Origin of the sequence: Secundilactobacillus collinoides DSM 20515 = JCM 1123 (assembly GCF_001435975.1) — a bacterium.
GTDB lineage: Bacteria > Bacillota > Bacilli > Lactobacillales > Lactobacillaceae > Secundilactobacillus > Secundilactobacillus collinoides.
This window is the reverse complement of record NZ_AYYR01000039.1, coordinates 57,672-105,581: the sequence shown is the minus strand read 5'-3', so window position 1 is coordinate 105,581 and position 47,910 is coordinate 57,672. Positions and strand designations below refer to the sequence as shown.

Genomic DNA, 47,910 nt, shown 5'->3' with positions numbered 1-47,910 from the left:
CTAGTCTAATTGGTCTAGTTATCAAGTGTTGCACTTCAATTTTAAATCGGGGAAAAAATGAATTTTAGAACTTTACTCTTTAAAAAGCCCTTGAAACCGTTTTATGTGAAAAGTTAATTAAAAAGGGGTTGACTATCTGAAGAATTAATTATAATATCTTTAGTAAATCGAAGAGGTTGCGACCAACAAGAGTCGGTTAGTCGAGTTGCTGTATTGAATGATGACACTAACTAAAAGGGGCGGTCGCCGAAGCGCTGACAGATTACAGCTGTCAGTTAGCTGGGACGTTGTTTAAGAAATGACGGACTGTCGCGGGCTACGTGCTCGCGGGGCGCTATCGAACTGATACCAAATGAATCTTGTGATCGAACTATTTTGGGGTCCTTTTGTTTAGCGTAAACAAAAGGGCCCTTTTTTTGATGCAAATTGGCCGCAGCCCACGATAAAACAATTTTTGGAGGTCACAGGAATGAGTGAACAAGTATCAAACCAACAGATTAACGATGAGGGTCATTTGACCATTGGCGGCGTGGACGCCTTGGCATTGGCAAAACAATACCAGACGCCGCTGGCCGTTTATGATGTGTCAAAAATTCGTGACCAGATTCGTCGGTTTAAATCCGTGTTTGAAGATAACGGCGTTGATTACGCTGTGACCTATGCCAGCAAGACCTTCGCAACGATTGCCATGTACCAGGTGGTCGATCAGGAGGGCGCCCACATTGATGTGGTGTCTGGCGGTGAGCTGTATACAGCACTACAAGCAAATTTTCCCGCAGCAAATATCAGCTTTCACGGGAACAACAAATCATACGATGAATTAGAAATGGCAATTGAAAACCACGTTGGCACGATTGTTCTGGATAATTTCCATGAAATTGAACAACTCAGCGACGTGCTCGAGAAACATGACGCAAGTGTTCAGGTTATGATGCGTATCACCCCAGGGATTTCTGCCCACACGCACGAATACATCCAAACTGGTCAAGAAGACAGCAAATTCGGTTTTGACTTGAAAACGGGTTTGGCTGATAAGGCACTGCAACAAGTCTTAGCAAACAACCGGATGAATATGATTGGGATTCATGCCCACATCGGGTCGCAAATTTTCGAACTGAACGGTTTTCAAATGGCAGCTGAAAAACTGGTTGACATCGCTGCTGAATGGCGCGCGAAGTACGACTACCAGCCACAAGTCATCAACGTTGGTGGCGGGTTCGGTATTCGTTACACGAAGGATGACAATCCGTTAGCACCAGAAGCTTTCGTGGATGCTATCGTAAAGACCATCAAACAGCGCGCCACGGACAAGGGCTTGACCATGCCGGCCGTTTGGATTGAGCCAGGGCGGTCAATTGCTGGTCCCGCCGGCTACACGCTCTACACAGTGGGCGGTCGCAAGGATGTGGAAGGACTGACTTCGTATCTGACAGTTGACGGCGGCATGGGCGACAACATCCGTCCCGCGCTATATCAGGCGGAATACGAAGCAGTTTTGGCGAGTGACCCATTCGCAAAGACGACTGAGACAGTTCATCTGGCAGGCAAGTATTGTGAATCAGGGGATATCCTGATCGACCAGGCACACCTGCCAGCCACCAAGCCCGGTGATGTATTGGCTATGCTGGACACTGGGGCTTACGGCTACTCAATGGCTTCTAATTACAACCGGAACGGCCGGCCAGCCGTTGTGTTCGTCGAGAATGGCAAGTCGCAGGTCGTTGTTAAGCGTGAAACATACGCTGATTTGACGCGGTTGGATCAAGCATACGACCCAGAATAAAATAAAAAAACTACCTATTATATTTTAAAAACGAGAAAGAGGTATTTAAATGGCAAAGTTAGACGCACAAGCAATCATTGATTTTATTGGGAACGCCGACAAGAAAACGCCGGTGAAGGTCTACATCAAAGGTGAACTAGATAAGGTTACGGTTCCCACCAGTATCAAAGCTTACGTGGAAACGAAGACCGGTGTTCTGTTCGGCGATTGGGCCGATATCAAACCCTTCCTAAAAGCCAACCAAGACAAGATTGCCGACTACGATATTGAAAACGACACGCGCAACTCTGCCGTTCCGTTATTAGATATGAAGGAAATCAACGCCCGCATCGAACCCGGTGCCATTATTCGTGACCAAGTGTTGATTGGCGACAATGCCGTTATCATGATGGGTGCCATCATCAACATTGGCGCTGAAATCGGTGATGATACGATGATCGACATGGGCGCCGTGCTTGGTGGCCGGGCCATTGTCGGAAAACACGCCCACATTGGTGCCGGGACCGTCCTGGCCGGGGTGGTCGAACCCGCTTCTGCCCAACCCGTTCGTGTTGATGATAACGTGTTGATCGGTGCAAACGCCGTTGTTATCGAAGGCGTCCACGTTGGTGAGGGTGCGGTGGTCGCTGCCGGTGCTGTTGTCACTAAGGACGTGGCACCGCACACCATGGTTGCCGGTGTCCCTGCACAATTTATGAAGAACGTTGATGATCAGACCGAATCTAAGACCGGCCTGGAAGACGATTTAAGAAAGCTGTGATCACATGCCTGTACTAACAGAAGAAGCCTTAATTCAAATCCGGCGTGACCTCCATGCCATGCCGGAGTTAGCCCTCAATGAGGTGCGCACCGAAGCTTACTTGGAAAAAGTCATTAGCGGTTTTAACCAAGCCCACTTGACGGTCAAACACATCGCGGACCTGCCGACTGCCCTGTTAGTACGGGTGGCTGGCAGTAATCCTAAACGTACGCTGGGGTACCGCACCGATATCGATGCGTTGCCGGTGAGTGAGAAAACGGGATTACCGTTTGCTTCAAAAAATCCTGGAATCATGCATGCCTGCGGGCACGACATTCACATGACGGTAGCACTAGGGGTTCTGAGCTATTTCTCAGAACATCAGCCAACTGATAACATGATCTTTTTCTTCCAGCCCGCTGAGGAGAGTAAAAACGGCGGTAAGCTGGCATACGAACTTGGCGTGTTTGAAGGCGAGTGGCGGCCGGATGAATTTTACGGGCTGCACGACAACCCCGGGTTATCGGCTGGTGCAATCGGCTGCCGAATGGGCACGCTGTTTGCCGGAACAACTGAGGTCAATATTGACCTTGAAGGCAAGGGCGGTCACGCGGCATACCCGCAAAACGCTAACGATATGGTGGTGGCAGCTGCTCAGTTGATCGGCCAGGTTCAAACCATTATTTCTCGCAGCATCGACCCCATTGAGGGTGGCGTGATCACCCTAGGCAAGATGGAAGCGGGCACCATCCGCAACGTCATTGCCGGGCACGCCCACATCGAAGGCACCATCCGCGGACTGACCCAAACGATGATTCAAAAAATCGATAAGCGTCTGCAAGAAGTTGGTGCCGGGGTCGCGAAGAGTTTCAACGCCCAGGTGACCGTTACTTTGAATCAGGGTGGTTACCTGCCGGTGGAAAATGATCCAGAGTTAACGCGCCGCTTCATCGCTTACATGAAGGGCAACGATGACGTGAACTTTATCGAGACTCAACCGGCCATGACCGGCGAGGATTTCGGTTACTTACTATCGAAGATTCCGGGCACCATGTTCTGGCTTGGGGTGGAGGACAGTTCACAGCTGCACTCCGCAACCCTAAACCCCAACGAGTCCGCTATTGAAAAAGGTATCACCGGCATCACGGGTTTCTTAGAATCCCGGATGGCTGAATAACAAAGTCAATTATTGGATAATCCCACAGTTAAAATAGAAAGAGGAGAACGACTATGACAACATTACACAACATCGATTTAATGACCGCCATCATCACCCCGTTTGACGGTAACGATAACATTGATTATGCGAGTCTGGAACGCTTAACAAACCATTTATTTGAGACTGGCAGTCGCGGGTTCGTTATCGGTGGCACAACCGGTGAGACCCCAACTCTGACCCACGATGAGAAAATCGAGCTTTACACCCGTTTCGCACAGATTGTTAATGGCCGCGGTCCGGTGATTGCAGGTACTGGCAGCAACAACACCCGGGAAACTGCTGAACTGACCCGCGAAGTATCACAGATTGACGGTGTCGATTACGCCTTAGTCGTTGTGCCCTATTACAACAAGCCAAACCAACGCGGCATGATCGCGCACTTTACCACTGTTGCTGACGCATCCGAGAAGCCGTTGATCATTTACAACATTCCTGGCCGGACCGGCGTTACAATGGCCAACGAAACGATCATTGAATTATCGAAGAACCCAAACATTGCCGGTGTAAAGCAATGCACTTCAATTGAGGATATTGAATATTTGGTTGAACACACGCCATCAACCTTCAGCGTTTACTCAGGCGAAGACGCTCAAGCTTTGGCAGCTAAGACGGTTGGCGGTGCCGGGGTTATCTCGGTTGCTGCTCACATCTATGGTGCTGAAATGCGCAAAATGTACGATGCTATTGAATCAGGCGATGTCGCTACGGCTGGTAAGCTGCAACGTCAGCTGACGCCAAAGATGGCAGCGTTGTTCATGTTCCCATCACCATCACCAGTTAAGGCCGTTTTAAACGCTCAGGGCTTTGAAGTCGGCAGCAGCCGGATGCCTGTCCTGCCTTTGAACGACCCTGAGAAGCGCGAACTGGCCATTGCTCTGGGCCTTGACCAGGACGCTTTGTTACACGCCGTATCACAAGAGTTAGGAGTTTAGCGATGACCATAAAAGTATTAGTTGCCGGTTTTACTGGGGCGATGGGGCAAAAAGCCGTTAATCTTGTCAACGATAGTGAGGGATTTGTCCTCACCGGTGTGTTCGCGGCGGGACTGACTTCGACGACCCCCGCTGATTACAACTTGCCAGCCGATGTTGCCGTGTTTGGCGACTTGGCTGACATCGACACCGACGCTGAGATCTGGATCGACTTTACGCTGCCAAGCGCCGTATACGCTGACACAAAATTTGCTATCGAACATGGCATTCACCCAGTAATCGGGACGACCGGTTTGACGGATGATCAAGAAGCCGAATTACAGGGCTTAGCTAAGGCAAAGGCACTCGGCGGCATTATTGCACCAAACTTCGGCATGTCAGCGGTTCTGCTGATGAAATTTGCTAAGGAAGCCGCAACCTATTTCCCAGACGTTGAAATTATCGAAATGCACCACGGCGACAAGGCGGATGCCCCTTCTGGGACAGCGCTGAGTACCGCAAAATTGATCGACGAAGTTCGCCCAGCCCATAAACAGGGCAACGAAAACGAGACCGAAACGCTGGCCAATGTTCGCGGCGGTGACTACAACGGTATCCGAATCCACGCCGTTCGCCTGCCTGGTTATTTGGCTCACGAACAAGTTCTCTTCGGCGGTCCCGGAGAAGCCCTGACCATTCGTCAGGATTCCTTCGACCGCAGCTCATTTATGACCGGTGTTAAGGTTGCCATCGACAAGGTTGGTGGACTTTCGGAATTGGTTATTGGACTGGAGAACGTGCTGTAAGGTCAATGAATGGTGTTTTCACCAAGGTTGACTGACTATAGTCAGCGTTACGATGCCCACAAGATTACATGAGTTAAAAAAGCGAAAGGGGCCCAATTCGCCTTGAACTGAAAGTCCCCTTCGCTTTTTGTGTACCAAAAATCAGCCCATTTTCACCATGGCGAGCAGCTTTTCTCAGGTTGCTCGGTGTTAGCGCATGGTGGTGAAGATGAGAATCAGCGTCAAGACAACGCTGTGTTAATGAAGTGCGTTTCAAGTTGGCTGAGCGAGAACAGATACGTGGCGCAACGGTGTCGTGTAACGGGTTGACCCGAAAAAGACGGTGAGACGTTGAGAGACAGAAAGATCAAACTGCAACAGAACGACAACCTAACCTTGCTCTAACCGCTCTAATTGAATTATAATGTTAGCAATATCTTAAGGATGGTGGATGTGTGATGCCAAAATTGGCAAGTGAATTATCAGGACAGGTGAATGAACGCCTAAACCAAGTCGGCCCATCAGGAATTCGGGAGTTCGATCGCCGGGTTTCAGCGGTGCCTGACATTATTAAATTAACTTTGGGCGAACCTGATTTGAATACGCCGGAACATGTAAAACAGGCCGGTATCAAGAGCATTCAGGAAAATGATACCCACTATTCTGCACAGAAGGGTACTATTGAATTGCGACGAGCAATCAGCGGTTACCTGAAGAAAAGCCAGAATCTAGACTATGATCCTGAAACGGAAATCATCGCCACAGTGGGTGCAACGGAAGCCATTACGGCCACTTTTCTGGCCATGTTGAACCCCGGCGATAAGGTGATTATCCCAACGCCGGCGTTTGCGCTGTACTTCCCACTGGTCACCATTGCTGGCGCGGAACTGATCATGGTGGATACGTCAAAGGACGGGTTCATTTTGACGCCGGAGAAGCTGGAGAGCGTTTTAAAGAAAGAAGGATCCGCCGTTAAAGCAATCCTTCTGAACTACCCTGGGAATCCAACTGGTGTTGAATACCCACGGGAAACGATTGAGGCGCTCGCAGACGTCATTCGCGAGCATCACATGTACGTGATTGCGGATGAAATTTATTGTGAATTGACATATGGTGTTGACCATTTCTCAATCGCAAAAATTTTGCCAGAGCGTACCGTTTTGATCAACGGACTTTCAAAGTCTCACGCGATGACTGGCTGGCGGATGGGATACATTGCTGCACCGGCAGAATTCACAGCCAACGCCACGAAGATGCACGCTTTCATGGTCACATCACCATCAAATCCGGCCCAAGCTGCAGCAACTGAGGCGCTGACCAATGGGTTAGATGACCCGATCGAGATGCGGAAAATCTATCAAAAACGGCGGGACTTCGTTGAGGCTGCCGTCAAAGACATCGGCCTCGATATGGCGACCCCATCCGGTGCGTTTTACGCGTTTGTCAAGATTCCGGATGCGTTTGGAACCGATGACGTGCGGTTTGCGGAGACTTTGGCCAAGGAGGCCAAGGTCGGCGGCGTGCCAGGCAGTGCGTTTGGTGCCGGCGGGGAAGGGTATATCCGCTTCTCCTACGCCGCTTCCGATGAAAAACTACACGAAGCGATGAAACGGTTGAAGAACTACGTTAAATCGCTTACAGCAAGTCAGGTTAATTGATTTTAAACAGCAAACCTGTAACAATATGAAAAACAAATTCCCTGAGCATCCTTCAGAATGAAAACGAGGTATGGAGATATGAGTGATAAGTTAAAGGTTGGTGTGATTGGCGCAACTGGGATGGTCGGACAACGATTCATCACCATTTTAGCGGATCACCCTTGGTTTGAAGTTGCCGTCGTCGCTGCCAGTGCGCACAGTGCTGGTAAGACGTATGGCGACGCGGTGGATGGTCGCTGGAAGATGGACAAACCGGTACCAGACGGTGTGAAGAATATGGTCTTGCTGGACGCCAGTCACGTGGACGAAGTCGCTTCCCAAGTGGATTTCGTGTTCTCAGCCATTAAATTGGATAAGGCGGACACCCGTGACCTGGAAGACAAGTATGCGAAGACGGAAACCCCAGTCGTTTCCAACAACAGTGCGCACCGGTGGACGCCAGACGTACCAATGATCGTGCCGGAAATCAACCCGCAACACGCTGATATTATTCCTTACCAACGCCAACGGTTAGGCACTGAACGCGGCTTTGTGGCCGTTAAGCCAAACTGTTCGATTCAATCTTACACACCAGCACTGTCTGCTTGGCGCAAGTTTGAACCGACCCAGGTGATTGCCACGACTTACCAAGCCATTTCTGGTGCCGGTAAGACCTTCAAGGACTGGCCAGAAATGGTCGGCAACGTGATTCCTTACATTGCCGGTGAGGAAGAAAAGTCAGAACGCGAACCTCTGAAAATCTGGGGTAACGTGGATGAGGCAACAAAGTCGATTGTCCCAGATGAAGGTACGGTCATTACAAGTCAGTGTATTCGGGTTCCAGTTTTGTACGGCCATACCGCAGCGGCATTCGTGAACTTTAAGCAAAACCCAACCAAGGATGACCTGATCGAGGCTTTGGAATCATACTCCGGTGAGCCCCAAGAACTCGGTTTACCGAGCGCGCCAAAGCAATTTATCCAGTACATGACACAAGACGACCGGCCACAGGTCAGCTTGGACGTCAACTTCGAACACGGCATGGGAATCTCCATTGGCCGTCTGCGTGAAGACAAGATTTTCGACTGGAAGTTCGTTGGTCTGTCACACAACACTGCACGTGGGGCAGCCGGTGGCGCCGTCGAATGTGCTGAATTATTGAAGGCCAAGGGTTATATTACGGCCAAGTAAAAGCACGTGACGCACGTCGTTTAGGGGCTGAACAGAAGCTTTCTTTACCGTAAAACGCGTTTTCGTTGAAGTGATATAAAAGTTTTTTTTAAATCAGATGCTTGATTTATGATAGTTAACAAAGTGAAGCAACCTATCTAAAAGACTGGCGCAGAAGCAGATTATTGTATAAAATAGTCCGCTTCTGCGCCAGTTTTTTAGTCTGCGAGACTCATTTACCGCACGTATCGACTCGATAATAAAGTTTTTTGAAGTTGCAAGTTATCGGCGGGAGAAAGTCCTGAAAGTCCTGACAGAAAGACTTTGCAATACCACGCTTGCTCGGTAATTGAGTGGCAATGAGTTCTGGGCAACAGAGATTGGCCCACCACAAAGTCAGCCCCAGATTTCTGTTATAATCAATCACGATAAAAACTTTCAAAATAAGAACCGCGTAGTTAGAAGAGTGAGGATAAAAATGTTTCTGTTAATTGTGTTTGAGGTGGTTATTGCAGTGGCCTATGCTGGTATCACAACGTTGACAAGTGCGCAATACCGCTTTCGTGCGTTTTCGTGGGCAACGTTTCGCAAGCAGTTACGATATGCCCTGTTCATTGTCTTGGTGCTGATCATTATTGAAGTGCTCGCTGTTTTCCACCACGGGTAACCCTTGGGACAAAAATCTGATAGAATTGAAGTAGTATTTTTAAGGAAGGGAATTGACACCATGACGCCGCAGGAGATATTAAAACAACAGTTTGGATACGACACGTTTCGACCGGGGCAGGGGGACGTGATCGACCATATTATGAATCACGAAAACGTCCTGGCTATCATGCCAACCGGTGGCGGGAAGTCGCTGTGTTACCAAATTCCGGCGCTGCTGCAGGATGGAATCACGCTGGTGGTTTCGCCGCTGATTTCTCTGATGAAGGATCAGGTGGATGCGCTGAATGAAAACGGCATCCCGGCGACGTTTATTAACAGTTCGCTGACCTACAGTGAAATTAACGACCGGTTTAACCAGGCGCAGGATGGTAGTGTCAAATTACTGTACGTTTCGCCAGAACGATTGGATTCCGGCTACTTTGACCGTCTGGCTGAACTGCCTGTTGAACTGGTTGCCATCGATGAGGCCCACTGTATTTCCCAGTGGGGTCATGATTTCCGCCCAAGTTATTTGAATTTAACTGCCACGATTCAGCAGTTGCCTTCCAACCCCACGATCGTTGCACTGACCGCTACAGCCACGCCGAAGGTTGCTCAGGATATCATGCAGCGGTTGCAGTTGGATGCGGAAGTTAAAACGGGGTTTGCCCGGCCGAATTTGGCATTTAAAGTGGTCAAAAATCAAGATATTGACGCATTTTTGATTGATTATTTGAAGACTAACGCTGACCAGTCGGGGATCGTTTACGCCTCAACGCGTAAGGAGGTTGAGCGGCTGACTAAACTGCTGCAACACCATAAGGTTGCTGCCACTATGTATCATGGTGGGCTGACGAAAAATCAGCGCCGGGAGAATCAGGATGATTTTCTGTACGACCGGACACCAGTTATGGTCGCCACGAACGCCTTCGGAATGGGTATCGATAAGAGCAACGTTCGGTTTGTGATCCACGCTCAAGTACCGGGCAGTTTGGAATCGTACTACCAGGAAGCCGGCCGTGCAGGGCGTGATGGGTTGCCGAGTGAAGCCATTTTGTTGTTCAAGCTGGCGGATGTTCAGATCCAGCACTTTTTGATCGACCAGTCGGAACGCGACGAGCAAAACAAACAACGCGAGTATGAAAAATTGCAGTCCATGACGCAGTACGCTAATACACCAGAGTGTTTGCAGAAGTATATTTTAGGGTACTTCGGTGAAACTTGTGATAACTGCGGCCAGTGCAGCAACTGTTTGGACACCCGTGAAAGTCAGGATATTACGGTGGATACGCAAAAGGTCCTGTCCTGTGTCAAGCGGATGAACGAGCGGTTCGGTAAGAGCCTGGTGGCCCAAGTTTTAGCGGGATCTTCCAACCAAAGAATCAAGCAGTTTCATTTCGAGACCCTATCCACGTATGGCCTGATGAAGAACCGTAAACAAAAAGCAATCGCTGATTTAATCGATTTTCTGACGGCCTCTGGTTACCTGGCGGCTGAGGGCGGACAATATCCTGTCTTGAAAATCACTGGGGATGGAGTTGACGTCCTTAAAGGCGAAACCCAAGTCTTTCGAAAAGAAGCCGTCAAGGTCGATCACACGTTGCCGGTCAACAGTGAGTTGTTTGAGAAACTGCGGGTTCTGCGACGTAAATTTGCCGAAAAACAGGGTGTCCCACCATTTGTTATCTTCTCAGATAAGACCCTGCGTGACATGTGTGCTCAAATGCCGCAGACTCTCGATGATATGCTCAACGTGAAGGGTATCGGGGCTAACAAGCTTGAAAAATATGGCGAAGAATTCTTAGCTGTCGTTCGAGAACATGAAGCGGCGGCAGATGTTTCTGAAACAGATCCGGAGTCAGCCGGTGAACCATCTGAAACTGAAGTGAAGTCACATTATTGAAACGCAAAAGGGCAGGGCCACGTTAAATCGGTCTTGCCCTTTTTTGGTGTTGGTTTAAGCTAACAGCATTTTACTTGATTATTGCTTATCGTTAGGGCCTATCGTCCATCGCATCAGTGATTTTTTGTAGAAGTTGCAGAAACATGGTTTTCTCAGTTGAGGTTAACATTTCCAACCCTGTTTCGTTATTATCGCGCAAAATTCCCATTAATTCGGTATGGTGTTCTCGTGCCAATTCAGTCGGGTAAAGGTGTAGGACGCGTTTATCAGTATCGTCATTTTTGACTTTGATCCAGTTGCTCTTGATTAATTTGTTGACCGATTTTGTGACCAGACTGCGTTCACGTTTCATATCCATCGAAAGTTCTTCTTGGGTGATGCCCGGTTGATCATACACGCGCAACACCATGTAGTAGTTGCTGTCGTTTAGTCCCAGTTTATTCATAGGGCCGTTAATTTGCCGTTTTAAAGTCCGGACAACGATATTTAAATTACGAATTAATCTTGAAATATCCATTATTAAACCCCTTTGTCAGCTTTGACCTGTTTGACAAAGATGCACAGGCCAAGAATAGTTAGTATTAAAATGATAACAATTGAAATCTGAAAACCCATCGTTGTCTTTGGGGTGCCACTGGTGATCATCACAAGAATTGTCATGGAAAATGAAGCTGCAATTTGCCGTAACGTGTTCGTTAACACTGTCCCGTGATTGAGTTCTTCAGGAGTTAACCCGGCTAAGGAAGCGCTAATTGCCGGGGTAAACAGGAAGGCAACCCCAACCATAAAGCAAGTGTAGGCAATCAAAAAGAGCATCATAGAGATCGGTGCGTGGGTCCAAACCAGCCCAACTTCAGCTATTAGTGATAAGAACAGACCAATACTGCCCACGGTTTTAATCCCATGTTTATCATATAGACTGCCGGCGATCGGCGAAAAAATTGCGTTTAACAGAGCCCCAGGCAGCATGAAGAGGCCGGCTGTAAAACCACTTAAGTTCAGCCAGTTTTCCAGTAACAAGGGTACGATTGCCTGGCCCCCAAGCATCGCGGCGTAACAAAGCATGATGATCAGTGTCATGCGCCGGAACCCGCATTTTTTGAATAAAGTCAAACGTAACGTGGGTTCGGCAAGCGTTGTTTGCCGGCGAACGAACCACCATGAAAACAGTAGCCCGATAATAATTAAAATAAGCGAAACAGCAAGATTACTTTTTAACAGGTTGATACCGATTAGAAGAGCGCTGATGCCCAATAGCGAACAGAACACCGAGAGCCAGTCAATATGGATTTTGTGACTATCTGTGTAATTTGGAAACCAAAACCAAGAGATAATCAAAATGATGAACATGATGGGAAATTGGAATGAAAAAAGTGCCTGCCAATTCTCTAATTTTATCACAATTCCGGCAAGTGTAGGGCCCAGCGCGGGCGCACAAGTAATGACTAAGGCTTGAATGCCCAAGACGGTACCCCGTTTTTCCGGTCTGTGTAAAATGAGGAGACTCACCTGGACAAAGCTAATCAGAATACCTCCAGCGCAAGCCTGAATTAATCGTCCCAACAACAGAAACCAAAAATTTGAATTAAGCATAGTGATAATGGTACCTACAAGGAAAATAGCAAGAATGCTTAAGAATAAGTGCCGACTAGAAAATTTAGTAATCAGCTGTGCTGTCATCGGCGAAATTACGCCCAATATTAGGACATACCCGGTCGTTAGCCATTGGCCTAAACCAACGGAAATGTTTAAGCTCGAAGCGATGACTGGCATGGCAGTTGTCATCAATGTTTGGTTTAGCAACATAATAAATACAGTGCATAAAAGCAGCACTGTCGCAGTTTTTGTTCTCAATGTGAAACCTCCTAATAATTAATGTGCACGTGCATATTAATGACCATTGTATATGCACGTGCATATAAATGCAATTTATTTAGTTTATTTTTTGGACTTTTGGGACAGACAACTGCCGCATTACAACAAAAGAGCGTAGAAAAAACAGCATTTTCCTTACAACTCATAAGGGACCACAACTAACGTGCCAATTTGGCAGTTTTGTTGTGATCCCTTATATGGTTGGAAGCTGCCGTTTGTTGCACGTTTAGGCGAGATAAAATCGGAACACTAAGTGAGCAGGTTAAGGCAGGTAGAATTCATCGGTTCTGGTGACAATTATTTCACCAAATAGGCACCCTTATAATCAGCTACGACCCCGCTGATGTTGTAAACCACACCGTTTAACTTCGGGTTGGAGAGGTAGGCGTCAGCTTGTTGATAAAGTGGCGTGACTGCCTGATTTGTCATCAGGAGTTTTTCAGCATCGCGCATTTGTTGCCAGCGGTTCTGCAAATTACCGGTTGGATTATTACTGATTTTGATGATCAATTTATTGTAGTCACTATTCCGCCAATTACCGTAGTTAAAACGGCTGTTGGCGGTCATAATCTGTAGGAAGGACAGCGGATCGGGATAATCGGCGCCCCAGCTCGTCAGCAATAATTGGTACTGGCCGTTTAGGGCAAGTTGATTCGCTTTAGTGGTGCGCACCATTTTGATTTTCACATCAAAGTGGTTTAGTTTTGTTTCTAATTGGTGTTTAATGTTAGTAGCGACTTGTTTACTGGCCCAGTCATTGCCAACGGTCAGTGTGAGACTGTAGTGGCTAAGTTTGAGTGTTTTTTGAGCTCTGCGCCACTCTTTTTTTGCGAGAGCGGTGTTACCGGTGACGGTGCCCTGAGCACTTTGCTGATCGGCAAAGTCAGCCTTTGTTTTGACGTTTTTACTCAACCCCGCGGTGACCAGTCCCTTTGGCGCAAGCGAGGCATTTTTTAGGGCGTTATCGATCAGTGTTTTGCGGTCAATGGCGTGGGAAATTGCCAGGCGGGCGTCTTGATTGTTGATCAGCTGATTAGCAGTCTTGTTGGCTGTTTTGAAGTTGTAAGAAATGAACCGCATGGACGAAAACGGCCGGACAACGTAATCGGGCTGATGTTTATTTTCGGTGATTTGATTATCAAATAACTGAACCTCGTCCAATTTACCGGCTCGGTAACGCTTCAGGTCGGCTTTTAATGACGTCGCAGTGGTTATGGTGAGCGAGTGAAGGTAAACGTGTTTTTTATCCCAGTAATAGGGATTTGGTTTCAGTACCCGGGTCTTACAATTAGACCGCCACTTAACAAGTTTAAATGGCCCACTATACAGCTGTGTGTTGGCTTTTTTGCCATACTGTTTCCCGTATTTTTGAACCTCAGTTTTGCTTTGAGGGGCAAATAAGGGGTAAGCTAGAAGGGTCTTAAAATAAGCAATTGGGTGATCCAGTGTGACCCGCAAATGATGGGCAGATATCGCCACCACGCCGAGCTTGGACGCCGGCAGTTCACCGCGCCGGATCTTAGTCGCGTTCTTGATACCGGCAAACAGGTTGGCGTTTACGGAATGCGTTGATTTGGCAATCGTCCGTTTCCAGGAGTACACGAAGTCACTGGCCGTAATCGGCTGGCCGTTGCTCCAGCGAGCATTTTTACGGAGTGTGAAGTCGTAGACTGTATCATTGTGGCTGACTGAGGTTTTACTTGCAAGACCGGCCACCAAATGCCCATTTTTGCCTTGTCTGAACAATCCCTCAGTGGAACTGCGGAGTTTGGAAAAACTGGTCACCTTTGAAATATCAACGGTATTCAGCGGCGTTTGCTGGACGATAGTGACATTTTGGTCGTGCAGCATGACGCCTTTATTATCAGATTTAGTCGCGGACCGGGAAGCTTGGCTGCAACCGGCTAAGGTCAGCAGCGTAAGACCAAGCAGCCCCAGGATGGATAGGAATCGTTTCATAACCAAGTTCCTTTCACTGGAATAGCTTATAACCTGATAATAGAAGAGCGGAGAAGCCCTGTCAAACGTGATTTACCGTTAAATAATGAAATTAAGGACTGACATTTGAATGGAAGATACCTTTTTAACTGCGGGACAGTTTGCGGCCATGCTGCAGATCGACCGTCATGAGTTAGACCGAGCGGATGAGCGGGGCTTGTTCGTGCCAGTGAAACGTGAAAATAATGGTCATCGTTGGTACGCGCTTTCTCAAGTCAACGCTTGGCTGATATTGCAATCTTTGCAGAAGCTGGGTGTTTCAGAACCAGAGATAAAAACAATGATGAGCGCCCCCAACGATTTTTCCGGACTGCTGCATCAACAGCAAAGACTTATCAATAAACATATCGAACGCTTAACGGCACTTCAAGAACAGGTAAGCGAACTGATTACGGCCAACGAGACGGCACAACGCGCTGTGGCCGACCAGGTCACGATTGTTAATCGGGCACCACAGGACATGCTGGTGACGAAACCTACGGCGGATGCGGCCTCGGAAACAGCTCTGATCGAGGCTCATCTGCAGGAACTAACGAAGCACTTGGATGTGCCGATAACCACGCTCATCGTGGGTAAAATTCGACCACGCAGCGACGTTACTGATCACAGTCTTGACCGGCTAACAGGCGTGTACACACCGTTGATCGGCGGTAACGCACAACTAGCAAACGAGACACGTTCTGCCGGCCGTTTCTTGATCTTGTACCACCATGCTGATCAACCGCTGGAGGCCGGATATCAACGCCTGTTGGACTATGCTGATGAAAATCACTTGGCGCTTGGCGAACACTTTTACGAAAGTACCGTGCCAACCTCCTTGCAGACACCATTGATCGAGGGTCCAGTTATTAGGATGCTCGTGCCTATCAGGGAATGATTTAAGTTAATCAGAAAGTTATCTGGCTCCAAGTTATTCTGTGCGTTGAAGCTTGCAGAGCATTCTAGCGGCACGGAACGACAAGTTTAATCGCTGGCCCTTCTCGAATAGAGACAAACATCATCAGTGCGCAATTTTGTGATGGCGCACTCATTTCACAGTTTAAAAACAGAGAGTAGGAATTTTGAATGATTCACTGGTCAACAGAAAAAATTGAAGCGTTCCAACAGACACTGCTGGCTTGGTATGACAAAGATGGTCGCGATTTGCCGTGGCGACGGGATCACGATCCGTATCACGTCTGGGTGTCAGAAATTATGTTGCAGCAGACCCAGGTCAACACGGTTATGCCGTACTATACCCGGTTTATGGACTGGTTTCCTACGGTCAACGATTTAGCGAACGCCCCCGAAGAAAAACTTATGAAGGCCTGGGAAGGACTCGGGTATTATTCGCGCGCACGAAACTTGCAGAAGGCCGCCCGCCAAATCGTTGACGATAATCATGGCCAGTGGCCGACCACAGTCGCGGGTTTGTTAGATTTGGCAGGCATCGGCCCCTATACGGCTGGTGCAATCGCCAGTATTGCTTTCGGCGAACCGGTACCCGCTGTAGATGGCAATGCGTTCCGTGTGTTTGCGCGTCTTCTGGAAATTGACGCGGACATCAGCAAACCGCAAACGCGGCAACTATTCGAACAAGTGATCAGCACCATTATCCCAGCGGATCGGCCCGGAGATTTTAATCAGGCTATTATGGATCTCGGTTCAAGCTATATGACAGCAAAGAACTGGGATTCGGCCAACTCGCCGGTCAGTGCCTTTGATCAGGCCTTTTTGGACGGGGTTGAGGACCAGTATCCGGTCAAGACGAAAAAACCGCGGCCAAAGCGGATCCCGTATTTTGGCTTGGTCATTCAAGACGGTGACCGCTATTTGTTGGAAAAACGACCGAGTACGGGCCTGTTAGCGAATTTTTGGACCTTCCCACTCATTAAGCAAGAAACGCTGTTAGCGAGGCTGGATGAGCCAGAAACGGTAACGGAAGAGCAACTCGTCACCCTATTGACACAGAAAGTTGCGGAAGACTACGGGCTGAATTTAAAGTTAACCACTCGCCCAGGGAAGCAAGTTACGCACACCTTTACGCACCAAAAATGGCTGATCACGCTCATGGATGCTGAGTGGCAGGGGACTTTAGACCTCAGCTATTTTCCTGGCGAATGGCTTTCAACGGCAGATTTTGAGCGCTTGGCTTTGCCGAAAGTGCAAGATAAGATGTGGCAGCGCGTCAAATCGGAAGGGTAAAGTGTAATCAATACACGATGTCATTGACGAAAAACATTTGACACAGTGTGATGATTTACTTACTTAACTAACTTCACGGCGGGTCATTTCTATATGGTGAGATTTGACCGCCATTAAGGACTAAGCTGACGCCGGCAACCGACTTGACGATGTCATTTATAAAATCCGAAATCGTTTAAATCTAGATTATTCATTATTATCCATGCAGTCACAACGATTATTAGCAATTGCAATTAATTAAAGGAGTGAACCAAATGCTCAATAATTTAAAAGCGGATGAGCAACCGCTTGATCAAAATGGCAAACCGTATAATCGGATTTTGCTTGTTTTGACTATGTTAATTGGGACGTTTAGTACGTTTATTACATCAACAATGCTCACAACGGCGTTTCCAACGCTGATGAGCGCGTTTAATATCTCGGCCGACACTGTTCAATGGTTGACGACGGGGTTCATGTTGGTTATGGGGATCGTAATGCCGATCACAGGGTTCTTTCTGCAACGGTTTGACACGCGAAAACTTTATTTGTCAGCCATCGCCATCTTCCTGGTGGGCACGATCATCTGTTACTTTGCCCAGAATTTTTGGACGATCTTAATTGGCCGGCTTGTCATGGCATCTGGGGTCGGTATTACTGCGCCCGTTTACCAAACGATTATGACGACCATTTTTCCGCCATCGCAACGGGGAGCTGCGATGGGCACTGCTGGGATCGTAGTTGGTTTAGCACCAGCTATCGGGCCGACACTGTCTGGTTGGATTTTGATTCACTATTCATGGCGGATGCTGTTCTTGGTCATCATGCCAGTGTCCATCATTGTGTTGATCATGGGAAGCTTTACGTTGCGGAAAGTATTGCCAACGCGGAAAGCCCTGGTCGATTGGTTCTCTGTTTTACTGTCCGTTATTGGTTTTGGGTCGATGTTGTTCAGTTTTTCATCGGTTGGTCAATACCAGTGGACGGACCCCGTTGTTTATGTGACCCTGATTATTGGGGTCATTGTGGTGGGGCTGTTCATTTGGCGGTCACTGACGATACAAAACCCGCTGCTACAGTTTAAGGTCTTTAAACGCTCAGATTTTTCTTTGTCAGCCATTTTGGTATCGGTGTCCTTCATGTCGATGAACGGATTCACCCTTGTGCTGCCATTGTACTTGCAAACGTTGCGGGGTGAGTCACCATTAGCTTCCGGGTTAACGTTGCTGCCCGGGGCAATTGTTATTGGTTGTATGAACCCGCTGACGGGACGAATCTTTGATCGTTTGGGTGCCCGCAACATGGCCATTACAGGCATGTTTTTACTGACGATCTCAACGGCGGCCTTCATTCCAATTACTTCCCAAGCACCGATTTCATACATTGTCGCCTTATATGTCGTACGGATGTTTGGTATTTCAATGGTGATGATGCCGATCACGACAACTGGGATGAACGCGTTGCCGCTGAACCTGATTGGTGACGGGACAGTTGTTAATAATACGGCACGGCAGGTCTTCGCGTCCATGGGAACGGCCATTCTGGTGTCGACCATGTCAAACGTGACGCTGAATAATACACCGGTACATGCGGTTGCCAAGGCTACCCCGTTCCTCTATAAAAAATTAGCAGTTAACGCCAATGTTTTAGGTTTTAGATACGCTTTTGGAATTGCAACAGTCTTTGCCTTGATCGGTTTCTTGCTGACGTTTTTGTTGAAACATGATCCAAAGAAAGTGGGCGTGGCTAAATGATTATCTTTCTGTTATTCGCAGGCGCCATCTTATTTGCCTGCAGCATGATTTTTATGCAGCACAACGCATGGCGGCCGCTGTGGATCATTGTTGGCTTGGTTGTGACGGTAGGCAGCGTCCTGCTCATGTGTTTAAATTACAATCAGCAACTGGGCATGGAACGCGAACAAACGACCATAACCAATCCGTTGAGCACAAGTGTCAAGGGGAAGCATGTCCTGCTTTACAAACCGGTCGGGACTAAATCGGAACGGATTTACCTATACAGTACGAATCCGTTGCAAACGAAGCTTGACAAAACAACTCCTTCAACGACAACGGTGGCTTTGAACCGTCACGCGGCAAAAGCCAGTATGCACATCACGACAGTTCACTGGGTCTACAAAAACGAAGAAATGCGGTTACTATTTGCGGGCGGTGTGAGTGATCATACCTATGTTGGCGAGCATGTGACCTTCGAGTTGCCGGCTAGCTGGCAGGTGGTCTCAACTACAACTACGGCAAAGTAGTTCGAAATTGTTTCATAAACATCTTTTTTAGAAAAAGGAATAAGTATTTAAGGCGTTTTCGTGTATAATAACAGCAAACGCGTGCAGGCGAAACGGAGGGTAAGCGCAATGAGTAATATATTTGATATCTTGAAGATGGTCACTGTCAATCACCAGGGGGTCAGCAGTCCCCAAATCGTGGTGACCGATGTGGCGGGGAAACCCAACGGTCTGCTAACGGACCTTCTTCGAGATGCGTTAAGCAATATGCGCTTGTTTGTGGATATTGATGACGTCGACTCGGCAAATGAGGTCTTGAGTGCGCTCAACATTCACACACCGTTGCCTGACGATGTTCTGGACGAATACGCAAAGATATTAAAAGAACCGGTTCTGGGGCTTAATTTAGCACCTCAAAAGGATCAGATCGAAGTGCTAGTTCGTGGTTAGAGACCAGAACGTGAGGACAGTTAATGAAAAATCTCTGATTTGGATCTGACACTAACTGCCATACTGAGCCGGGCACTGCTTCCCGAGACTAGGATGTATATCAGGCACAGTTATTTGAATTTAACGACCTGCTAATCCTAAGATGGAGAGTGGAGCGAATTGGTTTCAAGTTTCGAGCAGAAGCGGCCTGTTTTATTAAATCCCGGTTTGGATTTGGTGAAATAGGCCGCTTTTTTGCAGACTTTTGGTGAAACTGTCTTCTGTTGATGACGTCGACCGACTGATGAGGAACAGTGGCTTGGCTAATCGCAGGAGACAAATGGGATCAAGGGCAGACAAGTGGTACACGTTTAGTCAAGATAAACTGAACGTGCTGAAACCATCATTTTACTGCTGTTTAGAGATGTTATGGTCGTTTGTTGCAGTTTCTTCTTGGTTAAGATTAGCAGGTACTCTTCAAATGTTGAGACGTAGATATTGCACTGACTCATTGCGGTGGTTTTACGTGTAAGTGATAAAAGGATCCGAAGAAAGTCTTAATTTGGGAATAGATGCCCCATTTGACTGAATTCAGACAGTTATTCTACATAGTCGCAAGTTTTATTTGAAATAATTTTCATTTGGCTGAAAATAGGGCTTGATCCAGATTTTCAGTAGTCCCGCTTTCGTAAGCGTAGCGTGTCTTTCAGGCTGATTAAGAACAATTCACTTATCTTTTAATAACCAAAATATACTAAACATTCTTTTAAATTGTTTTGAATTTCGAACTTTATTTCTTGCCTTTTCGGCGATTAACTGTTAACCTTTAGATAATGTATTTATGCTTCGGATTAAGGTACAACGTTCTTACTAGAATGGCTCCTTATTCAAAAGTTTCAAATGCAAAATATAATTTGCGCAAAGCGCATGGAGGTTTCATTCTAATGGAACAAGGTACTGTTAAATGGTTCAACGCTGACAAGGGTTACGGTTTTATCACTTTGGAAAACGGCTCAGACGTTTTCGTTCACTTCTCAGCTATCCAAGCTGACGGCTTCAAGACTCTTGAAGAAGGCCAACACGTAACCTTAGACGTTGAAGAAGGCGACCGCGGCCCACAAGCTGCTAACGTCACTGTTGCTTAATTTTTAATTAAGTACAGGAAAACACCAACCATTTGGTTGGTGTTTTTTTTTGACTGAAAAAAAGACAAAACGCAGGTCGCGTTAGGACTGGGTATCCTGAAAACAGGCATGCAATTGTTTTTTTACAAAATAAAAGCGCTGTTGGTATCCGACCACAGCGCTTTTATTTTAATACATATGTAACCCCATAGTTGATGCCCTAGCTGGTGCGTTTTATCTACTGTTGCTTGCTAATTGTACATCGCGTTCAGACCCCGAATATCTGATGTTGTGATGGACTTGTTCTTATTAGCGTAATACATCACACTGTTCTTTGACGTCGCGTGTTCTAGTCCTAAAGCATGCCCTAGTTCGTGTTCAGCAACGTGCTCGCGTTGCAGTTGCGAATACTTCATCTGAGTGGCCACATTCTTGTAAATATAGGATGTGGTACTGACAAGCACATTGAGATTGTCGATTTTTTGGCTGCTATGATAGGAAGAATACGTCAGGCCGACCGCATCCCCAGAAACCGATCGCGCCTTTTTGGTCGTGGCAGTGGCTAATGTCATATCTGGCTTCTCACCAGATTTTGCGGCGACTAGGTTCACCACATTAGCGTTATTCCAGTGCTTAACGGCACTGTTCCAAACTTGCTGATAATAAGCGGAACTATCAGTGATTTTGTACGTGATCGTGGTCCCTTGCCAGCGATAGCAGCCACGGGTGGTTGCGCTAGTACCAGCAGAGAAACGGTACGACATGTGCATAAACGATGTTGCTTTGGCGTGAACGGTTTGTTGTGACCTCTGGGGCGCAGCGAAACCTGTCACACAGACTGTTAATATTGTAATAATGAATATGAGGGCGCTACGATATCTACGTTGCATCACAAACTCCTTCGAAAATTTGTTTTGCCCCGTCTGATAAGTCAGTGCACGACTTACGTTCCAAAGTAAATTTATATAATTTGTTGCATCATTTTGCGGATTCATTTCACTCGTGAAGAGGTGGCTGACACACAACCAAACTTCGCAAATTGTTGGGCTCTAAGACACTGTACCGTCAAAGTTATCCAACAACAACCACAGATTAGCATTGTCTGATGCATAAATCAACAACAATTGTTCTGAAAATGTCGCCATTTTAAAAATTTTAGGCACGTGTAAATATGGCAACAATTTTCGCAATTGTTATACCGTATTGAAAGCTTTTTGTATGTACGATTAAGCGGATAACAGTAGTTATGGTTATAAAATATATTTGGTGTACCAAAATTTTTTCTGTTGTTTTTTCCGTTAATAATAATTTAGCTATATCGCTTATGTAGTAACATTTAACGTACTTATGGGTATAGTACGTAACTTGCCTTTTTTGAACCATTTATAAATGTTGATAGGGGGAAAACGCCCTCTTTTAATGCCAAGGTAAAGTCATTTTTTTGAACGCCTGTGTATTTCAAAAATGGCGATAGTTAGTCTGTTTTTAAACGATCGATGTGGTTGAGTTGCGAGGGCGGGTATTGAACGACTAAAATTACAGTAGTGGTCCTACTTAGCCCTAAATCTAATATAGAAAGGCGTCTAATCTATGAAAACACTCATTATCGTGGCGCACCCCAATCTTGACGAGTCGAGCACGCAGCAGTTTCTTCAAGCGGCTTCAATTGATTCCAAGGTTCAGTGGCACGCACTGGATAACCGGCCATTAAATGTGGCCGGCGAACAGCGTCTGTTGCGTCAAGCAGACCGGATCATTTTCCAGTTTCCGCTGTATTGGTACAGTGCCCCCGCCAGTCTGAAAAACTGGGAAGACACTGTTTTAACGCGTGCCTTTGCCTACCCAGCAACTGGTGGGTCGTTGATCGGCAAACAACTTGGACTTGTGATTTCACTTGGTCAGCCCGCTGCACACTACGCTGCAGGGGCACCAGAGCAATTTTCATTATCACAATTGACCGTTCCTTATCAAGCCTTAGCGCAACGATTGCAGATGACTTGGTTGCCGTCGTTTATCGTTGACCAATTTGGTTATCAAAGCGAAACGCAAAAGATGCAGCTCTTAGTCGATTACCAGCGGTATTTAACACAACCGTCATTGGGACATTTTGACGGCGAAGTTGACTGGATAGTCACCAAATTAGCAGCAATCAACACTCATCAGCATGGTCCAGAACAGCAAAAACTTGCGTTAATTATCGACCAGATCAAGCAAAATGAGGCGACCTTGGAAGACCTTCAAGATACGCTCACAATGCTCAAGGAGGGGGAGGACTAGCAATGGCAGATCAAAAATGGTTGATTGACCAGCTTCAGAAGTTAAGTGAAACGAGCACTCATTTTAAAGACCGCGCACTATACTTGGCCACAATCAAGATGGTGATAGAACAGCAGCGTCGAATCGATACCGCGGAGGGTGAAATTGACGGGCGCACCTGGAACCCTTCCGATTGGTGAACGGTTTCGTAACAAATTGTTGAATAACTTGTAATAACAATGTCGATAGATTTTAACCGCCAATGAGAAGGAAAAGGGTTACAATCACAGTAGACAATTTAATTCGAGGTGATCAATATGGGATTGGGTTATGCATTTTTGGCGGGTGCCATTGTGTTTGAAATTATCAGCAGTTCTCTACTGAAGGAGGCCGATGGATTTCATCGACTGAAGCCGACCATATTGCTCATCATAGGCTACACCATCACCTTGTTCTTATTTTCAAAGTCATTACGCTGGCTTAATCTCGGCGTGGCGTTTGCGTTGTGGGGCGCAGTTGGGACACTGTTCACGACGATTTTAGGTGTCGTTTTCTTCAAAGAGCAGTTCAACCGGACTAAGGTCTTGGGCGTTGCCTGTATTATGCTGGGCACCGTCATGCTAAATCTACTGTGAGGTGAGCGGGATGCTGAAATATTATGGGGCTCTAGGTGTGGCTATCGTGAGTGAAATTCTGGGAACTATGACGCTGAAATATTCGGCCGGCTTTACCCGCTTATGGTGGTCGTTAGCGAGCGTTGCGATGTACGTCATGATGCTCTACTTCTTATCGTTTGCTATTCGGGTCGTCCCGCTAAGTGTCGCTTACGGTTTGTGGAGCGGTATTGGGACGATTTTAACAGCCGTTATGAGTGTGGTGTTGTTTCATGAGGTACTTACACTTGGTGAAACAGCTGGTTTAATTATTTTAGTCATTGGCGTGCTCGTTTTGAATCGGTCTGGTGAGCATGAAGAAGAAATTGACTATGAAGAGTTGCAGATTCAAGAAGAATTTCACCAAAGGTAGCAGGCACGAGACCAGATACCTTGTGACCAACTTCAAGTGTGTTCGCTAAAAATAACATTGACATAAAGAACGGCACCAGTTATAGTGAAACCTAATTAATCGAGAGAGGAATTGGTGTGTGCCGCAATGAAATAAGTAACCTTGTTGATTGACCAATGTTCAAAACGCCACTGTTCTACGGGACAAGTGGGCACGTTTGAGCTGGTTGCAAATGGGTTGCAGAACACACCGGGACCGATAACGGAACCAGTCTGCCGCCTATTTGCGAATAGGGGGCTTTTTTAATGCGCAACTAAACGTTTACTCCAGAAAAATAACATTAAGGAGTGACTTTTATGTCCGATTACCAAATTAATCATCTTGAAAAACAATATGGTGCCCGTAAGCTATACAGCGTAGCGCGTCTAACAATTGGCAGCCATGCGCGCATCGGGTTGATTGGTCGCAACGGCGTCGGGAAAACAACGCTGTTTAACCAACTCGTGACGAAGCGTGTGATTCAACCGGCTGCCCGGGTTTTACTGGTGCCACAATTGAAACCGACCGCAGAATTAAGCGGTGGTGAACAGGTTCGCCAATACCTCAATGAAGCTTTTTCAAAGCGGCCGGATATTTTGCTGCTGGATGAACCAACAGCAAATCTGGATGTGGCGAATATTCAGTGGCTTGAAAACCGGCTAAAGCGATTTTGTGGTGCTGTTGTTACGATTTCACACGATCGTGATTTTTTGGATGACCTGTGCACCACAGTTTGGGAACTTCGTGAGACCCAAGTAGCTGTTTACTTAGGTAATTACACGGATTATCTTGCCAAGAAGACCGCTGCAGAATCACATCAACAGGCTCGTTATGACCAGTTTGCGGCCGAAAAAAAACGGCTCAAAAAAACGATTCAAAAACAGCAGCAACGTGCCGATCACGCTACGGTGGTTCCCAAAAACAAACGCGGCACATCAGAAATTCACGGTAGCAAACCCTATTTCGAAAAAATGGGTAAGAAATTGCATCAGGTTGCAAAAGCCACCCATTCGCGACTGGATCAACTGGATGAGGTTGCTCGGCCTAAGCAAGAAAAACCCATACAAATGGCGATTCCAAACGCCGAAAAGTTAAAGGGCAACACGGTGTTGACCGTTAATGGTTTGTCAGTGGCTCGAGGTGACCGACAGCTTTTGCAAGACGTATCCTTGAAAATAAAAGCTGGTGACCACATTGCTATTACAGGGCCGAACATGGCAGGAAAAACAAGTTTGCTGACTGCATTAATTAACCGGAACGATAACTCGGTGAAGTGGTCACCATTGGCTAAAATCGGTTATTTTCAACAGGATTTAGCTGATCTTGTCGGTGCTGACTCAGTCATTGATAATGTCGCCGCCACTAGTATTCAGGATGCTGAAACGGTGCGACTTATTCTGGCACGCTTAGGGTTCGCGGCTGCGTCTTGGGGGAAACCCGTGAACGTTTTAAGCGGCGGGGAACGCGTTAAAGTTTCACTTGCAAAAATGATGCTGAGCGACGTCAACGGTTTGATCTTAGATGAGCCGACGAATTATCTGGATATCGGTGCGATTACGGCCCTCAGCGACATGCTGAAAGACTATGGTGGGACGCTTATTATTGTCTCGCATGATAGGTGGTTCGTGCGTCAGGTGACTTCTGAGCAGTACAAAATTGTTAATCAACACCTGGTTAACAAACTGGGTCTGCAAAAAATGGCACCAAAACCTAATGAAGCAGAGAAATTGCAACTGGCACTAAAACAAACCGAATTGATCAATCAATTAGCGATGACACCGAATGATACGGCCCTGGAACATGAATTTCAGGAAGTATCGCGGCGGTTGCGGGCTTTGAAATAACGCGCACTGAAGTAAAAGAACCAGGCTGTTGTGTGATTGCGGCAGTTTGGTTCTTTTCGTTTTGTGGTTGCTTTGTTGGGTCGTTTTGCTAATTTGGCGTCGAAACGTGTTCCAGAAGGCAGAGGGCTCCTGCGTAAGGCACTTCGGCCCCAAAAGGCAAACCCGGCCTTTTGGGGCCGAAGTGCCTTACGCTCCGCCCTCTAACCGCCTTCTTCCACACTCTATGGATTTGCATCCCCATTAAACTTTTCCACATCTGCAGTATTGCCCACCACTGAGATTAAATCGTTTAACTCGATTTCGTCTGATGCGAGGGGGGACGTATTTACCTTGCCTTCTCTTGCGATGGCAATCACGTTGACGTGGTATTTATTTCTTAAGGCCAATTCGGCGAGAGTTTTTCCCACGAAAGTTGGGTTATCGACTTTGACTTCCGCCAGCGTGACTTTTTCGTTGAGAATCAAGTAATTCACAATGTTTGGCTGGAGTTTATGAAACACGATCCGGCGTGCCATATCGCGCTCTGGTTGAACGATTTGATCGGCACCGATTTTTTCCAACACTCTGGCGTGGCTGTCATTTTCAGCCTTACAGATAACGTCCTTTGCACCCAATTCTTTAGACAATAAAGTTGCCATGATACTGGCCTGAATGTTTGAGCCAATGGCCACAAAAACGTGGTCGAAACTGCCAATAGATAAGTCTTTTAGAGCATCTTCATCCTGACAGTCAGCGATGACGGCTCGGGTCACGATGTTGGTAAATTCGTTGACCGCATCCTCGTCGATGTCGATAGCCATGACTTCTTGGTTGGCTTCGACTAAAGATTGACAAATCGACCGGCCAAACTGGCCAAGACCAATGACGGCGTAATTTTCACGTTTTGTTGTTTTAACCAATTAAGACACTCTCCTCTGGGTATCGGTAGTTTTTCTGTTGCCGGTCAGCGTTTAAAATCGAGAACATGACGGTGTAGATACCCACCCGGCCAATAAACATGAGCGCCATGATGATGAGTTTGCCTAACACGTTGAGATGCGGCGTCAGACCAAGTGAGATACCAGTGGTCCCAAAGGCCGCTAAAACCTCAAAGGTGACGGATTCCAATCCGTCCGTTTTTGGAAGGTTCTGGGTAGCGCATAGTACGAGCGTGGCACCAGCCAGAATAATGAGCGCAACAAAGATGAGCGTCAGCGCGCGAAACATATTTTCCTGAGTAAAGCGCCGGTGACCAAAGGTGGCGTCACGGTGCCCCCGCAACGTGGCGATACTTTGAATCGTTAGGAGGCCAATCGTCGTTGTTTTGACCCCACCAGCAGTTGACCCTGGGGTTCCACCGACGAACATGAGAAACATGGTAAACGCAATGCCGGCAATGGACAGATTATTGTATGAGAAGGTTACGAGACCGGCCGTTCTTGGGGTAATTGCCATGAAGATGGTGTTCATGAAACGGTCACTCGCAGACAGCGGTTTTAATTGGGCAAGATTGTCTTCAGTCAGCAGGTAAATTATCAACGATAAGATCATTAGCATGCCTCCGGTGCCTAGTGCTAACTTGGTATGCAGGGAGAGGTGGTGTCGTTTGTGATACAGCAGCAGATCCTGCCACACAAGAAATCCGAACGACCCTGCGATAATCAACAGACTCATGATACCCAGGACATAGGGGTCATTTGTGAACGATTCCAGACTGTTGCCAAAGAGGTCAAAGCCGGCGTTACAAAAGGCGGAGACTGCGTGAAATAAGCTGAACCATAGCCCTTTGACAAGTCCGAAGCGGGGATAAAAATCAATAAAGAGCAGCCCACCACCAATAAATTGAATGATAAATGACAGCAGAATGATCAATCTGATCACGCTAAGTTGCGACAAGTTATCAAGGTTTAAGGATTCTTGGGCTAGGAGCTGGGTGGATAAACGCATGCGTCGGCGGATGAATAAAAACAGCATCACGGTAAACGTCATGAATCCCAGACCGCCGATCTCCATGAGAAACATGATGACGACCTGACCAAAGATGGACCAGTGTAAAGCAGTATTGACCAACGTCAGCCCGGTAACACACGTGGCGCTAGTAGCCGTGAAAAAGGCGGTCATAAAAGACGTCGCGTGACCGGTATTAGTGGCTACCGGCAACCTTAAGAGAACGGTACCGAATAAAATAATGGCGATAAACCCTAACGTCAGCACCTTTGGTAACGATAGGTGGAAATTGCGGATCTTGAACACGATCATGACCTCGCTTTCTACTAATGTCTTTAGTATATCGTATGGATGAAAGCCCTTCAAACAATGTCCTAGAAACAAGTGTGCCAGTGGTATAATTAACTGAGAATAAGTTGGAGGTTGAAATTAAGATGTTAATTCAGCAGGTGTCAATTGAAAACGCAACAACGTTGAAGGATGTCCGGATCGAAGACGGCAAGTTTGCCGCCATTGCGACGCACTTAACACCAGGGGAGAATGAACAGGTGATCGACGGTAAGGGGAAGCTCTTACTGCCACCTTTCGTTGACCCCCATGTTCATTTGGATTCAACACTGACTGCGGGCGATCCAGAATGGAATCAAAGCGGAACATTGTTTGACGGTATTCGTATTTGGTCTGCGCGCAAACAAAAATTATCCATTCAAGACGTTAAGGAACGCTCGATTGCGACCCTGAAGAAGCAAGCCAGTCACGGCACACAGTTTGTCCGGTCCCATGTGGACGTTACCGATCCAAGTCTGACTGCTTTAAAGGCGCTGCTTGAAGTGCGTGACGAGGTGAAAGACTTTATCGAACTGCAGCTGGTTGCCTTTCCACAAGAGGGGATCCTGTCCTTCCCCCATGGTAAGGACTTGATGACGAAAGCCGCTGAGATGGGCGTTGACGCGATTGGCGGAATTCCTCATTTTGAATTTAACCGCGAATACAGCGTTGAATCGCTGCACTTTGTTAGCGACTTAGCCGAAAAATATAATCGGTTGATCGACGTTCACTGTGATGAAATCGATGATCCTGCCTCACGGGGGTTGGAGACGCTGGCAACCTTGGCGTATGAAACGGGCATGCACGACATGGTCACGGCGAGCCATACGACGGCTTTAGGGTCGTACAACGACGCCTATGCGTACAAACTGTTCCGTCTGCTGAAAATGTCGCAAATCAACATGATTGCCAACCCGCTTGTCAATACGTTCTTAGGCGGCCGGTTTGACACCTATCCTAAGCGCCGGGGTATGACCCGGGTCAAGGAACTGGACGAAGACGGGATCAACATTGCTTTTGGCGAAGACGATATCAAGGATCCATGGTATCCAATGGGTGACGGCAACATGCTCGATCCTTTGCATTTAGGACTGCATGTTGCTCAGACCATGGGCTACGATCAGATCATGAATGCTTATCATTATGTGACGTTAAACGGCGCCAAGGCCATGCACGTTCTCGACCACTATGGCATTGAAGAAGGTAAGGAAGCAAATTGTATCTTGATGAATCGAAGCAACTTCTATGATGCACTGAACGAGCGGGCGGAGGTGCTGTATTCGATTCATCACGGTAAAGTGATCGTTGAAACGCAACCAATCAAAGTGACGACCCATTTTAACTAACGTTCGAAAAACACATCGATGGGGAATGCTTAATAACATCAATAAACAGAAAAAGAGACTGTTGCAAACAAGCCTGCTGATGGCGCCAGCTTGTTGCCCAGTCTCTTTACTTTTGTGTGATACCTTTTTAACTAGTTAGATTTGATCTTGACCAAGGCCCATCTTTTGTGCGTATTGTTCTTCCTGACGCACAACTCGTGACCGTTCGTGTTTGTTAAACCAAGGCGATACAGTGAATGCGAGCACATCATTAGCGAGGTAGACTGCGCTATTGATGAACATTGCTAACGTTGCCGATCCTTGTTTGAATGAAATGAACCAGAGTACCATCTGTGCGAGGCCCGAAGCGACCCACCAAATGTATTGGTTGTTGTAACGCATAAAGCAGATCACCCCAGCCGTTAAACTGATTGAAAAACTAATGGCGTCGACCCAAGGCCGCGGATCGTTAGTCAGTGTGCCAATGAGATAGCCGGATACACCATAAACGACAAGTGTTGATAAAACGGCGATAACCCATGTTCTGGCAGTGAACTTACGAATCTTTGCCGCCATGTTGACGTTCCAGTCAGCACTGATTAAAACAGGAACATCCAATGTGATCACATAGGCGAGCTGTTCTGCCATGCTCAGATAATTCTTGGCGGCGAAACCGGTTAGAATGAAACATATTGCAGAGAGAATCCCTAACCAACCATTAACTGATTTGGCGGCGTTAATAGCTAAGACGCAGAGCACGCCAAGGGTGGTTCCGACGAAGGTGAGTACCGTCAGTCCAGTAATTGGTGAATTGACTAAGGTCATCACTTGGCAACCAAGACTAAAAAAGAATAAATAGTAGTTTTGTTGCGGCCAGCCTTTCAGCTGATGAGAAAGAAATTGAAAATAGTTGTGCATTTTGGAACACCTTCCAATAATCAGAATATATACTATATATGGCACTTAAGTGATAATAAATGCTATTTAACCACAACATGTTGTAGATGATATTTCGCGACAAGATTCATTATAACATCGAATGTGTGTTTGGAAAGCCTTAATTTTCTGAAAATTAAAATAGTAACGCTTGTGTAATGAAAATGATTGCCGATATCAAAGGGATAAACCGTCAATTTGCTCATTTTTGTGTGGTAAAAGTCGGTTCAATTTGCCGAGAATGTCGCGCCATCGGACACAAAAAAATCCCACTAAATCCGAGTTGAATTTAGCGGGATTTCTTGTAGAATAAAATCGTTAAGCTTTTTTAGCAGCGTTTTTCTTGGCAGCAGCTTTCTTTGCTGCGGCTGCTTCTTTATTAGCGTGGTGCATTTCGCGGAGCTGATCCTTAAAGGCAACAATGTCGTCGGCGTTCTTATCCTGCCAGTCTTTGAACGAAACGGATGTGTCAGAATCGCCAGGTTTTAACCCGGTATCGAGCCAAAAGAGCGCTTGACTTAAGCTGGAGAAATTATGCATCCATAACGTTTGACCATTTTCAGAATCAAAGGCAACATAGGATTTATAATGCTTCTTTAAGAATGTATGCTTGCGAATTTTAAAAGCTTCTCGTTTCCGTGTTAGTCGATAATCAGGTAAAATAAATTGACCGGTCAATGTTAATTCCGGAAAGATTTCGTTTGCCTGATTATGTTGTTCCTTTAGCATAGAACGGGCTTGTTTGATGTTAATAAGATGGGCGCGGATTGCAGACATCAATGATCCTCCTTAGGGACGGCAGCCGAAAATGATTTAGTATCATGGACCATTCGACTATTGATTTTCATACTCTTAGTTTTAACTTTAGCATATTATAAGGTAAATGAAAATTGATAAGTCCCCAGTTTATCAACATCTTAAGCAGAAAAATATCAAAATTAATGGAGCGATAGTCTTGAGCAAATATTACGCGATTAAAAAAGGGCGGCATCCTGGCATCTATACCACTTGGGATGACGCGAAACAACAGGTCGATGGGTTTTCCGGCGCGGTATACAAAAGTTTTAAACAACGCAGTGATGCTGAAACCTTTATGGACGGCATTGATCCGACGGTGGGGCAACCAAAACAGGGCCGCCATACCCGCACTAACACGCCCGTTCATGCCGTTTCTAATCAAATTGTCGGCTACACGGATGGCGGTTCCCGTAACACTGGCAACGTTACTGGCGGTCACGTGAAGGACACTGATAAGGCTGCTTGGGCGTATCGTTTGGAACTGCCCGATGGGAGAATCGTTGCTGATTCCGCTGGGGAGTGGGGAGCCACTAACAACCGGATGGAAATAATGGCACTAATTCGTGCTCTGGCTAAGCTTCAAGAATTAAACAAGACGGACGCCGATATCCACATGGTTTTGGACTCGCAATACGTGTTGAACGCCATAACAAAACACTGGATATCTGGTTGGAAACGGCGCGGTTGGAAACGGCGCGGTTGGAAACGTTCAGCAGGTGATCTCGCCAACGCAGAGTTGTGGCAGGAACTGGATGGCCTGCTTAACCGGTTCAGCAACCTTTCATATGCCTGGACTAAGGGACACGCCACGAATGATGGCAATCTTTTTGTGGATGACCTGCTCAATGAGTCGATGGATGAAATGAAGGCTGGGCACGCATTAAAGCCGTCGCATGAGTCCGTCGTTAAGGGCCAAAAACCCATTGCACCGGCCAAACCCGTGGTGCCGACGCGCAAGTCGACCTCCCAAAAGGCCGCTTCAAAACCGCAAACTGAGAAGCCGCTGTCAAATGATGTTAAAAAATCTGTATCAGATATTGAGAAGGCTTTGGGGCAACTTGACATGTTTAAAGATCTGTAATGAATCAAGACGTAAAGACCGCCGACAGAATTTCTGGAATGAGAGATTCTATCAGCGGCCTTTTATTGTTTTGTGTCAGCGAATTTCAGACAGTTATCTGCCGTTTCAGGAGGGGCTAATCGCGGTGTGTCGCTTTTCTAAAGCGCTGGTCGACTTCTTTACTCCAGAAGCCGCCTGACATATGCGTAGGCTCATTCACCATAATGAATGCATCCGGTGCAAGCTCGTTGACCAGCGTCATTAATCGACGATCGGCTTTGCGCGGAGCTAGGATATTCATGATCAATCGCGTGCCGTTGCGGCCGTAACCCCAAGTTTCAGTGACACCATAACCGTGGTCGCGAATTTTTTCTGGCAATTGTTTATTCTGCTCATAGTTTTTATCATCGTTATTGATATTCACTGTGACCTGAAAGTTCACGTAGCCCAACGCAACGTGGTCTTCGATGATAATGCCCAGGTAGATCCCGAGACCAAAGCCAACGGTGTATGCAATGACGTTTAAGGGTGAATCAATATTTTTCAGAGCAATGGCTAGCGCAATGACGTACACGAACTCTTCAAGTACGGCTAACAAGGGTGCCCAAAGTTTCTGTCGGCGCACGACCAGCATGGTTCGAAACGTGTTAAGTGTGATGTAGCAAGCGTTCAGAATAAAAATAGTTGCTGCAAGTTTCATTAAATACCGCCTCTATTCTTTAAAAATAAACACGTTCATTTTAGTGAGTTCAGTCCTAAATTGGAAGCATTTACCTCGCGTTTTTCATGATTTTAATGTGCTATAATAGGGACAAGGAGGATTTTCTGACATGACTACTGAACGCGAAAAAATGACTGCGGGTGAGCCTTACCAGCAGTTTGATAAAGAATTGATCGACCGGCGTGTTTACATCCGCCAGCAGGTTGAAGAAATTAACCATATCACGGACAACAACAACCGTAATAACCGTTTTAAGGCCTTATTGGCGGATACCGGTGACGATTTCTTTGTTGAAAATAACTTTAAATTTGATTATGGGTTCAACATTCATATTGGGGATCACTTTTATGGCAACTACGATATGACATTTTTGGATACTTGCCCAATTACGATCGGGTCACACTGCTACTTTGGGCCAAACATTGGGTTGTATACACCAGTGCATCCCTTGGATCCGACTGAACGCAACGCTGACGTCGAACTGGGCAAACCGATCACAATTGGCAACAGTGCTTGGCTGGGTGGCCGAGTCACCATTTTACCCGGCGTGACCCTCGGCGATAACGTTGTGGTTGGTGCTGGCTCGGTCGTGACGAAGGCCTTCGGCGATAACGTTGTGATTGCTGGTAATCCGGCACGCGTCATTAAAACGATTCCAACTAAGTCCTAAGATTTAATAAAGTCCCTATTTGGCTATTGTCCAAATTAGGGGCTTTTTTGCGCGGTTTAAATCTTTTTTGATAAGTAATAGTGAATAGTATGGCTGACTATTGCTAATTCTTGTCAGATTTGCTGACACACTCATGAAGGCGTTTAACGATAAGGGTATCAACCGATTCGATGGTCTTTGACTCCCAAGAATCAATTGATTGGTATGTCCTTTGCCTTTGCTGAAAAATCATCGAATGTGACACACTTACTTTTTTATATGAATTCGCTTATTGTTGCACTCAATTTTACTTATTATTTTAAACGTGTATAATGAGTTGTGTAAATTTGATTGGGTTTCTTTGGAAACGGCAATTTGTTGCAGAAAACGCTGTTGCAGGTGGTCTATGACTAGTCTCAGCAGCGTTTTTGTGTACAATTTGCAATCTAATCAAAAATACGCTGATTTTTTTGAAAAGCAACTGAAAAAATCCGGCATGAGATATCATAAGAGGAGGATTATTATTTTAAGAAGCAAGTTAATCAACAAGTGGGTCTTTGTTCCAACTGTTGGTTTGTTTCTGATGGCTACGTTGGTGTTAATGGTGGGCGGAAAAGGTCTGCAAGCACCGTTGAGTGGTCTTCTGAACTGGATTAACCTGAAGTTGGGATGGCTGTACCTTGGTATTTATATCGTCAACTTCGTCTTCTTAATTGGATTGGCATTTAGCCATTACGGCAAGATTAAAATTGGAAAACCAAATGACAAACCAATGTATAGCGGGTTTAAGTGGGGCGCGATGGTCTTTGCCACCGCAATCGACGCCAGTATCATGATGCTGTCGATCACTGACCCGCTAACATTTATTCAACACCCGGCAGCACCGTTGCACGCTTATTCTAAGGGTGCCTACACGGCCGCGGTTGCATACGGACAGTTCAACTGGGGACCAATGGCGTGGATGATGTTTGCGCCAGCCGCTATTTTGATCGGTTACCTGATGTATCGTAAGGGTCAGCCCGTTCAAAAGTTGAGTGATGGGATTGCTATGTTAGATGGCAAAGCACCGCTTAAAAAGTTTCTGTCTGGTCTCGTCAACTTTTTAGTTGTCGTTGGGATCATCGGCGGCGTTGGCTCTTCAATTGGGATGGAAGTCCCCATTACGGCCAAAGCATTTTCAAGTGCAACCGGGGTGAAGTATGGTTTGCCCCTTGAACTTGGTCTGTTTGCCATTTTGTTTGTGCTGTTTGCTATGACGGTCTTTAAGGGCCTGAATGGCGGAATCGACCGTCTGAGCCAAGCACATATCTGGTTAGCCATTGGTTTTCTGGTCTTAATTTTAGCAGTGGGACCTACCCGCTACATTATTGTTAACCAAGCAAAGAGTCTGGGCGTTTTTGTCCAGAAGTTTATTCCGATCGCAACAAATACAACACCAAGTGTTACCCAGCAAGATACCATTTTTTACTGGGGCTGGTGGTTGTCTTACATGCCCGTCATGGGGCTCTTCATTGCTAAAATCTCCCGTGGACGCACCATTCGGCAACTGCTGTTTGGCATGCTGCTCTATGGGTTTACTGGCTGTGCGTTGTTCTACGCTGTCATGGGTGGTTACGCGCTTTGGCTGCAACAAAATGGGGTCATTAACCTGGTCCACATTTTGAACACGCAGGGGCAAGCGGCAACGATTGCGACCGTGATCGGGACGTTACCGATGAAACAGATCATGACGCTGCTTTACTGCGCCTCATGTTTTATCTTCCTAGCTACGACCATTTCTGGGTCAGCTTACATTCTGTCATCGTTTACCAGCACGCCGTTGAACAATCGCGAACCGAGTCGTTTTAACCGAATGACTTGGGTGGTGGTCTTCATGATCTTCGCCTTCTCACTAGTCTTAGTGGGCGGGTTCAACGTCATTCAAACGATTTCTGTGATCGCCGGCTTCCCACTGATTGGGGTCGTCGTCATCGTACTGATATCGATCTACAGGTTAGTGCGGCGCGATTCCGAACTGGTCTTCAGCCCAAGCGAAACCGATATGAGTCTCGACGAGCTGCCGGCAACGGTGGAACGCAAATCGGCTATCCGCGGGAAGTTGATCTTGTCCCCAAGAAATCTCGCAAACGATTAATTTTTTTTTGAGTATCTGCCTGTGGTTCCATTACTTCGCCACAGGAACACCTTTGATACGCACGCCGCGACTTTGGCTGACAAGGCAAAGTTTAGGTGGAAACAGGTACGATTAAAATAGGTATCATGGTGCAAAAAGAAGCCAAGGGAAATCAATTCGATTTCGCGGCTTCTTTTTTAGTGTCTATAAAACTTTTCCCTGGGCAGTAACGTAGATGTAAAGTGTTGGGCATTATTATGCCTTAAATTTCTTACTGACTGTCATCACGAAAGGATCACACAAATGACACTTCCATCAAAGACTGAACCGGTAAACACTGGTGAAAGCTATGTTACCCTGCATTTAAAAGCGACTCAGGTTCAAATTGAAAGTTTTCAAGCAAGTTTAGAAATTGAAAATCATTTGGTCAATTTTGCGAATTATTATTTAGAAAAAACCTATGGCCGCAAACATTTGTCCCGCTCATATCCGGCCTTTCATGAACGGGGGCGGATAATGGTTGCTGACACCATTCTCGCCAAGTATATTGATGAAACTTGGCAACTTGATGCTTGGCCTGTTGCCACGGCAGTACTACCGCTACAGGCTGCAAAAGCCTTGATGATCAAGTGGGTGGCAGATTTTGGCGTTTTTCGTGAAAAATTACGTCTTGCTAGCCGGATGACCGATCGGGAAAAAAGAGATTTCCAAAACAACGCCAACCATGATAATCCGCACCACATTGCCTGGCACCACCAGGGCGCATTGCCGGACATGAGCCATGGTCGCAAAATGAGCAGTATTATCCTTGATGTGCAGGCGCAACGTATTGTGACTGAAGCACATCAGGTTAAGCTGCCGGGTTACGGCACCTTATCCGTTGAAGAAAACATCAATCAGTTACGCACTAAACACGTTAAAAAGGTAATCATCAAACGGAAAAACGCCGACTGTTTTACACTGCAACTGACAATTGTCGATTAACCGGGTCACCGTTCAGTCGTCAGCAGTTGGTCCATGACCCGTGCCCATTTCTGTGTGAGTGCCGTCACCAGATCATCGGTGAAATTGGTGAAGCTTAGCCGCAGCTGATTTTGATTTACTCCGAACAGAAAACCAGGTCGAACCAGTAAATCATTGGTCAAAAAAGTGGTGTAGTCGGAGGGCAGCAGGGTGTTTGGCATTAGTAACGTTACCCAGAGGTTATTGCCATTTGCAGGTCGGTGATACGTGAGGCGGCCAGTTGATTCAAACGGTGCCAGCGCCTGCCTAAGGTTTTGAAACCGGGACGCCAATTGGGCGTTTTGGTGTTTAAGCTGATGACTTAGGTTAGGCGCCTTTAAAAATTGAGAGGCGACCAATTGAGGGAAGATACTAATTCCAGATTCCATTTCCTGGCGAATATTAGCTAACCGATCAACCAGTTGCGGTGGTGCAATTAGCCATCCTATCCGGGCATTGGCCCCAATGAGCGAGGACAGGGAACCGATATAGAGCACGTTGTCGGGGTCTAACGATTTGAGCGTTTTAATTGAGGATCCCGTCAGTGCGAGGTTCATGCCTAGCGGATCATCTTCCACGATTGGAAGTTTCAGTTCCTGGCATTTGGCAATCAGCGCACGTCTTGCCTTTAGCGGCATCGTTTGACCTGTTGGATTTTGACCAGTAGGGTTCACGAAAAGAAAGCGTAAATGGTGGCGGTAGTAAAGGTGTTGCAACTCATCCAGATCCAGACTACCGTCAGTGCCTAGGGGAATTCCGAGCACGCGAATGCCGGCTGCCTGAAAGAGGGAGAGTTGATAAAAATAAGATGGTTTTTCAATCGCAATCGCATCCCCGAATTGCAGCAGACCCTGAGCAATTAAATAAAAGGCCTGTTGCGCACCGGAAGTAATCAGTAATTGATCCGGGGTCACAGATTGTGCCAAATAGCCGGTCAAATGTCGAATCAATTGTTCTTTCAGTTCATCGGCGCCGCTGATATTCACATGACGTTCCTGCGCAACTAATTGGTTTCCGGAAAGGGCGGTCATTTCAACCGGCAGCGCTAAATCGGCACCAATACTAGAATGCGCAAGATTAATGACTTGGGGTTGGCCATCTAATTGTCGTAACCGGACCATGTAGTTGTCTGGGTCGCTCAGGCGGTTAGCGGTCAGGTAACTTTGCCAGTCCACTTTTTGTGAGAGCACGCCCCACTTACCGGAATTGACCCAGGTGCCGCTGCCGACCCGGCGTTCCAGGATGCCGCGGCTGACCAGTTCGTTAAACGCATGCTGCACTGTAGACCGATTCACGTTTAATTGTTTGGCCAATTGTCGTTCTGGCGGTAACTGTTGACCTGGCAAAAGAGTGCCAGCCTGCAAAGCTGTGTTAATTAATTGAATGATTTTTTGATAGGGCGGCTGAGTGCCCGTCGGTAAGTCCCACTGCATGTTCTGACCCGCTTTCAATAATTGGTTGGGATAATTGCCTGCCAATTGGTGGTAGGCATTTTCATTAGAATACCATAAGATGAGTTCAATTTTCAATGAGAGGAAGTTATTTGGTTATGGTAGAAACTGGAACAACACTTGTTAAACGAGGCATGGCAGAAATGCAAAAGGGCGGCGTCATTATGGACGTTGCGAATGTAGAACAGGCAAAGGTGGCTGAGGACGCCGGCGCCGTTGCCGTTATGGCATTGGAACGTGTCCCATCTGACATTCGTGCCGCTGGTGGGGTCGCTCGGATGTCCGACCCAGCCATGGTTGAATCTATTATGAATGCTGTGACCATTCCCGTTATGGCAAAGTGCCGGATCGGGCACATTGCTGAAGCCCGAATTCTTGAAGCTATTGGTGTGGACTACATAGACGAAAGCGAAGTCCTGACGCCGGCTGATAACAATTACCACATTGACAAAAACGACTTCAAGATTCCATTTGTCTGCGGCTGCCGTGATTTAGGCGAAGCCTTGCGTCGTGTCGGTGAGGGCTCATCGATGCTACGAACAAAGGGGGAACCCGGAACTGGAAACATCATTGAAGCGGTGCGTCACATGCAGAAGGTCAATGAACAGATTCGTCAGGTCACCTCTGCTAAGCCGGAACATTTGATGGCGATTGCTCGTGATTTGAGAGCGCCTTATGAACTGGTCAAGCAGGTCCATGACTTAGGCAAATTGCCCGTTGTGAACTTCGCTGCCGGAGGTGTTTCAACACCTGCTGATGCCGCCTTAATGATGAATTTAGGGGCTGATGGCATCTTCGTTGGATCAGAAATTTTTAAGTCTGAAAACCCGGCCAAGTTTGCCAAGGCAATTGTTACTGCAACGGCTCACCCAACTGATTACAGCTTAATTGCTGAGGTTTCAAAGAATTTGGGGAATCCAATGAAGGGCATCGAGCTATCAACATTGACCGATGACCAAAAGATGGCAACTCGTGGCGTTGAATAGGGAGGCTTGCGTATGTTGATTGGTGTTTTAGGCCTACAAGGTGCTGTGAGTGAACACGAACGGATGCTGGCGGACTGTGGTGCTAAGACGCGCCGGGTCAAGACGCCAGAAGACCTGAACGGGCTGGATGGCATCGTTGTACCGGGCGGTGAAAGCACGGCGATTCGAAAATTATTAGTGCGTGAAAGCATGCTTGAACCGTTACGTGATTTGGTGGCCCAAGGGTTACCCACGTTTGGGACGTGTGCCGGGATGGTTCTGCTTGCCCAACCGGAAAGCTTGGCCGGCATTCACGCCGATGTTGAACGCAACGGCTTCGGTCGGCAACGAGAAAGCTTTGAGAGTGATTTACAGGTCACTGGCTGGGAGACCCCGTTCCATGGGGTCTTTATCCGGGCACCGTATTTAAAGTCGGTCAGTGCCCCAGCAGAAGCGCTGATTACGTTAGATGATGGCCGGATTGTTGCTGCCACCGAGAAAAACGTTTTGACCACTGCTTTTCACCCAGAGTTGACAGGTGATAAGCGATTCCATCAGTACTTTATTGATGAATTCGTGAAGGCAACGACCAAAACGGCGTAAAATGACACATTTAAGAAACCGATCAGGATAACTGATCGGTTTTTTGGTTCGACACTTATTTTCGATTATCTTGTGGCAATCGAATCGTAACATGTGAGGACATCGCGGTCTTGTGTAATGGCGTAAGGTCGAAAAAACTGATATTGGTGTGGTCACCAATACCAGTTTTTTAGTCTGAACATTCCGAATTTGAATTTACAGAAGGATTCCATATTGAGCGTAAAACCGTTTTTGTTTCGGCTTTGCCAGCCCGTGATTGGGCAACAGTTGATTATTATAAGTTTTTTCAGGTCATGAAGAGGGAATACGTTCTGCCAGGCAACTGAAGTGCCTTGTGTCACGCTCTTTCTTTCCTATTTTGGCTGGTTAACCGGCCAATCCGGTGTGTTACCAGTCAGCACTTGATCAATCATTTTGGAAGCCCCGACCGCCATGCGGTTGTGTGCTTCGAGCGTCTGTGCAGCTGTGTGTGGTGTTAAGAAGACGTTGTCTAAATCAAACAGCGGACTAGTTGCAGGCAAGGGCTCTTTGTCGAAAACATCGAGAGCAGCACTTTCGATTTGGCCGGTTTTAAGGGCCGAAATCAAATCGTTTTCGTTAATAATCGGCCCCCGAGCCAGGTTGATGATCGATGCACTCGATTTCATCATTGCGAATTCCTTAGCAGTTATACTGTTTTCGGTTTCGGGGGTGGCAGCTAAATGAATCGTCACGTAGTCGGATTCTTTAAATAACGTGTCCCAATCGACGAACTTACCATATTTTGATTCGCGTGGCGTTCGGTTATAAATTAATACATTGACATTAAAGCCGGAGAGAATCTTGGCAACACTCTGTCCAATATTGCCGTAACCGACAATCCCGATAGTAGCGCCGGCGACATCTCGGCCCATCAAGTGAACGGCACCTTTAAGGTCACCTTCGCGCATTTTTTGTGAGATCCACGGACTGCGCTTCGCTAGTAATAATAAGTCAGAGACCGCAGATTCGGCCACACTCACTGCGTTTGCACCGGGGGTGTTAGTGACCCAAACACCTTTACTAGCCGCATAATTAGCATCCACACTGTCGTAGCCGACACCATAGCGAGCAAACACTTTTAGGTTCGGTAATTTATCGTAAATGGTGTTTGGAATTGGCGACACAAAAAGGATCGCTGCAGCGACGTCGGGGTGATCCAGTAAGGCTTGCTCAGTCACATCGGGCACGGTGATGACATCGTAACCCTTTTCCTTTAAATAGTTGTTCGAGAGCGTATCTGCCATTTTTGGCATAATGACTTTTGGTTTCATTTGAGGGACTTGTTCCTTTCTGTAGATCAGTGTCAAAAATAACAACCGACCTTTATTAGACAACGTTTGGCACGGGTTTTTCTATAACGTAAGTGTAACACTGAATGATTTTTTTGGGGGAAGCGGCGGCGTTGGTATGCCAGATTTTTAATATTGCGCGGCATTATAGCCGTTGGTGCTTCAACTTTCGAAACACCCATCGGTCACTGGTGGCAATAAATGTACCTTGAAAAATCAACGCGACAACCGTTCCAACGTTAACTGCCCAGATGGTGTGTTTGACAATCAAGGTGATCACGATAATCGTAATCGGCGTTGCATAAGACACTAACTGCGCCACAATGGCGTTGCCGTGGAAAAATCGAAACCGGATGATCTGCATCAGATCATCATTTGGATGTAGGATTAAATTGATGCGCTGATAGATTGAAATTCCAGTCGCAATCATCATGATACCCACAATGTCTAATATGACGGCGGGAATTAAGGGTAAATTGGTGATGCCAAATTTGACCATAAGCGAGGCTAAGCCGCTCACTAAGTAACTGAACGGAATCATGAAACAAAAGTTACCCAGCATTCGGTGCCAGTCTGCGTGCCGGAGCAGCACAGCATTCACTGCGACAACGGCAACGCCTTCAAGTAACAACATATTACCCAGGCTGACCGGGAAGAGGTGTGATAGATTGACTGCTGAAGCCGTCCACATGGCACTTCCCAAATTTAATGAGACAGTTAGGGCGTTGCCGAAGCTATTGATGATGATAGAGACTAGTAGGAGCACAAAATCGCCGAATACAGTTGGTTTGCCGTTTGGTTGATACATCGTTCTCTCCTTTTGATATCGAACTAGCGGCGCTTAATGAACGCCTCACAAAACAATATTATACAACTTTCATCTGAGTGTGAAAAAAACCTTTTAGGCATGAATGGGGAATTGTTGGGTGTTTTCGTAATAAAGAATTGCGGAAATGGGTTACAACTTATAAAATAACCTTGGGACCACAGAAAAAGTAAAACGTAGCGGTGGCCACCATTCAAACTTGTCTTTCTATTGTTTAACGGTCAGTGTGGTTCTGCCAACTATCTGATCGTTTAGACTGAACTGTGACCGCAGTTAATGGAAATCATTTGACGACCATTGTCAATTCAACTATGAAAGGGAAGCTATATTTTCTTTCTGAGTACAGCTACGTAACTGAGCTTACTTTTCTACGTTTAATATAGTAGGTATATTAAAATATGTCAGAATCAACTGAATTTACGCCATTCTTTTTCCACCGAGTGTTACTGACCGTGGATGAAGACGACAGCACATCGACACAGCGGGCGTTTCGTTACGCCGTGACTGTAGCCCGTGATTACCAGGCCCATTTGGGTGTCTGTTCCGTTATCGAAAGCCAGGATATCAATATTTACGATTCCTTAACACCGTCAAAGGTGCAGGAAAAACGGGATGCTGTTCAGGCGGTGGTCGACCGTTATGCCGCAGCCGCTAAAGAGGCTGGTATCAAGGATGTAACGGGATTCGTAGGTGAGGGTGGCGACGTTGACGACACCATCATTGACCAAATCGTTCCGGATTTTCAACCTGACCTGATTGTTTGCGGGGCTGACACTGAATTTGCCAGTCACCGCAATCCCGGTACCGTCAGTGTGCAGTTGGCTAAAAAGGTACCGGTCTCCGTTATTGTTGTGAGATAACAAGGCGTTCGGCACCTGTTTTTACGAGGGACGCGTTAAAATAAAGCACGGGAGAGGTTCCGTGCTTTATTATTTTGCTTTAATGCAACCGTTTGCAATGCTATAATAGTAGCAATTAACCGGTAAAGAAGGGAAGTATAATGACATCGTTTTCGCAACTAAAGGGCTGTCTGTTTGACCTCCACGGTGTGATTGCGGATTCGTCCGCTTACCATACGCAAGCATGGCATCAGCTGGCAACAGACTTGAACGTCACTTGGACGCAGGCGTTGGCTGATAAGCTGCTCGGCATGAGTCGTGACGATGCTGTGGCGACAATTTTGGCGGCGGGTGACTTGACGGATGCCTATTCTGAGACAGAAAAAATCAGCTTGGGCGTGCGCAAAAACGGGTATTATTTGGCACTGATCCAGACGATGTCGCCAAAGGACATCCTGCCTGGAATCAAGCCCTTTTTAAACGAGCTGCAGCGTAATGGCTACGGTATTGTTTTAGCTTCCGCGTCAGTCAACGCCCCCGTTGAGATCGCAAAGATGCAGCTGACCGACTATTTCCCGCTGATAGTGGATCCAAAAACCTTGCACCATAACAAGCCGGATCCAGAAATCTATGTGCGGGCCGCTGAGATGCTGCGGATGCCGCCCGAAACTTGCATGGGATTTGAAGATTCTCAACCCGGACTGACGGCGCTAAATGGGTCAGGTGCCGTTTCGGTTGGGATAGGTACCCCGGCAGAAATTAAAACGGCCAAAGTACAATTACCTAGCACAAAGGCCTTAACGTTAACGAATATTGAACACGCATTGCAATAAAAAAGCAGGTCATTCACGAGTAAGTGAGTGACCTGTCTTTTATTGCAACAATTTATCTTGAATAAAATCTTCCAGCACAACGGCTTGGTTATGCGTTTCATCCTTCGCACCGTACAACATGATAACGTTGCCGCGCTTGAGTTTGTCTTTGATTAAATTCAGGAAGTCCTGAAGGTCAGGATTAGCGTTGAGTTCAGTTTCATAACGGGTTTTGAATTCAGGATATTTTTCCGGATCATGTGCGAACCATTCACGTAATTCTTTAGTGGGCGCAATGGTTTTGTACCAATCATCCAACGCCGCATTGACCTTCGAAATGCCACGGGGCCAGACTCTGTCGACCAAAATACGGTAGCCGTTCATATCGACCGGTTTCGTATAAATGCGTTCAATTTTTAGGGGCATCTCAATCACCTTCCTCTTATTGGTCACTATACCATAAGTTGATTTAAAGGTAATGAATCCTGTTTTGAGGCAGGCGGCAAGCACGTCAAATTCTTAAAGACTATAGCGTGACGTTTAAAAACATAGAACGTGACCCAAAAAGAACGTCGTTGACGGCGTCCTTTTTGGATTACCTTATTCAGTTTCTCGTTGGTTCTGTTGTTCTTTTTGGTCCTTGTCGTACATCCTGTCATGGACGTAAGGATACGTAAACTTGACCATGATCGGCATGATGGTCGGCAACATGAAGACTAACAGGATCAAGCCGACAATAACGGCGAGTGCCACTTGAATTAAAGTTGTGACACCGGATGGCATCAGGGCGGCAAAGGTACCGCCAAGAATAATTGCGGCTGAAATCACCGTTGTTCCAATAAGCGCCGACGAATTAATGATCCGTTTTCGGACATCCTGAATAATCGACGCATCGTCCCTGTACCGCATCATGAGGAAGATACTGTAGTCGGTTCCAAGCGCAATCAGCATGATGAAACTAAAGAATGGCGTGTTCCAGGTTAGTAGCGATTGCGACAAGAAGGTGGCGGAGATCCATTTTGTAATGGAGAGGGCGCTGTAGTACGCCACGGTCAACGTCCCAATGATGGTCATCGGTTGAATCAATGACCGTGTCACAAACATGAGCGCGATGCCGATCCCAATCAGCATAATAATGACGGTCCGTTTAAAGTCAGAGTTGGCTAATTTCTGCAGATCGGCAGTCTGCGACGTTTCCCCGCCAATCTTAACCTTAGCGTTCTTTAAGGTGCCATGCTTCAGTTTTGCGTGCACGTCGCTAGTGATCGTGTTGATTTGGTCAGCAGCCTTTGTTGTGCTTGGGTCATGATTCAACACAACGGTGATCTCGGCAATCTTCCGGTTTTTGGACATGTAAGTGTTCATGGATGGTTTGAAGGCACTGGAATTGAGTTCGCTCTTCGGCATGTAGAAGTCGTTACCCACGTAGGATTTTTGTAATTCTTTGAGGTAGTTGTTGACCGTTGCCGTCCCGTTACCGATCTTGCTCAATGACTGGTTGGCGGTGGTCAGACCGGCCTGCAGTTCCTTAGTTTGCGTCTGCATCTTCTTGAGCTTCGTGCTCATTTCCTGTACGCCGGTGTTCACTTGGGTGCTGGCACTGGCAACGGACTGGGCACCTGAAACCAGTTTTGTGCCACTGGTCGTCAGTTTTGATGCCCCACTTGAAAGTTGCGTACTGCTGCTTGCAAATGGTGACACAGAACTGTTCAACTGACTTAACCCACTGGACAGCTGTGAAGAACCGCTGGCTAACTGTGATGTGCTGGCATGAAGGGCAGCGTTGGCAGTTGTTTCCTGGTTGAGGGCGCTGGCGCCTGAAGCCAATTGCTGACTGGACTTGCTGAGCTGACTTACACTGCTGGAAAGCTTTGAAGCGCTGCTTGTCAGTTGCGAAGTGCCGCTGGTAAGTTGGTTGACCCCACTCGTGTAGGTCGAGACACCTTGGCTGAGTTGCTTTGCACCGGACTGCAACTTAGCTGTCCCAGTGGTGAGTTCACTTAGTTGCGATGTGGTACTGCTGGAGCTTGCTGTGCCCAACTTTGAATTGGCTTGGTTTAACCCTGTTTCGACCTTTTTTAAACCAGCATTTGCTTCATTTAGGCCAGTAACCAGCTGCTTTAACTGGCTCTTGAGGTAGAGTGCCTTGATCTTAGAGCCACCGGGTTGGGTGACGGAGGTCACAGTCTTCACACCCGGTTCATCCTTGAGGTAGTTGGTAAGGTCGTCAATGGCTGCGAGATCCTTTTGGGTATTGAGGCCATGTTTGCTTTCAATGTAAACCGTTGATGTCCCGGACATACCAGCTGGAAAGTGCTTTTGAATCAGATTGTAGCCAGCTTTTGATTCGATGGTGTTCGACAATTCGTCAGCGTTATTGAAATTGAGTTTTTGCGAACTCGTCAGTACAAGTGGCACGAAAATGACTAACAGTACCACGATAGCGGTAATGGTGTGCTTCATGGCACCAGCTGACAGAAATCCCCACACACGATTGCGACCGTGTGCATCAAGATTGCGGCTCGGCCAAAACATTTTGCGGCCCAAGGTGGTCATGAAGAACATATTGAGCGTTAATAGCACGGCTAAGAGGACAACGACCCCGATAGCCACGCCAACCGCGGACTGGTAGAACGAGAATTTTGCCAGCCCAAGAACGGTAAACCCAATCAGAACGGAAGACCCACTGAACAGAATTGTCCGGCCAGCGTGTTTCCGTGCAACATTTGCCGCCTCGACAGCGGTTAACCCATTTGATAACTCTTCTTTAAACCGATTGTACAACAGAATGTTGTAATCGGTCCCGATCCCAAACAGCACTACGACCATAAAAATTTGGGTGAAGTTTGAAATTGGGAAACTCATCTTTTCAGCTAAATTCATGACAATATTGGAGGAGACCAGATAGGAGATACCAACGGTCAGCAGTGAGATCAACGGAATCGGTAAAGCACGGAAAACCAGAATCAAAACGATAAAGATGAAAATGGCCGCAATGATCTCAGTCTTCTTCAAGCCCGCTTGGGTTTCCGTGGAGAAGTCGTCGTTTAACAAATCACTCCCAGTAACATAGGTGCGCACACCCTTTGTCCTGACGTGGTTACGAATGATCTTGGCCTGTTTGCTGACAGAGGTGCCCTTTTCCAGAGTGATCATGGCCAACTGTGTTGTTTTATCATTCGAAGTTAGTTCTTTTTTGGCCTGCGCATTTTGATAAGCGCTGGTCAAACTCGTGATGTTCAGCTTATTATCGTTGTCCACCCGGTGAACGGCCTTGGTAATGCGGCGGTTATCAGTTGCCGACAGCTTGCCGTTCTTCTTATTAAACACAATGATCAGCGAACGGACGTTTTTATTGCCCGATGCTTTCTTTTCGATGGTTTGCGCCACCTGACTCTGTACGTTCGATGGTAATGTCACCGCACCGTGCTGTCGCACAAGTGCCGATACGTTTGGCATCGTAACGAGGGCTGCAATGGTGATCACGATCCACATGATCAGGGCAAGCCCGTGATGCTTCCAAAATTTCTGCATAGATTTTCTTCCCTTTTCCCTTATAATTATATAAACGAGTGATTAAATTTAGACACTTGTATAAGTTTCACTATGATGATAAACTCACAGCAATAAGGTTTCAACCTACAAAAAAAAGCTCCTGCCAAAATTTAGACAGAAACTTGAAAATGCAAAAGGGGTGCTTTCATGAAGTACGATTTGTCGAAGAAACCGACACGTGGCGCGCAACGGACGTTGTATGCATTTTCGCATACGGCGATGGCACTGCTGGCTCAAAAGCCGTTTGAAGACATTAACGTTAACGAAATATGCAATCAGAGCAATTTTCCGCGGGCGACTTTTTATAATTATTTCGACGATAAATATGATCTAGTGAATTATGTTTGGTATTTATTGGCAAAAGATGTGGGTATTGACGATGTCAGCGCACTGGCTAAAAATGACGATTTGCTGTTGATATATTTTGATCGGCTTTACGATCTATTTGAGCATAATAGTCGATTGTTGGACAGCATCCTCAAACACAACGAGGCCAACGGCACCCTGCTGAACAGCTTTACGCGCTATTTGAGAGATACGATCCACCGCGTATTTACAGACCACTTCGGCCACATGAAGTTTCGCATTCCCGTTGAACTAATGGTCGACCAGTGTTGTTACACGGTAATGATGTTACTGGAATGGATCTTTCTGAAACAGCAGCCCACAACTAAGGCACAAGCTCACCAGTATCTCGCCATTCTAATCAGTGACCCGGATATGGTCGTCGTCCCAAGTGCAGCGTCGCCGCGCCCAGATCAAACTGCCGGTAAGTAACGTCATGCAGCCCGGCTTCTTGGAACATCGTTTTGAGTTGTTCTGCGGTGACAAACTCAGCGGTCGTTCGTTGCAAATAGGCGTAATCTTGATAATTGTGCACGGCCAGTTTGGTCATCATCGGAACCAGGTTAAAGTAGATCTG

General features: G+C 46.8%; 45 protein-coding genes and 1 riboswitch (1 of these 46 cut by a window edge). Of the genes, 30 read left to right on the top strand and 15 right to left on the bottom strand.

Translation table 11 applies throughout. The features are described from left to right. Nucleotides 1–163: 163 nt before the first annotated feature. A riboswitch (Lysine riboswitch) is annotated at nt 164–345 on the top strand. Between the two features lie 124 nt (nt 346–469). From lysA to recQ, 9 genes are all read left to right on the top strand, one after another. Then, nucleotides 470–1,783 (top strand): diaminopimelate decarboxylase, encoded by a 1,314-nt coding sequence (gene lysA / locus FC82_RS07335; RefSeq protein WP_056996628.1) that lies wholly within the window; start codon nt 470–472, stop codon nt 1,781–1,783. A 49-nt stretch (nt 1,784–1,832) separates the two neighbouring features. Further along, complete coding sequence (gene dapD / locus FC82_RS07330; RefSeq protein WP_054759295.1) at nt 1,833–2,543, top strand: 2,3,4,5-tetrahydropyridine-2,6-dicarboxylate N-acetyltransferase; 711 nt, start codon at nt 1,833–1,835, stop codon at nt 2,541–2,543. A gap of 4 nt (nt 2,544–2,547) precedes the next feature. Beyond that, a complete protein-coding gene (locus tag FC82_RS07325) occupies nt 2,548–3,699 on the top strand; it encodes an N-acetyldiaminopimelate deacetylase (RefSeq protein ID WP_056996627.1) in 1,152 nt (383 codons plus the stop codon). A gap of 53 nt (nt 3,700–3,752) precedes the next feature. Next, nucleotides 3,753–4,673, top strand: coding sequence for a 4-hydroxy-tetrahydrodipicolinate synthase (gene dapA / locus FC82_RS07320; protein ID WP_054759298.1), 921 nt, complete (start codon nt 3,753–3,755; stop codon nt 4,671–4,673). Nucleotides 4,674–4,675: 2 nt separating this feature from the next. Beyond that, nucleotides 4,676–5,458, top strand: a complete 783-nt coding sequence (gene dapB, locus FC82_RS07315; RefSeq protein ID WP_054759300.1) for a 4-hydroxy-tetrahydrodipicolinate reductase — start codon at nt 4,676–4,678, stop codon at nt 5,456–5,458. A 437-nt stretch (nt 5,459–5,895) separates the two neighbouring features. Continuing rightward, complete coding sequence (locus FC82_RS07310; RefSeq protein WP_054759302.1) at nt 5,896–7,095, top strand: aminotransferase class I/II-fold pyridoxal phosphate-dependent enzyme; 1,200 nt, start codon at nt 5,896–5,898, stop codon at nt 7,093–7,095. 78 nt (nt 7,096–7,173) lie between these two features. Then, nucleotides 7,174–8,265 carry an aspartate-semialdehyde dehydrogenase gene (gene asd / locus FC82_RS07305; protein ID WP_054759304.1) on the top strand — a complete coding sequence of 364 codons (1,092 nt, stop codon included), beginning with the start codon at nt 7,174–7,176 and terminating at the stop codon, nt 8,263–8,265. A 457-nt stretch (nt 8,266–8,722) separates the two neighbouring features. After that, nucleotides 8,723–8,911 carry a hypothetical protein gene (locus tag FC82_RS07300; RefSeq protein ID WP_054759307.1) on the top strand — a complete coding sequence of 63 codons (189 nt, stop codon included), beginning with the start codon at nt 8,723–8,725 and terminating at the stop codon, nt 8,909–8,911. A 60-nt stretch (nt 8,912–8,971) separates the two neighbouring features. Beyond that, nucleotides 8,972–10,795, top strand: a complete 1,824-nt coding sequence (recQ, locus tag FC82_RS07295) for a DNA helicase RecQ (RefSeq protein WP_054759309.1) — start codon at nt 8,972–8,974, stop codon at nt 10,793–10,795. Between the two features lie 91 nt (nt 10,796–10,886). On the opposite strand, the gene FC82_RS07290 is transcribed toward recQ, so the two are convergent. The 3 genes from FC82_RS07290 to FC82_RS07280 form a co-directional block, all read right to left on the bottom strand. Further along, on the bottom strand, nt 10,887–11,312 hold the full coding sequence (locus tag FC82_RS07290; protein WP_056996626.1) for a MarR family winged helix-turn-helix transcriptional regulator: 426 nt from the start codon (nt 11,310–11,312) through the stop codon (nt 10,887–10,889). Between the two features lie 2 nt (nt 11,313–11,314). Continuing rightward, complete coding sequence (locus FC82_RS07285; RefSeq protein ID WP_056996625.1) at nt 11,315–12,649, bottom strand: MFS transporter; 1,335 nt, start codon at nt 12,647–12,649, stop codon at nt 11,315–11,317. A 318-nt stretch (nt 12,650–12,967) separates the two neighbouring features. Beyond that, nucleotides 12,968–14,629 carry a peptide ABC transporter substrate-binding protein gene (locus tag FC82_RS07280; RefSeq protein WP_056996624.1) on the bottom strand — a complete coding sequence of 554 codons (1,662 nt, stop codon included), beginning with the start codon at nt 14,627–14,629 and terminating at the stop codon, nt 12,968–12,970. A 109-nt stretch (nt 14,630–14,738) separates the two neighbouring features. Here FC82_RS07280 and FC82_RS07275 point away from each other — a divergent pair, with 109 nt between their 5' ends. The 6 genes from FC82_RS07275 (at nt 14,739) to FC82_RS07250 (ending at nt 20,647) form a co-directional block, all read left to right on the top strand. After that, nucleotides 14,739–15,545: a MerR family transcriptional regulator gene (locus FC82_RS07275; RefSeq protein WP_056996623.1), complete on the top strand. Its 807-nt coding sequence runs from the start codon at nt 14,739–14,741 to the stop codon at nt 15,543–15,545. A 188-nt stretch (nt 15,546–15,733) separates the two neighbouring features. Continuing rightward, on the top strand, nt 15,734–16,852 hold the full coding sequence (mutY, locus tag FC82_RS07270) for an A/G-specific adenine glycosylase (RefSeq protein ID WP_056996622.1): 1,119 nt from the start codon (nt 15,734–15,736) through the stop codon (nt 16,850–16,852). Between the two features lie 254 nt (nt 16,853–17,106). Further along, nucleotides 17,107–18,585, top strand: a complete 1,479-nt coding sequence (locus tag FC82_RS07265; protein ID WP_056996621.1) for an MDR family MFS transporter — start codon at nt 17,107–17,109, stop codon at nt 18,583–18,585. 53 nt (nt 18,586–18,638) lie between these two features. Continuing rightward, a complete protein-coding gene (locus FC82_RS07260; RefSeq protein ID WP_161939776.1) occupies nt 18,639–19,094 on the top strand; it encodes a DUF4811 domain-containing protein in 456 nt (151 codons plus the stop codon). A gap of 108 nt (nt 19,095–19,202) precedes the next feature. After that, the gene (locus FC82_RS07255) at nt 19,203–19,523 is read left to right on the top strand and encodes a hypothetical protein (protein ID WP_054759331.1); all 321 of its coding nucleotides are present in this window, start codon (nt 19,203–19,205) and stop codon (nt 19,521–19,523) included. Between the two features lie 923 nt (nt 19,524–20,446). Then, a complete protein-coding gene (locus tag FC82_RS07250) occupies nt 20,447–20,647 on the top strand; it encodes a cold-shock protein (RefSeq protein ID WP_054708128.1) in 201 nt (66 codons plus the stop codon). A gap of 230 nt (nt 20,648–20,877) precedes the next feature. Here the strand turns inward: FC82_RS07250 and FC82_RS07245 are convergent, their stop codons facing one another. Continuing rightward, complete coding sequence (locus tag FC82_RS07245) at nt 20,878–21,516, bottom strand: matrixin family metalloprotease (RefSeq protein WP_235809193.1); 639 nt, start codon at nt 21,514–21,516, stop codon at nt 20,878–20,880. A 700-nt stretch (nt 21,517–22,216) separates the two neighbouring features. On the opposite strand from FC82_RS07245, the gene FC82_RS07235 reads away from it, so the two are divergent. The 5 genes from FC82_RS07235 (at nt 22,217) to abc-f (ending at nt 25,770) form a co-directional block, all read left to right on the top strand. Beyond that, nucleotides 22,217–22,903 (top strand): NAD(P)H-dependent oxidoreductase, encoded by a 687-nt coding sequence (locus FC82_RS07235; protein WP_054759333.1) that lies wholly within the window; start codon nt 22,217–22,219, stop codon nt 22,901–22,903. Between the two features lie 2 nt (nt 22,904–22,905). Further along, the gene (locus FC82_RS16730; RefSeq protein ID WP_156405136.1) at nt 22,906–23,082 is read left to right on the top strand and encodes a hypothetical protein; all 177 of its coding nucleotides are present in this window, start codon (nt 22,906–22,908) and stop codon (nt 23,080–23,082) included. 117 nt (nt 23,083–23,199) lie between these two features. Next, nucleotides 23,200–23,517: a DMT family transporter gene (locus tag FC82_RS07230; protein WP_054759335.1), complete on the top strand. Its 318-nt coding sequence runs from the start codon at nt 23,200–23,202 to the stop codon at nt 23,515–23,517. 10 nt (nt 23,518–23,527) lie between these two features. Continuing rightward, on the top strand, nt 23,528–23,908 hold the full coding sequence (locus FC82_RS07225; protein WP_056996618.1) for a DMT family transporter: 381 nt from the start codon (nt 23,528–23,530) through the stop codon (nt 23,906–23,908). 335 nt (nt 23,909–24,243) lie between these two features. Next, a complete protein-coding gene (gene abc-f / locus FC82_RS07220; protein ID WP_056996617.1) occupies nt 24,244–25,770 on the top strand; it encodes a ribosomal protection-like ABC-F family protein in 1,527 nt (508 codons plus the stop codon). A 221-nt stretch (nt 25,771–25,991) separates the two neighbouring features. Here the strand turns inward: abc-f and FC82_RS07215 are convergent, their stop codons facing one another. Beyond that, on the bottom strand, nt 25,992–26,669 hold the full coding sequence (locus FC82_RS07215; protein ID WP_056996616.1) for a potassium channel family protein: 678 nt from the start codon (nt 26,667–26,669) through the stop codon (nt 25,992–25,994). After that, complete coding sequence (locus FC82_RS07210) at nt 26,662–28,008, bottom strand: TrkH family potassium uptake protein (RefSeq protein ID WP_082620249.1); 1,347 nt, start codon at nt 28,006–28,008, stop codon at nt 26,662–26,664. The genes FC82_RS07215 and FC82_RS07210 overlap by 8 nt, the downstream gene beginning before the upstream one ends. A gap of 122 nt (nt 28,009–28,130) precedes the next feature. Here FC82_RS07210 and codA point away from each other — a divergent pair, with 122 nt between their 5' ends. Next, nucleotides 28,131–29,369, top strand: a complete 1,239-nt coding sequence (gene codA, locus FC82_RS07205; protein WP_056996615.1) for a cytosine deaminase — start codon at nt 28,131–28,133, stop codon at nt 29,367–29,369. 135 nt (nt 29,370–29,504) lie between these two features. Here codA and pnuC read toward each other — a convergent pair whose 3' ends face one another. Both pnuC and FC82_RS07195 read right to left on the bottom strand, forming a co-directional pair. After that, nucleotides 29,505–30,266 (bottom strand): nicotinamide riboside transporter PnuC, encoded by a 762-nt coding sequence (pnuC, locus tag FC82_RS07200; RefSeq protein WP_054759346.1) that lies wholly within the window; start codon nt 30,264–30,266, stop codon nt 29,505–29,507. Nucleotides 30,267–30,602: 336 nt separating this feature from the next. Further along, a complete protein-coding gene (locus FC82_RS07195; protein ID WP_056996614.1) occupies nt 30,603–31,061 on the bottom strand; it encodes a hypothetical protein in 459 nt (152 codons plus the stop codon). Between the two features lie 178 nt (nt 31,062–31,239). Between FC82_RS07195 and FC82_RS07190 the strand changes: the two genes are divergently transcribed. Beyond that, nucleotides 31,240–32,163, top strand: a complete 924-nt coding sequence (locus FC82_RS07190) for a ribonuclease H family protein (protein WP_056996613.1) — start codon at nt 31,240–31,242, stop codon at nt 32,161–32,163. A 115-nt stretch (nt 32,164–32,278) separates the two neighbouring features. Here the strand turns inward: FC82_RS07190 and FC82_RS07185 are convergent, their stop codons facing one another. Next, nucleotides 32,279–32,842: a DUF2179 domain-containing protein gene (locus tag FC82_RS07185; protein WP_056996612.1), complete on the bottom strand. Its 564-nt coding sequence runs from the start codon at nt 32,840–32,842 to the stop codon at nt 32,279–32,281. A gap of 130 nt (nt 32,843–32,972) precedes the next feature. Here FC82_RS07185 and FC82_RS07180 point away from each other — a divergent pair, with 130 nt between their 5' ends. From FC82_RS07180 to FC82_RS07170, 3 genes are all read left to right on the top strand, one after another. Continuing rightward, the gene (locus FC82_RS07180; RefSeq protein WP_056996611.1) at nt 32,973–33,533 is read left to right on the top strand and encodes a sugar O-acetyltransferase; all 561 of its coding nucleotides are present in this window, start codon (nt 32,973–32,975) and stop codon (nt 33,531–33,533) included. 475 nt (nt 33,534–34,008) lie between these two features. Then, the gene (locus tag FC82_RS07175) at nt 34,009–35,646 is read left to right on the top strand and encodes a BCCT family transporter (protein ID WP_082620253.1); all 1,638 of its coding nucleotides are present in this window, start codon (nt 34,009–34,011) and stop codon (nt 35,644–35,646) included. Nucleotides 35,647–35,928: 282 nt separating this feature from the next. Continuing rightward, nucleotides 35,929–36,609 carry a hypothetical protein gene (locus FC82_RS07170; RefSeq protein ID WP_056996610.1) on the top strand — a complete coding sequence of 227 codons (681 nt, stop codon included), beginning with the start codon at nt 35,929–35,931 and terminating at the stop codon, nt 36,607–36,609. Between the two features lie 5 nt (nt 36,610–36,614). Here the strand turns inward: FC82_RS07170 and FC82_RS07165 are convergent, their stop codons facing one another. Continuing rightward, entirely contained in the window at nt 36,615–38,156 is a 1,542-nt protein-coding gene (locus FC82_RS07165; RefSeq protein WP_235809192.1) for an aminotransferase-like domain-containing protein, read from the bottom strand. A 20-nt stretch (nt 38,157–38,176) separates the two neighbouring features. Here FC82_RS07165 and pdxS point away from each other — a divergent pair, with 20 nt between their 5' ends. After that, the gene (pdxS, locus tag FC82_RS07160; protein WP_056996609.1) at nt 38,177–39,064 is read left to right on the top strand and encodes a pyridoxal 5'-phosphate synthase lyase subunit PdxS; all 888 of its coding nucleotides are present in this window, start codon (nt 38,177–38,179) and stop codon (nt 39,062–39,064) included. A 6-nt stretch (nt 39,065–39,070) separates the two neighbouring features. Beyond that, the gene (pdxT, locus tag FC82_RS07155) at nt 39,071–39,646 is read left to right on the top strand and encodes a pyridoxal 5'-phosphate synthase glutaminase subunit PdxT (protein ID WP_275453046.1); all 576 of its coding nucleotides are present in this window, start codon (nt 39,071–39,073) and stop codon (nt 39,644–39,646) included. Between the two features lie 353 nt (nt 39,647–39,999). Here pdxT and FC82_RS07150 read toward each other — a convergent pair whose 3' ends face one another. Beyond that, complete coding sequence (locus FC82_RS07150) at nt 40,000–40,938, bottom strand: phosphoglycerate dehydrogenase (RefSeq protein ID WP_056996608.1); 939 nt, start codon at nt 40,936–40,938, stop codon at nt 40,000–40,002. Nucleotides 40,939–41,101: 163 nt separating this feature from the next. Continuing rightward, nucleotides 41,102–41,764, bottom strand: a complete 663-nt coding sequence (locus tag FC82_RS07145) for a DUF6198 family protein (protein ID WP_056996607.1) — start codon at nt 41,762–41,764, stop codon at nt 41,102–41,104. 416 nt (nt 41,765–42,180) lie between these two features. Between FC82_RS07145 and FC82_RS07140 the strand changes: the two genes are divergently transcribed. Together FC82_RS07140 and pgmB are read left to right on the top strand one after the other, a co-directional pair. Continuing rightward, complete coding sequence (locus FC82_RS07140; RefSeq protein ID WP_054759360.1) at nt 42,181–42,642, top strand: universal stress protein; 462 nt, start codon at nt 42,181–42,183, stop codon at nt 42,640–42,642. A 140-nt stretch (nt 42,643–42,782) separates the two neighbouring features. Next, on the top strand, nt 42,783–43,454 hold the full coding sequence (gene pgmB / locus FC82_RS07135) for a beta-phosphoglucomutase (protein WP_056996606.1): 672 nt from the start codon (nt 42,783–42,785) through the stop codon (nt 43,452–43,454). Between the two features lie 39 nt (nt 43,455–43,493). Here pgmB and FC82_RS07130 read toward each other — a convergent pair whose 3' ends face one another. Both FC82_RS07130 and FC82_RS07125 read right to left on the bottom strand, forming a co-directional pair. After that, on the bottom strand, nt 43,494–43,859 hold the full coding sequence (locus tag FC82_RS07130; RefSeq protein WP_054759366.1) for a DUF488 domain-containing protein: 366 nt from the start codon (nt 43,857–43,859) through the stop codon (nt 43,494–43,496). A gap of 174 nt (nt 43,860–44,033) precedes the next feature. Then, nucleotides 44,034–46,967 (bottom strand): MMPL family transporter, encoded by a 2,934-nt coding sequence (locus tag FC82_RS07125; protein ID WP_056996605.1) that lies wholly within the window; start codon nt 46,965–46,967, stop codon nt 44,034–44,036. A gap of 168 nt (nt 46,968–47,135) precedes the next feature. On the opposite strand from FC82_RS07125, the gene FC82_RS07120 reads away from it, so the two are divergent. Continuing rightward, entirely contained in the window at nt 47,136–47,765 is a 630-nt protein-coding gene (locus FC82_RS07120; RefSeq protein ID WP_082620246.1) for a TetR/AcrR family transcriptional regulator, read from the top strand. Here FC82_RS07120 and FC82_RS07115 read toward each other — a convergent pair. Then, nucleotides 47,695–47,910 carry the 3' end of a demethylmenaquinone methyltransferase gene (locus FC82_RS07115; RefSeq protein WP_056996604.1) on the bottom strand. 510 nt of this gene lie beyond the right edge of the window, so 216 of the gene's 726 nt are visible here — the last part of the coding sequence; its start codon lies off the right edge, out of view; its stop codon occupies nt 47,695–47,697. The two genes, FC82_RS07120 and FC82_RS07115, sit on opposite strands and share 71 nt — an antisense overlap.

What these genes read in the sequence shown, in the direction of transcription:
- lysA (WP_056996628.1), top strand. Translation starts at nt 470, where the DNA reads ATGAGTGAACAAGTATCAAACCAACAGATTAACGATGAGGGTCATTTG.
- dapD (WP_054759295.1), top strand. Translation starts at nt 1,833, where the DNA reads ATGGCAAAGTTAGACGCACAAGCAATCATTGATTTTATTGGGAACGCC.
- FC82_RS07325 (WP_056996627.1), top strand. Translation starts at nt 2,548, where the DNA reads ATGCCTGTACTAACAGAAGAAGCCTTAATTCAAATCCGGCGTGACCTC.
- dapA (WP_054759298.1), top strand. Translation starts at nt 3,753, where the DNA reads ATGACAACATTACACAACATCGATTTAATGACCGCCATCATCACCCCG.
- dapB (WP_054759300.1), top strand. Translation starts at nt 4,676, where the DNA reads ATGACCATAAAAGTATTAGTTGCCGGTTTTACTGGGGCGATGGGGCAA.
- FC82_RS07310 (WP_054759302.1), top strand. Translation starts at nt 5,896, where the DNA reads ATGCCAAAATTGGCAAGTGAATTATCAGGACAGGTGAATGAACGCCTA.
- asd (WP_054759304.1), top strand. Translation starts at nt 7,174, where the DNA reads ATGAGTGATAAGTTAAAGGTTGGTGTGATTGGCGCAACTGGGATGGTC.
- FC82_RS07300 (WP_054759307.1), top strand. Translation starts at nt 8,723, where the DNA reads ATGTTTCTGTTAATTGTGTTTGAGGTGGTTATTGCAGTGGCCTATGCT.
- recQ (WP_054759309.1), top strand. Translation starts at nt 8,972, where the DNA reads ATGACGCCGCAGGAGATATTAAAACAACAGTTTGGATACGACACGTTT.
- FC82_RS07290 (WP_056996626.1), bottom strand. Translation starts at nt 11,312, where the DNA reads ATGGATATTTCAAGATTAATTCGTAATTTAAATATCGTTGTCCGGACT.
- FC82_RS07280 (WP_056996624.1), bottom strand. Translation starts at nt 14,629, where the DNA reads ATGAAACGATTCCTATCCATCCTGGGGCTGCTTGGTCTTACGCTGCTG.
- FC82_RS07275 (WP_056996623.1), top strand. Translation starts at nt 14,739, where the DNA reads ATGGAAGATACCTTTTTAACTGCGGGACAGTTTGCGGCCATGCTGCAG.
- mutY (WP_056996622.1), top strand. Translation starts at nt 15,734, where the DNA reads ATGATTCACTGGTCAACAGAAAAAATTGAAGCGTTCCAACAGACACTG.
- FC82_RS07265 (WP_056996621.1), top strand. Translation starts at nt 17,107, where the DNA reads ATGCTCAATAATTTAAAAGCGGATGAGCAACCGCTTGATCAAAATGGC.
- FC82_RS07260 (WP_161939776.1), top strand. Translation starts at nt 18,639, where the DNA reads ATGCAGCACAACGCATGGCGGCCGCTGTGGATCATTGTTGGCTTGGTT.
- FC82_RS07255 (WP_054759331.1), top strand. Translation starts at nt 19,203, where the DNA reads ATGAGTAATATATTTGATATCTTGAAGATGGTCACTGTCAATCACCAG.
- FC82_RS07250 (WP_054708128.1), top strand. Translation starts at nt 20,447, where the DNA reads ATGGAACAAGGTACTGTTAAATGGTTCAACGCTGACAAGGGTTACGGT.
- FC82_RS07245 (WP_235809193.1), bottom strand. Translation starts at nt 21,516, where the DNA reads ATGCAACGTAGATATCGTAGCGCCCTCATATTCATTATTACAATATTA.
- FC82_RS07235 (WP_054759333.1), top strand. Translation starts at nt 22,217, where the DNA reads ATGAAAACACTCATTATCGTGGCGCACCCCAATCTTGACGAGTCGAGC.
- FC82_RS16730 (WP_156405136.1), top strand. Translation starts at nt 22,906, where the DNA reads ATGGCAGATCAAAAATGGTTGATTGACCAGCTTCAGAAGTTAAGTGAA.
- FC82_RS07230 (WP_054759335.1), top strand. Translation starts at nt 23,200, where the DNA reads ATGGGATTGGGTTATGCATTTTTGGCGGGTGCCATTGTGTTTGAAATT.
- FC82_RS07225 (WP_056996618.1), top strand. Translation starts at nt 23,528, where the DNA reads ATGCTGAAATATTATGGGGCTCTAGGTGTGGCTATCGTGAGTGAAATT.
- abc-f (WP_056996617.1), top strand. Translation starts at nt 24,244, where the DNA reads ATGTCCGATTACCAAATTAATCATCTTGAAAAACAATATGGTGCCCGT.
- FC82_RS07210 (WP_082620249.1), bottom strand. Translation starts at nt 28,008, where the DNA reads ATGATCGTGTTCAAGATCCGCAATTTCCACCTATCGTTACCAAAGGTG.
- codA (WP_056996615.1), top strand. Translation starts at nt 28,131, where the DNA reads ATGTTAATTCAGCAGGTGTCAATTGAAAACGCAACAACGTTGAAGGAT.
- pnuC (WP_054759346.1), bottom strand. Translation starts at nt 30,266, where the DNA reads ATGCACAACTATTTTCAATTTCTTTCTCATCAGCTGAAAGGCTGGCCG.
- FC82_RS07195 (WP_056996614.1), bottom strand. Translation starts at nt 31,061, where the DNA reads ATGTCTGCAATCCGCGCCCATCTTATTAACATCAAACAAGCCCGTTCT.
- FC82_RS07185 (WP_056996612.1), bottom strand. Translation starts at nt 32,842, where the DNA reads ATGAAACTTGCAGCAACTATTTTTATTCTGAACGCTTGCTACATCACA.
- FC82_RS07180 (WP_056996611.1), top strand. Translation starts at nt 32,973, where the DNA reads ATGACTACTGAACGCGAAAAAATGACTGCGGGTGAGCCTTACCAGCAG.
- FC82_RS07175 (WP_082620253.1), top strand. Translation starts at nt 34,009, where the DNA reads ATGAGATATCATAAGAGGAGGATTATTATTTTAAGAAGCAAGTTAATC.
- FC82_RS07170 (WP_056996610.1), top strand. Translation starts at nt 35,929, where the DNA reads ATGACACTTCCATCAAAGACTGAACCGGTAAACACTGGTGAAAGCTAT.
- pdxS (WP_056996609.1), top strand. Translation starts at nt 38,177, where the DNA reads ATGGTAGAAACTGGAACAACACTTGTTAAACGAGGCATGGCAGAAATG.
- FC82_RS07150 (WP_056996608.1), bottom strand. Translation starts at nt 40,938, where the DNA reads ATGAAACCAAAAGTCATTATGCCAAAAATGGCAGATACGCTCTCGAAC.
- FC82_RS07145 (WP_056996607.1), bottom strand. Translation starts at nt 41,764, where the DNA reads ATGTATCAACCAAACGGCAAACCAACTGTATTCGGCGATTTTGTGCTC.
- FC82_RS07140 (WP_054759360.1), top strand. Translation starts at nt 42,181, where the DNA reads ATGTCAGAATCAACTGAATTTACGCCATTCTTTTTCCACCGAGTGTTA.
- pgmB (WP_056996606.1), top strand. Translation starts at nt 42,783, where the DNA reads ATGACATCGTTTTCGCAACTAAAGGGCTGTCTGTTTGACCTCCACGGT.
- FC82_RS07130 (WP_054759366.1), bottom strand. Translation starts at nt 43,859, where the DNA reads ATGCCCCTAAAAATTGAACGCATTTATACGAAACCGGTCGATATGAAC.
- FC82_RS07125 (WP_056996605.1), bottom strand. Translation starts at nt 46,967, where the DNA reads ATGCAGAAATTTTGGAAGCATCACGGGCTTGCCCTGATCATGTGGATC.
- FC82_RS07120 (WP_082620246.1), top strand. Translation starts at nt 47,136, where the DNA reads ATGAAGTACGATTTGTCGAAGAAACCGACACGTGGCGCGCAACGGACG.